The organism is Prosthecobacter sp. Pr1, from assembly GCF_057652315.1.
On the sequence record NZ_JBYFBS010000018.1, the window covers coordinates 1 to 57,671 of the forward strand.

The 57,671-nt window shown below is 59.4% G+C and carries 46 protein-coding genes and 1 pseudogene (1 of these 47 running past the window's edge); 15 read left to right on the forward strand and 32 right to left on the reverse strand.

Annotated features, from left to right (window positions below):
- Positions 1–132 precede the first annotated feature (132 nt).
- The 4 genes from AC24GY_RS22925 to AC24GY_RS22940 form a co-directional block, all read right to left on the reverse strand.
- The gene (locus AC24GY_RS22925) at positions 133–1,143 is read right to left on the reverse strand and encodes a Gfo/Idh/MocA family protein (RefSeq protein WP_487687628.1); all 1,011 of its coding nucleotides are present in this window, start codon (positions 1,141–1,143) and stop codon (positions 133–135) included.
- A 217-nt stretch (positions 1,144–1,360) separates the two neighbouring features.
- Complete coding sequence (locus tag AC24GY_RS22930) at positions 1,361–1,561, reverse strand: hypothetical protein (RefSeq protein ID WP_487687632.1); 201 nt, start codon at positions 1,559–1,561, stop codon at positions 1,361–1,363.
- 330 nt (positions 1,562–1,891) lie between these two features.
- Complete coding sequence (locus AC24GY_RS22935) at positions 1,892–3,595, reverse strand: MFS transporter (RefSeq protein WP_487687635.1); 1,704 nt, start codon at positions 3,593–3,595, stop codon at positions 1,892–1,894.
- Positions 3,592–6,135 carry a hypothetical protein gene (locus AC24GY_RS22940; protein ID WP_487687638.1) on the reverse strand — a complete coding sequence of 848 codons (2,544 nt, stop codon included), beginning with the start codon at positions 6,133–6,135 and terminating at the stop codon, positions 3,592–3,594. The genes AC24GY_RS22935 and AC24GY_RS22940 overlap by 4 nt, the downstream gene beginning before the upstream one ends.
- Before the next feature lie 106 nt (positions 6,136–6,241).
- On the opposite strand from AC24GY_RS22940, the gene AC24GY_RS22945 reads away from it, so the two are divergent.
- Positions 6,242–6,454 carry a hypothetical protein gene (locus AC24GY_RS22945; protein ID WP_422315172.1) on the forward strand — a complete coding sequence of 71 codons (213 nt, stop codon included), beginning with the start codon at positions 6,242–6,244 and terminating at the stop codon, positions 6,452–6,454.
- A gap of 7 nt (positions 6,455–6,461) precedes the next feature.
- On the forward strand, positions 6,462–6,884 hold the full coding sequence (locus AC24GY_RS22950) for a type II toxin-antitoxin system VapC family toxin (RefSeq protein WP_487687640.1): 423 nt from the start codon (positions 6,462–6,464) through the stop codon (positions 6,882–6,884).
- A 9-nt stretch (positions 6,885–6,893) separates the two neighbouring features.
- Here the strand turns inward: AC24GY_RS22950 and AC24GY_RS22955 are convergent, their stop codons facing one another.
- From AC24GY_RS22955 to AC24GY_RS22970, 4 genes are all read right to left on the reverse strand, one after another.
- Positions 6,894–7,796, reverse strand: coding sequence for an ABC transporter ATP-binding protein (locus AC24GY_RS22955; RefSeq protein ID WP_487687643.1), 903 nt, complete (start codon positions 7,794–7,796; stop codon positions 6,894–6,896).
- On the reverse strand, positions 7,793–8,155 hold the full coding sequence (locus AC24GY_RS22960) for a GntR family transcriptional regulator (RefSeq protein WP_422315178.1): 363 nt from the start codon (positions 8,153–8,155) through the stop codon (positions 7,793–7,795). The genes AC24GY_RS22955 and AC24GY_RS22960 overlap by 4 nt, the downstream gene beginning before the upstream one ends.
- A gap of 258 nt (positions 8,156–8,413) precedes the next feature.
- The gene (locus tag AC24GY_RS22965) at positions 8,414–9,520 is read right to left on the reverse strand and encodes a HigA family addiction module antitoxin (RefSeq protein ID WP_487687646.1); all 1,107 of its coding nucleotides are present in this window, start codon (positions 9,518–9,520) and stop codon (positions 8,414–8,416) included.
- A 28-nt stretch (positions 9,521–9,548) separates the two neighbouring features.
- The gene (locus AC24GY_RS22970; protein ID WP_487687648.1) at positions 9,549–9,926 is read right to left on the reverse strand and encodes a hypothetical protein; all 378 of its coding nucleotides are present in this window, start codon (positions 9,924–9,926) and stop codon (positions 9,549–9,551) included.
- A gap of 286 nt (positions 9,927–10,212) precedes the next feature.
- Between AC24GY_RS22970 and AC24GY_RS22975 the strand changes: the two genes are divergently transcribed.
- Positions 10,213–10,425 (forward strand): hypothetical protein, encoded by a 213-nt coding sequence (locus tag AC24GY_RS22975; RefSeq protein ID WP_487687651.1) that lies wholly within the window; start codon positions 10,213–10,215, stop codon positions 10,423–10,425.
- Between the two features lie 84 nt (positions 10,426–10,509).
- On the opposite strand, the gene uvrB is transcribed toward AC24GY_RS22975, so the two are convergent.
- The 3 genes and pseudogenes from uvrB to bamJ form a co-directional block, all read right to left on the reverse strand.
- The gene (uvrB, locus tag AC24GY_RS22980; RefSeq protein ID WP_487687653.1) at positions 10,510–12,687 is read right to left on the reverse strand and encodes an excinuclease ABC subunit UvrB; all 2,178 of its coding nucleotides are present in this window, start codon (positions 12,685–12,687) and stop codon (positions 10,510–10,512) included.
- Between the two features lie 548 nt (positions 12,688–13,235).
- Positions 13,236–14,351: a fatty acid desaturase gene (locus AC24GY_RS22985; protein ID WP_487687656.1), complete on the reverse strand. Its 1,116-nt coding sequence runs from the start codon at positions 14,349–14,351 to the stop codon at positions 13,236–13,238.
- 835 nt (positions 14,352–15,186) lie between these two features.
- Positions 15,187–15,573, reverse strand: a pseudogene (gene bamJ / locus AC24GY_RS22990) (BamJ family beta-barrel-assembly machinery protein); the annotation flags it as partial.
- A 535-nt stretch (positions 15,574–16,108) separates the two neighbouring features.
- Here bamJ and AC24GY_RS22995 point away from each other — a divergent pair.
- On the forward strand, positions 16,109–17,680 hold the full coding sequence (locus tag AC24GY_RS22995; protein ID WP_487687658.1) for a glycerol-3-phosphate dehydrogenase/oxidase: 1,572 nt from the start codon (positions 16,109–16,111) through the stop codon (positions 17,678–17,680).
- 386 nt (positions 17,681–18,066) lie between these two features.
- On the opposite strand, the gene AC24GY_RS23000 is transcribed toward AC24GY_RS22995, so the two are convergent.
- The 3 genes from AC24GY_RS23000 to AC24GY_RS23010 all read right to left on the reverse strand — a co-directional run bounded on the left by AC24GY_RS23000 (position 18,067) and on the right by AC24GY_RS23010 (position 20,741).
- The gene (locus tag AC24GY_RS23000; RefSeq protein ID WP_487687661.1) at positions 18,067–19,299 is read right to left on the reverse strand and encodes a hypothetical protein; all 1,233 of its coding nucleotides are present in this window, start codon (positions 19,297–19,299) and stop codon (positions 18,067–18,069) included.
- Positions 19,300–19,438: 139 nt separating this feature from the next.
- Complete coding sequence (locus AC24GY_RS23005; protein WP_487687663.1) at positions 19,439–20,320, reverse strand: reverse transcriptase family protein; 882 nt, start codon at positions 20,318–20,320, stop codon at positions 19,439–19,441.
- A gap of 73 nt (positions 20,321–20,393) precedes the next feature.
- A complete protein-coding gene (locus AC24GY_RS23010) occupies positions 20,394–20,741 on the reverse strand; it encodes a helix-turn-helix domain-containing protein (protein ID WP_487687665.1) in 348 nt (115 codons plus the stop codon).
- Between the two features lie 1,257 nt (positions 20,742–21,998).
- Here AC24GY_RS23010 and AC24GY_RS23015 point away from each other — a divergent pair.
- Positions 21,999–22,223 carry a hypothetical protein gene (locus AC24GY_RS23015; protein ID WP_377168438.1) on the forward strand — a complete coding sequence of 75 codons (225 nt, stop codon included), beginning with the start codon at positions 21,999–22,001 and terminating at the stop codon, positions 22,221–22,223.
- Between the two features lies 1 nt (position 22,224).
- Here the strand turns inward: AC24GY_RS23015 and AC24GY_RS23020 are convergent, their stop codons facing one another.
- The 3 genes from AC24GY_RS23020 to AC24GY_RS23030 all read right to left on the reverse strand — a co-directional run bounded on the left by AC24GY_RS23020 (position 22,225) and on the right by AC24GY_RS23030 (position 26,180).
- Positions 22,225–22,857 carry a nucleotidyl transferase AbiEii/AbiGii toxin family protein gene (locus AC24GY_RS23020; RefSeq protein WP_487687669.1) on the reverse strand — a complete coding sequence of 211 codons (633 nt, stop codon included), beginning with the start codon at positions 22,855–22,857 and terminating at the stop codon, positions 22,225–22,227.
- Positions 22,854–23,306 carry a hypothetical protein gene (locus AC24GY_RS23025; protein ID WP_487687672.1) on the reverse strand — a complete coding sequence of 151 codons (453 nt, stop codon included), beginning with the start codon at positions 23,304–23,306 and terminating at the stop codon, positions 22,854–22,856. The genes AC24GY_RS23020 and AC24GY_RS23025 overlap by 4 nt, the downstream gene beginning before the upstream one ends.
- Positions 23,307–23,585: 279 nt before the next feature.
- Positions 23,586–26,180: a protein kinase domain-containing protein gene (locus AC24GY_RS23030; protein WP_487687674.1), complete on the reverse strand. Its 2,595-nt coding sequence runs from the start codon at positions 26,178–26,180 to the stop codon at positions 23,586–23,588.
- A gap of 127 nt (positions 26,181–26,307) precedes the next feature.
- On the opposite strand from AC24GY_RS23030, the gene AC24GY_RS23035 reads away from it, so the two are divergent.
- From AC24GY_RS23035 to AC24GY_RS23060, 6 genes are all read left to right on the forward strand, one after another.
- Positions 26,308–27,486 carry a Gfo/Idh/MocA family protein gene (locus AC24GY_RS23035; RefSeq protein WP_487687676.1) on the forward strand — a complete coding sequence of 393 codons (1,179 nt, stop codon included), beginning with the start codon at positions 26,308–26,310 and terminating at the stop codon, positions 27,484–27,486.
- A gap of 106 nt (positions 27,487–27,592) precedes the next feature.
- Complete coding sequence (locus AC24GY_RS23040; protein WP_461527577.1) at positions 27,593–27,790, forward strand: hypothetical protein; 198 nt, start codon at positions 27,593–27,595, stop codon at positions 27,788–27,790.
- On the forward strand, positions 27,787–28,080 hold the full coding sequence (locus AC24GY_RS23045) for a type II toxin-antitoxin system RelE/ParE family toxin (RefSeq protein ID WP_487687678.1): 294 nt from the start codon (positions 27,787–27,789) through the stop codon (positions 28,078–28,080). The genes AC24GY_RS23040 and AC24GY_RS23045 overlap by 4 nt, the downstream gene beginning before the upstream one ends.
- Positions 28,081–28,155: 75 nt before the next feature.
- Entirely contained in the window at positions 28,156–28,725 is a 570-nt protein-coding gene (locus tag AC24GY_RS23050) for an acyl carrier protein phosphodiesterase (protein WP_487687680.1), read from the forward strand.
- 102 nt (positions 28,726–28,827) lie between these two features.
- Positions 28,828–29,214 (forward strand): BlaI/MecI/CopY family transcriptional regulator, encoded by a 387-nt coding sequence (locus tag AC24GY_RS23055; protein WP_422318771.1) that lies wholly within the window; start codon positions 28,828–28,830, stop codon positions 29,212–29,214.
- Positions 29,211–32,480: a M56 family metallopeptidase gene (locus AC24GY_RS23060; RefSeq protein WP_487687682.1), complete on the forward strand. Its 3,270-nt coding sequence runs from the start codon at positions 29,211–29,213 to the stop codon at positions 32,478–32,480. The genes AC24GY_RS23055 and AC24GY_RS23060 overlap by 4 nt, the downstream gene beginning before the upstream one ends.
- Here AC24GY_RS23060 and AC24GY_RS23065 read toward each other — a convergent pair.
- From AC24GY_RS23065 to purE, 4 genes are all read right to left on the reverse strand, one after another.
- Positions 32,458–32,778 (reverse strand): hypothetical protein, encoded by a 321-nt coding sequence (locus AC24GY_RS23065; RefSeq protein WP_487687685.1) that lies wholly within the window; start codon positions 32,776–32,778, stop codon positions 32,458–32,460. The genes AC24GY_RS23060 and AC24GY_RS23065 overlap by 23 nt on opposite strands.
- A gap of 118 nt (positions 32,779–32,896) precedes the next feature.
- Entirely contained in the window at positions 32,897–33,466 is a 570-nt protein-coding gene (locus tag AC24GY_RS23070) for a transposase (RefSeq protein WP_487687687.1), read from the reverse strand.
- A gap of 212 nt (positions 33,467–33,678) precedes the next feature.
- Positions 33,679–34,824 carry a 5-(carboxyamino)imidazole ribonucleotide synthase gene (locus AC24GY_RS23075; RefSeq protein WP_487687689.1) on the reverse strand — a complete coding sequence of 382 codons (1,146 nt, stop codon included), beginning with the start codon at positions 34,822–34,824 and terminating at the stop codon, positions 33,679–33,681.
- Positions 34,821–35,348: a 5-(carboxyamino)imidazole ribonucleotide mutase gene (gene purE / locus AC24GY_RS23080; protein WP_487687691.1), complete on the reverse strand. Its 528-nt coding sequence runs from the start codon at positions 35,346–35,348 to the stop codon at positions 34,821–34,823. Before purE ends, AC24GY_RS23075 begins: the two co-directional genes overlap by 4 nt.
- A gap of 77 nt (positions 35,349–35,425) precedes the next feature.
- On the opposite strand from purE, the gene AC24GY_RS23085 reads away from it, so the two are divergent.
- The 3 genes from AC24GY_RS23085 to AC24GY_RS23095 all read left to right on the forward strand — a co-directional run bounded on the left by AC24GY_RS23085 (position 35,426) and on the right by AC24GY_RS23095 (position 39,086).
- Positions 35,426–36,019, forward strand: coding sequence for a hypothetical protein (locus tag AC24GY_RS23085; RefSeq protein ID WP_487687693.1), 594 nt, complete (start codon positions 35,426–35,428; stop codon positions 36,017–36,019).
- Positions 36,020–36,441: 422 nt separating this feature from the next.
- Positions 36,442–37,194: an orotidine-5'-phosphate decarboxylase gene (gene pyrF, locus AC24GY_RS23090; protein WP_487687695.1), complete on the forward strand. Its 753-nt coding sequence runs from the start codon at positions 36,442–36,444 to the stop codon at positions 37,192–37,194.
- A gap of 83 nt (positions 37,195–37,277) precedes the next feature.
- Positions 37,278–39,086 (forward strand): bifunctional lysophospholipid acyltransferase family protein/GNAT family N-acetyltransferase, encoded by a 1,809-nt coding sequence (locus AC24GY_RS23095; protein WP_487687698.1) that lies wholly within the window; start codon positions 37,278–37,280, stop codon positions 39,084–39,086.
- A gap of 829 nt (positions 39,087–39,915) precedes the next feature.
- Here AC24GY_RS23095 and hpf read toward each other — a convergent pair.
- The 11 genes from hpf to AC24GY_RS23150 form a co-directional block, all read right to left on the reverse strand.
- Positions 39,916–40,524 (reverse strand): ribosome hibernation-promoting factor, HPF/YfiA family, encoded by a 609-nt coding sequence (hpf, locus tag AC24GY_RS23100; protein WP_422318786.1) that lies wholly within the window; start codon positions 40,522–40,524, stop codon positions 39,916–39,918.
- A gap of 31 nt (positions 40,525–40,555) precedes the next feature.
- Entirely contained in the window at positions 40,556–41,404 is an 849-nt protein-coding gene (lptB, locus tag AC24GY_RS23105; RefSeq protein WP_487687701.1) for an LPS export ABC transporter ATP-binding protein, read from the reverse strand.
- Positions 41,405–41,406: 2 nt separating this feature from the next.
- Positions 41,407–42,414: an LptA/OstA family protein gene (locus AC24GY_RS23110; RefSeq protein WP_422318790.1), complete on the reverse strand. Its 1,008-nt coding sequence runs from the start codon at positions 42,412–42,414 to the stop codon at positions 41,407–41,409.
- A gap of 1 nt (position 42,415) precedes the next feature.
- Positions 42,416–42,967: a hypothetical protein gene (locus AC24GY_RS23115; protein WP_422318792.1), complete on the reverse strand. Its 552-nt coding sequence runs from the start codon at positions 42,965–42,967 to the stop codon at positions 42,416–42,418.
- Positions 42,942–43,778, reverse strand: a complete 837-nt coding sequence (gene kdsA / locus AC24GY_RS23120) for a 3-deoxy-8-phosphooctulonate synthase (protein WP_422318794.1) — start codon at positions 43,776–43,778, stop codon at positions 42,942–42,944. Before kdsA ends, AC24GY_RS23115 begins: the two co-directional genes overlap by 26 nt.
- A gap of 133 nt (positions 43,779–43,911) precedes the next feature.
- The gene (locus tag AC24GY_RS23125; RefSeq protein WP_487687705.1) at positions 43,912–44,763 is read right to left on the reverse strand and encodes a transglutaminase family protein; all 852 of its coding nucleotides are present in this window, start codon (positions 44,761–44,763) and stop codon (positions 43,912–43,914) included.
- A 29-nt stretch (positions 44,764–44,792) separates the two neighbouring features.
- Positions 44,793–45,857, reverse strand: a complete 1,065-nt coding sequence (locus AC24GY_RS23130; RefSeq protein ID WP_487687708.1) for an alpha-E domain-containing protein — start codon at positions 45,855–45,857, stop codon at positions 44,793–44,795.
- 9 nt (positions 45,858–45,866) lie between these two features.
- Positions 45,867–47,345, reverse strand: a complete 1,479-nt coding sequence (locus AC24GY_RS23135) for a circularly permuted type 2 ATP-grasp protein (RefSeq protein ID WP_422318800.1) — start codon at positions 47,343–47,345, stop codon at positions 45,867–45,869.
- Between the two features lie 75 nt (positions 47,346–47,420).
- Positions 47,421–48,299 (reverse strand): transglutaminase family protein, encoded by an 879-nt coding sequence (locus AC24GY_RS23140; RefSeq protein ID WP_422318802.1) that lies wholly within the window; start codon positions 48,297–48,299, stop codon positions 47,421–47,423.
- Positions 48,299–50,827 carry a circularly permuted type 2 ATP-grasp protein gene (locus tag AC24GY_RS23145; protein WP_487687712.1) on the reverse strand — a complete coding sequence of 843 codons (2,529 nt, stop codon included), beginning with the start codon at positions 50,825–50,827 and terminating at the stop codon, positions 48,299–48,301. Before AC24GY_RS23145 ends, AC24GY_RS23140 begins: the two co-directional genes overlap by 1 nt.
- Before the next feature lie 126 nt (positions 50,828–50,953).
- On the reverse strand, positions 50,954–54,346 hold the full coding sequence (locus AC24GY_RS23150; protein WP_487687715.1) for a transglutaminase family protein: 3,393 nt from the start codon (positions 54,344–54,346) through the stop codon (positions 50,954–50,956).
- A gap of 156 nt (positions 54,347–54,502) precedes the next feature.
- Between AC24GY_RS23150 and AC24GY_RS23155 the strand changes: the two genes are divergently transcribed.
- On the forward strand, positions 54,503–57,671 hold the 5' portion of the coding sequence (locus tag AC24GY_RS23155; RefSeq protein ID WP_487687717.1) for a pyruvate carboxylase. The gene runs 347 nt beyond the window's last position; only the first 3,169 of its 3,516 coding nucleotides appear in the window; its start codon is at positions 54,503–54,505; its stop codon lies off the right edge, out of view.

Here is a 57,671-nt window from a genome sequence, read left to right on the forward strand (position 1 = left end):
CTTGGTTTCCAAACACCCGTTCATCCACCCTGTCCTCCGTAGCAGGCACTGCGTAGGACGGACGTCAACAACCGTAAACCAGTCATCCTCCGTAGCTTTAGTAAGGATGGACCGTCAACTGCCCCTTCCCCCCTACTTCCACACCCCCGCCGCCCGCAGCACCGTCTCATGCACGCTGATGTCATGCGCCGCATCCCACGCCAGCTTCTTCTCCCCGCGCACCACCTTCGCCAGATCCGTAAACTCTCCCGCATACCGATCCTTCGGCACCTCCAGCTGAAACGACTGCACCCCCTTCTTGTAGCTCCCCCGCGCCTTCGTCAGCGACAGATTCACCTTCCCGCTCTCCATCGGCACAATCTCAAACGTCCCCTCCGTCCCGGTCACATTGAATCTCCGGCGCGGCCCGCCAAACGGGTCCGCATGATTGACCCGCACCACCGCCGTCGCCTTCGCATACTGCAGCACCGCCATCTGGTTGTCCTTCACCCCATCACTCTGCGTCGGCGTCGAAAAAGCAGTCACCGCTTGCGGCTTGCCCAAGATCGTCGTCACCGCGTCGATCACATGGCAGCCCAGCTCAAACAATCCGCCGCCCGGCAGCGCGCCGATGATCCCCCGCTGCTTCGCATCCCCCAGCTTCCCCATCGCCGCATCGATCTCCGTGATCTCTCCCAGCCATCCTTCGCGCACCGCCTGAAACAGCAGCTCAAACGCCGGATTATAGCGCAGCATATACCCCATCTGCACCGTCAGCCCGCGCTTCTCCGCCTCCAGCCGCATCGCCTTAAATTCCTCATGCTTCAGCGCCCCCGGCTTGTCCAGATGCACATGCTTCCCCGCCTCGATGCACCGCAGCGCCGTCGCGCACGAGTCCTCCATCCGCGTCTCCACCGCCACCGCCTTCAAATCCGGCGTGCCTAAAAGCTGCGCCTCCGTCATCAACGGCACCCCCTCATACCCCTTCTCCGCTACGACCCCCACCACCTCCCAAAGATCCTTCAAGGCACGCATCGCCGCCATCTTCCCCGCCGCATGCGCATGCTCCGTCCCGATCTGCCCAATGCGCAATCGACCACCACCGCCACCAGCGGCAAAAGCAGTGGAACCACAGGCGAGGAGAAAAGCGCGTCGTTTCATCATAAGAGTCCCTCTCAAACGCCACGAGCGCCCTGTTCTTCACACCAAGATCCGCCGCAAACCACGAACCGTGGCGAAAGCAGCAGCTCCATTTGGAGTGCGGTCGCGCAGCGAGGAACGAGCGCAGCTACCGCTTTCCGCAGGCAACTCACCTCACGAACACCACAAAACACTCAAAAGCATCATCCAGCGCCGCCGCATGGATTCATTGCCACCCCTTTCACTCGGAAAGCTTCATCACCACAATAACCGGCAGCTGCACCGGCAGCGTCACCACATCAAAAGCCCCTGCCGCAATGCGTTCCCCGGGAGAGACGCTTCCTCGGAACGAGTTGCGAAATTCCAGCCCGGCACTGGCACAGCTGCTCAGATTCAGACCAGCCACGACGACAAAAAGAGAGCGGATAAGTTTCGTTTTCATGATAGAGAAGATACCCACCTCCCGCCAATCCCCTCATTGACCCTCTGCATGCTTGCATTGCCACGGCCAATCCACTCATTGGCCGTCCATGCACGCCCCACTGCTTTCATGCAGGCTACGCCATGCTTGAAAGCCTTCGTTGAAAACCCGGCACAAAATCACAGCAGCCCCTGCCTCCTCCTCGCAAGACGCAAAACCTCAGAAAGCGCGTAGCGCTGGCATAACGGTAGCCGTGGGCGCCAGCCCACAGAACGGCTCCTGTGGAACCGCGTAGCGGTGACACAAACCACCGCCACTCCCTCAATGTGCGCACCCACGATCAAACGGACCTCAGGGCTTCTTCACCTCAGGCTTCAGTTCCGTCAGCACCTCCTCCATCTGTGCCGCCGTAAGTTCCAGATCAATCGTGCCCCGCTCCTCCGCATGCCACAGGCTCACATTGAGTCTCTTGACCCACTCTTCATGTGTGGTTTTCAGCAGCTCATGCTGCACCACCGGCGTCCACAGACGGAGATCAAAGCCTTGGGACTCGTCCGCTTGCAAAGCAAAGCCCTGCCCCTGAGTGCGATTCCACGCATACTCGCGCCGCTGCGGCCCAAGATCGTGCGCCTCATTCTCGCGCAGTTCAGGATCTTCCAGCACAAAAAGAAAGCCGTCCGCCAGCGCTTGTCCGCGTGACACCGCAGGCCTGTGTTCCCGGGGAGGCAGAGCCAGTGGATAAACCCGATGCAGGCAACCCTTGGACTCCCACGAGCCAAACGAATAAACAAACGGCGGGAACTCAACTCGCAGGCCCGGGCGCACTGGAAAGAGGACCCCTTTCGACCACAGCTCCCTCAAAGGAACGCTGCCAATGCGCCGCATCTCATGCACCGCCAGCCGCAGCCGCCAGCGCGCCGGCATCGTTTTCGGGTCAAGGCGCAGCGGCTTGAGGGCCTCCTGAATTTTGAGCCTCCCGTTGTAGACCCCGGTGTTGTTCAAATGATGCCGCCACAGCGTGGTTGGCGCACTATGTTTGAGCAACACACGCAAGTGATCAAGGTGCAGCCAGGAATCATAGCCATTGGTATTCGGCACCAGATCACTATAGCTGCCCAGCGGCGGCCACTCCTTTTGCCCCTCGTTGATCGGCGCTAGGTCGATCACACTCGCCACCTCATCTTTGCTCAGTCCCGTGATGCGCAGCGTCGGCCACAGCGCACGCCCCGGCATCTTGTCCGCAGGATCCGCCTTGCCAGTTTTCACACCCAGTTTTTTGGCTGGGTAATACAGCGGCGGCGGAGTGATCCAGTCCACGCTCCACATCGCCGAGACAATCGGCGCCTGCATCAGGCTGATGACCAGCAGCGCCGCTGCCATCGCACGCCGACGCGGCACCGTCGCGAGCCACCACGCAGTGATCGCTCCAAGAAACGCCACCACGCTGGCAACCATGTGGCCGCAAGTTCGCAACTCCTCCACTGCCGCATCTTTTTTGGCTGGCTGCCACATGGCCTGCACCATCGACTCACCACCCGTAAGCCACAGCCCGGCAATGAGCACTCCCACCACGGCGATGGCGATGACCTGCCGCGTCGTGCTCGTCAGAGCCGTGAGCGCACTCACCATGCCGATCACCAGTCCCACGCTCAGCATCAGCCCGCTGCCAAGCGCCAGCCACGCTCCCATGCCAAGCTGAAAGCCAGCCCATCCCGTGCTCTCCACCATCAGCAGCGGCAGCACGATCCCACAGCAAAGAAACGCCAGCTTGCCCAGCCAAAGCGCCACCTGCCCCACCGGCCGCGTCAGCGTCGCACAGTCCGTGTTCGAAGGCGAGTCACCACGGATGCACAGCCAGGCCACAGTCGCAGGAATCAGCACCATCATCAAAATCGAAAACTCACCAAAGGCGTAGTCGAATTGGGCGATGTCCCTGACGGCGATGCAATAACGATGCAGCAGAGTCGCCGCGATCCATGCCAGGATCCAAACCCAATGATGCCGCCACTCCGTGCGGAATTGATGCATGATGCGAAAGAGCAGGGTTGCAGTCATGGTTTGCGGAGCCTCCAGGCACGTTGTTCCGGCAGGTACTCAAAGTCAGCCACCTTCAGGTGCCGGTAGCGCGGCCACTGTTTGTCGGCGTCCACCTTTTCCTGCCAAAGCTTGGTGTCATCGGCCTTCAGCAGTTTGGGGTAGGGCATGCTGCAGCCGGGAGACGGCGCATCTCCTCCCAGGGCCATCCACCGTAGGCAGACCTCCAGTGCCTCGCTGCTGCCATACTCGGCGGCTGTTTCAAATCGCATGGCCGTCCAGTGGTTTTCGTTCCTCAGGGCGGGGACGTCTTGCAGGATGGCTTCGCGCGCGTTCGCCTCCAGCCGCGGACGCAGGGCAGGAAACTTGTTGAGCGCCTCATAGTCGTGGTCCTGTCCTTGTCGCCGCAGCTCCTGCATCAGCTTTTCCAGCGAGGCTTCATCCCCCCATTTCAACAGCAGGTCGTCGATCCCATGCGGCAGCCTTGGCAGAGAAAGCAGGCGCGGTTGCAGGCGCCGTGCGGGCTCACTCCAGCCTTTGCGGATGATCGTATCCGTCAGCACCGTGTTCGTCATCACTTGATCAATGATCGTGTCCCTCTGTTCCTCAGTGAGGTACTCATCCAGCAGACTTTTCGGCGGGTAGTTGTTCCAGCCAGGCCACAGTTCAGGCGGCAGTTCCAGCATGAGCGCCAGATGATTCTGCAGCAGCGGCCGGAAGGCATCCCCCACTTCTTTGAGCGCAGCCTTCTTGTATGCCACACCCGTCGCGGCCACAGTCGCGAGCAGATCATAAAGATAACGCCGCGCCTCGGCTTCCGAACTCTCCGCCGTCGGCGGTTTCAAAGTAGCGAGCCGTTCTTGAAAAGCTTTCACCTCGCGCCCCACATAAATATGCTGGTCATACAAACGGTGCGTGTCGTTTCTTGGCGGATGATCAGCCAGCCTTATGTCCGGCGATTTCCATGTCCACTTCGTGGTGCCAAGAAACCGGCTGCGCAGCAGAAGGATCCTGCACTCGGCGATATCCACGTTCGCATCCTCACCGTCCGCATAGTTCAATACGCCACGCCAGCCGAGACGTTTCGCCTCCCGGCTCCACCCTTTGTCTCCAGCGCGGGTCGGCTGCTGCTTTTGAAATGCCGGCTCCACCCAGACCAGATGTCGTTGCGGAGAATACAGCATCACCGCAGTGTCACCAAATCCCCCTCTTTGAGGATCATGCGCGCTTACATGCAGATCCACGCTCAAGCTTCCGAGACTCGTCGCACCATTTTCATTTTGATTTTGATTCACCTGCAGAATCCGCATCGCATTCCCGTCAGACTCCCCATGCGCTCCTGCTTGCAGCGGCAGATCCAGCGCGATCTCACGCTCATACCAGTCGATCTCATAGTCTGTCGTGAGGCGCAGCGGTTTCTGCGGATCTGGATACGGCGGCTTAAACTCGCCCAAGTAGCTCTGAAAGTTGCTGTATATCCCCCATTGCGAACGATCACTGCTCGTCGCGAAGAGAGTGCCTGCCGGAAACAAGTCGCGCAGCACACTGTCCATCGCCATCAGGGTCTGATAGGGCAGCTGAAAGTTGTTTTTCCGGCTGCGCCAGAAAAAGGGCGGCTCGGAACGCGTCATCTTCTCCCCCTGCGCAACCACACTGGACTGCGGTCTCAGTTGTACCGACACACGGGGATCCTGGCTCTGCGTCCGTATCGGCACAAAGATCGTTCTCTGCCGCTCCTCCTCAAACCCGGTGAACTCAAGCAGGCTCAGGTCGATGTCCACCTTCAGCTCAGGGGCCAGTTCACTCGCCCGCGCTTGATCTTGCGAAGGGTCTTGTTCATTCCATGGCCATAGTCGGCCCGTCGTCAGGCATAGCATGCCAAGGCTCAGCATCATGAGAATCCGCCGCCGAAAGGTCCTCACGCACCCATTCTGTTGCCGCCACGCCATCCTCAGGATGCCCGCGGTAAATACCATCGCCGCCACATTCATGCCCCACCGGTTCTGACTTCCATCCATCGAAACATTCGCCCAGTTCAGCGCAGCAAATTCCACCATTCGATTCGCGACATACATCCCGGCGGCAAGGCATCCCAGCGCAGCCCAAAACTCCCCCCGCCGCCACAGCGCCGTCATTGGTACCACCCACGCCGTGAGCTTGAGTGTCTCCACCGCCTTTCCCCACGTGCCTGTCACAATCTCCGCCGCTGGACGGTGTGAAAGCAAAAGATAGAGCGCGTTTTGCAAAACCACCGGCACCACCAGCAGCAGCAGCCACAGCGCGATCCGCGCCTGCCAATACGCACGCATGGGCAGAGGCCGCGTACTGATAAAGCTGCGATCACTCCCCGGCTTGTCCTCAGGGCATGATCCCATCAAGGTCATCCCAGCCACCATCAGTACAGTCGGCAAATAGCTCAGCCACACCGGCACATCCTCTCCCGCCTTCAGCGGCAGCAGCCATTCCAGATTAACCGCCAGATCCAGCGCCAGCAGCACCAGAAACGCCAGCCAGCGCAGCCGCAGATAATAAAACTCTTTGCGGAAGTGATGAAGTGTCATAGGCCAGATGAATTAAAATCCGAATGCCGAGCCCTGTCTCTTGAGACGCAGCCCCGCTGACCAAATGCCAGTTGGCAAGTGCTGGCTTGGCTGTTAAAATGCCCCCATGAAGGCTCTCGAAAATTCAGCCCTTCCCACCTTGTCCCAAGACGAGAGGTACGCTGCCATGGTCGAGAAGCTGAAAAAGCTTGGCGTTCGAGTGGCCCCACGAACCGCATGGAAACAATCGTTTGGCAGCATGGAAGGCAGCGAGCATTTCGACGAGGCTGTTCGCCTCGGTGCGGAGTGGCGCGAACAAGTGAACCGCGACGATTCTTAAGTCCGTAATGTTCCTCCTCGACACCAATCACTATTCTGAATTCGTTCGGAAAAGTGCTGCGGGGCTTCGATTGAGAGATCGAATGGACTTGTCCCATGTCGATGACTTCTTTCTTGCGATCATCACTCCTCAAGAGGTCCTCAAAGGCTGGCTCGCTGAGATTCAGCCTCATCGGCAGTTGGATCGCGGCGTGCGTTCTTATGCGCAGTTCCAGGACAGCTTGGCTGACCTGCAACGATGGACCTGTCTTCCTTGGAGCGCAGATTCCGCTGACATCTTTGACGGCTTGAAATCCTCCAAGCTCAATATCGGCACTCTCGACATGCGCATCGCTTCCATCGCGCTCGAATACGGTGCCACGATTCTCACGCGAAACCTCATTGATTTCGTGAAGGTCCCCGGCCTGCATGTTGAGAACTGGTTGGATTGAAAGCATATCTCATTTCCCTTCCAGTCGGTAAGCCCTCGCCAGCGCCACAAAAATCTCCCGCAGGCTCATCGGCCGCACTTCATGATGCGCCGCCGCCGGCATCGCCTCCCGCAGTGATGCCGCAAATGCCTCATCACTCGCAAACCGGCTCGCCGTAAATCTCAGCATCCGCCCCGCCTGCTCCGCATGCAGCCAGTCGTTCGGCAGATTCACCGGCGCTTTCGCCTCGTCCGGCAGCACCACCTCGATCGCACGAAACCTCGCCTGCAAACTGTCGCTCGTCTCATCCAGCGCTAGCTTTCCGCGATTGATGATCGCCACCCGGTCCGCCAGCCGCTGCACTTCCTCAATGTCATGCGAAGACACAAACACCGTCCACCCCTCCTGCTCCGTCAGTTCCAGCAGCCCGCGAATAAACTCATCCCGCACCAGCGGATCCAGCCCGCTGAACGGCTCATCCAGCACCACCAGTTTCGGCCGGTACGCCAGACTGCTCAGCAGCGCCGCCTTCATCCGCATCCCACGCGACAGATCCTTCAGCTTCGTCCCCGTCGGCAGATCAAACTGCACCATGAGCTGCTTCTCGAAAGCCGCATCCCAGTTCGGATACAGCGGCCGGCAATAATCAAAGAACTGCTTCACCGTCATCCACAGAGGCAGCTCCATGTTTTCAGACACATAACCAATCTGCGTGAACTGCGCCGGCCCCAGCTTCCGAGAATCCCCGCCCAGCACCTCAATCCTTCCGCTGTCCGGCCGGTGCAAATTCAGCAGACACTTGATCGTCGTGCTCTTGCCCGCGCCATTCGGCCCCAGAAACGCCGTCACCTGCCCCTCCGGCACCTCCAGGCTTAAACCAGCCACAGCTTCAGTCTTGCGGAAGCGTTTATGCAAATCGGTGATCGTGATCATAGACTTTTGAGATGCTGAATGACTTGGTTGAGCGTGAGATTGAGTTCCGCCGCCTCCTTGAGCAGCGCCCGACATTCCGGCGTGATCTGCGCCAGCCGTTCCGCGAGGTCCGGCTGATCCGGCACCGTCACCACCATCCCGATGCCCGGCCTCGAATTGAGCCATCCCGCATCCTTCAGCAGCAGCACCACCTTGTGCGCCGTCGTCGGGCTGATCCGCAGTTCCTGGCTCAGCGTCCGCACACTCGGAAACGCATCCCCCGCCCTCATCTGCCCCGTTAAAAGCGCTTTGCGCACAGCCCCAAGAATCTGGTCAGAGACCGGACTCCCATCCTGAAGCTGGATCGAAAAAGGCAGCATACGCGAAGTGTGACCACTGTAACAGCACATCTATTACACCTGCAAGCAAAAAACGTTGTAGCGATTTTTTTCCCAGCCAACACCCCCATCTTACCAACCCTCACACCACCTCAATGCTTTCTTATTTTTAGGTAAACCTCAAATGAGAACTGAATAGTTAAAAATAAATATAGCCAAGTATCGCAACGATGACAGCCCTGGGTCTTTGAGATCAATTAACTCAGCGCGTTTTTGCTGCCGTCCTTTAAAAGAAAGATCTCAAACAGCGACTGAATCCGGCAATAAGTCAGCAATCTGGTAGCGGCATTTAAGCTCATTTCCTGTGAAGGGCTGCCAGATACGATCAAACTGAAAACGTCCGGCAACAATGCCACCAGATATTCCTAACTTTTTAGCTAATTCGCGACCGGCAGCGACGGGCATCTTGCCTCCGTGTTCCACTCTCAACTTTCTAATCTCTTCTGTTGGAATTAAGAACTCTCGAGCAAACTGATTGGCATCAATTTCCAAAGCATCCTCTCGCCCCTCGTATTCCACCAACCACTCGCGCTTCAATTTGCCTTGTAGCACATGACGCGCCTCATGAAAGAACGTGAACCAAAAGTGACCATCGTCTTTGTACCTCCCTGTCTGAACGATCAGCGCGCACTTATCATTCAACTGACGAGCCGCACCACTAGCATGAGTTCCTGCCAATTCTGGGAGGAGGACGTAGGCCACCCCACATGCATTACAGGCCATACGAATTGTCTCAACCCATTGGTTAACAGGCATGGTTGTAGCCTTTCTTAGTTTCTCCAGCGTTTCTTTGAAAGCTTCCTCAGTATAAGGCGCGCAGATCTGTTTCCGCCCTTCTATTTCAGCCATACGCAGCCAAGCAGCTAATGCTTCTGGCTCACTTTGAAGTTTTGGCGACTTGCGATAAGCTGCCACAGGGCCACTCCATGTCTCACGCCACCCGGATACAGTAGCACACCCGAAGAAGCGTAGTATTTCCTCCATGAGCTCGTGCCTGCTCTTTGTCCGTGACAACCATCCGCGCTTTTGCATGGCCGCCACCGGCAGGCTGCCGAGCCACTCCTCATCAACTTCCAGTTTTTCGGCAGCTCGCTGGCGAGCCAAATGTTCGCGATAATTGCTTTCCATTCCGTTCCAAAACGAGGCCGGAATGCTAAGGACGCGTTCCAGTTCCAAGGCAGTGTCAGCAGTCAAAGCAGCTTTGCCTTGAATAATCTCGTTGATAGTCTTGATCGGTCTACCCATCCTCCGAGCCAGTTCGGATTGCGTGAGACCCATCTCACCGATGGTCTCCGCAAGCGTCTCTCCAGGAGGTGAGGCGTAATCGGGTTTGAAAGGGGGGCTCATGTATATCGTATGTCGTGCGTGTTGTTTCTCAGGGGTAGTTAACCACCTCGAAAATAGTAACTTCTGTCACTGAGGTCCAGTCTAGTTCGCCATCCTTCGGCCTGGCAGCTGGCTCGTTGGCGATCAGAAAAATAAGCGAGTGAGATGGGTCTACAGTAATCGAAACTTGTCCCTTACGTTCGCCCAAAAGCTCATTGGCGCGCAGCTGTGGCAACACGCGCAGATCCGCCAGACATCGAGCGCCTTTCACCTCGGAAACGCGCCGCACGAGCATGCGGCCTAGCTCCACCCCGTAGGATCGCGTTAGTTCCCTTTCCGAGGAAAACTCCTTCTGTAGTTTATTGTTTCGGAAATGAATGAGCATTGGGCGTGCTAGCAAAGAAAGACCTTCAGCCAGAATCATCATGGGCGCAACAAATTTAACCCTTCGGGTTAAAACCGTGTTGACTACTGCTTTAACCCAGTGAACCCTTCGACTCGTGAAGCTTTTTACACAGCAACACAAAAAAGCCGCCTCCGCATTAACGGAGACGGCTCATTCCGGCCGCTCCCCGGCACGGATCACTCCGCCCGTTTGGAACAGCCTTGAGTCTTTTGGACGACTGCTGGCAGCTTCCTGGCAGACTGGCCGCGAGTCAAGCTCAGAGCTTGGAAGGGAGAACTCTCAAGACTAGAAAGGAACCTCCCCCACCATGGCAACAGATGCTGAAGGAATGCGCGGCTACCGCTCGCGCAACCAGGACGGCGAACTGCGTGACAAACGTGACGACACCCATGTCGGCACGATTGAAAAGCAGTATGGCGTGGATTTCGGCGTGCGTAGCGATATGCACCTCGGAACCCTCCTGGAACGCACCGGACAGGAATCCCTCAATGACCTCCTTCACGGAGGCAAGGGACGCTAGGCCAATCCCCGAAGCGGCGGCACAGAAATGTGCCGCCGCTTTTTTGTGCCCTTAAATCATTCACCACCCCCACCTCACCCCCTCCTACTTCCCCTTCCTCCCACCCCTCTTCGGCTTCGCATAGCTCACACTCTTCCTCTGCGCCGGCAGCGCCCCGCTATCATCCGCATTCAGCCCCGCACGCTTCTTCAGCTCACGAATCTGGTCTCGCAGCAGCGCCGCGCGCTCATACTCCAGCTTCATCGCCGCCTCCGCCATCTCCTGCTCCAGCTCACGGATCGTCTCCGTGATCGCAAAATCACCACCCCCTTCGCGCACCACGCTCTCCTCCACCTCGCGCGCCTTGCCCAAAATTTGCAGACTCTCCTGCACCGCACGCTGCACCGTCTGCGGCGTGATCCCATGCTTCTCATTATGATCCGTCTGCACCTGACGCCGATACCCGCTGATGCTCAGCAGCGCCCGGATGCTCTTCGTCTCAATATCCGCAAACAGCACCACCTCCCCGTTGATGTGACGCGCCGCGCGCCCCGACGTCTGAATCAGCGACGACTCGCTCCGCAAAAAGCCCTCCTTGTCCGCATCCAAGATGCACACCAGGCTCACCTCCGGCAGATCCAGCCCCTCACGCAGCAGATTGATCCCCACCAGCACATCGCAGTCCCCCGCACGCAGGCTCCGCAGAATCTCCACCCGCTCGATCGCATCGATGTCGCTGTGCAGATACCGCACCTTGAAATCCAAATTGCGCAGGTAGTCCGTCAAATCCTCCGCCGTCCGCTTCGTCAGCGTCGTCACCAGCACACGCTCCCCCTTCTCAATCCGCTGCCTACACAGCTCGATCGTCTCATCAATCTGCCCCTTCAGCGGCTTGATCGTGATCACCGGGTCCAGCAGCCCTGTCGGCCGGATGATCTGCTCCACCACGAGCGTCCGCCCCTTCGTCGTCACATCAAACTTCTCAATCGGCTCCGCGCTCCCGCTGATCCGCACCGTCCGCGTCATCGGCAGAGCATCCGTCACCTTCGCGATGTAGCTGGTATTTCCCACCACACTGTTCTCAATCTCAAACCTCGCCGGCGTCGCGCTCACATACACCAGCTGCCCCACCTTCCCCATGAACTCCTCAAACCTCAGCGGCCGGTTGTCCAGCGCGCTCGGCAGCCGGAACCCATGCTCCACCAGCACCGTCTTGCGCGACTTGTCACCCTCATACATCCCGCCTATTTGAGGGATCGTCACGTGGCTCTCGTCGATAAACATCAGCGGCGGCTCCTTGAAGAAATCCAGCAGCGTCCCCGGCGTCGCCCCCGGCGCACGCCCCGTCAGGTGCCGGCTGTAGTTCTCGATCCCCTGGCAGAAGCCCATCTCCTGCATCATCTCGATGTCATACTGCGTCCGCATCTTGATGCGCTGCGCCTCCAGCAGCTTCCCCTCCTTCTCAAACCACGCCACCCGCTCCTCCATCTCCTCCCGGATCTTCACGATCGCCTTCCTCAGCTTGTCCCCCGGCGTCACAAACTGCTTCGCCGGAAAAATCGTGTAGCTCGGCATCTTCAGCGTCACCGTCCCCGTCAGCACATCCACCGCGCTGATCCGGTCGATCTCATCCCCAAAAAACTCAATCCGGATCGCCTCGTTCTCCAGATACGCCGGCACCACCTCGATCACATCCCCGCGCGCCCGAAACTTCCCGCGCGTCAGCTGCACATCATTCCGCTCATACAGCATGTCCACCAGCCGTGTCAGCAGCGTCTCCCGCGTCATCTGCATCCCCACGTTCAGCGGCAGCATCATCCCCTCATAATCTTCAGGAGAACCCAAACCATAGATGCACGACACACTCGCCACGATGATCGTATCCTGCCGCGTAATCAGCGCCCCCATGCTCGAAAGCCGCAGCCGTTCGATCTCATCATTCACCGCGCTGTCCTTCTCAATGAACGTGTCCGTCCGCGCGATGTAAGCCTCCGGCTGGTAGTAGTCGAAGTAACTGACAAAGTACTCCACCGCGTTCTCCGGGAAGAAATTCTTAAACTCCGAATACAGCTGCGCCGCCAGCGTCTTGTTATGCGAGAACACCAGCGCCGGCCTCCCCACCTCCGCGATGATGTTCGCCATCGTAAACGTCTTCCCCGACCCCGTCACCCCCATCAGCGTCTGGTGCCGGTTCCCCGCACGCACAGACTTCGTCAGCTTCGCAATCGCCTGCGCCTGATCCCCCTGCGGACTATACTCTGTATTCAGCCGAAAAACGGACATGGTAAAGCTTACGTACAGCAGCGGGCTCAGCGATGCACCGAATAAATCACGCCACCAGCCACTCACCCAGGCAGGCTTTTGTGTTTCCCAGGATGCCATGCCCCCAGGCAGCTAGGGATGCGCTGTGCGCGTCCGGAGAATCCTTCGTCCCAGCGTAACCTGCCGACTCAAAGCGCTCCCCTTTCCAAACGCCTCCGCCTTCCGCTGTCGAATGCCCCAAGGTCGGCCACATTGGAGAAAGCACAGTTTCGCCACTCCACTCTGCATCACATCAACCCCAAAGGGGTTGCATATCATAGCGAAGGGTTGCCGAGCCTCAGCGAGGCTACCCTGGTACCCGCTCCGAAACACCCCACGCCCACCAGAAGCGTCTGCAAAGAGCACCGCCTCGCTCAAAGAACGCCGCCAGCTCCAAACCCCACGAGCAACACTATTAATCGAGTGCCCCTCGCCTTCAGAGATCAGACCCCACAGATCTCACTGCGGCTTTCCAATCCCTGCATACCCTCCGCCGCTTGAGCGAAGGGGGCGGTATAAAACTCCGCCTGTTACGACATCCCCGAACCAATCTCGCTCGGCGCAGGCAGATCCGCCGGATCCACTTCCTCCACCTTCGCAGCTGCAGCCACCGGGTGCACATAGCGCTGGCGGTACTCCTTCCAGGAGATCAGCTTGCGGTCGCTCTCATCCCAGATCCGCAGATTCATGCACTTCAGGCTCTCCCAGAACGTCAGCGGCTTGATCGAATAAAACAGCGGATGCGAATTGTGGCACTTCTCCAGGTAGTAGTTCGGAATCCGTGAGCTCAGATGGTGCACATGGTGGAAGCCAATGTTCCCCGTGAACCACTGCAGGATCTTCGGCAGCTTGTAAAACGAGCTCCCCTCCAGCGCAGCCGTCGTGTAGTCCCAGTCCTCACGGTGCTCCCAGTACACATCCTCATACTGGTGCTGCACATAAAACATCCAGATCCCCGCCATCCCTGCAAACATCGTCACCGGCAGCTGCATCAGCACGTAGTTCTTGAAGCCAAACAAATAGCTCAGGCCCACAATCATGAGCACCAGCGCCACGTTCATGATCATCACCGACTTGCGGTCCTTGCCCTTCGCCCGTGGCGATGGAAAACGCTGATGGATCAAAAACAGCGCCAGCGGCCCCACCACAAACAGCGTGATCGGATTGCGCACCAGCTTGTAAAAGAAGCGCCGCGTCGGGCTCGCCTCCTGGTACTCCTTCACCGTCATCGTCCAGATGTCCCCGTCACCACGGCGGCTCAGGTCACCCGACGTCTGGTGGTGCACCGAATGCTGCCACGTCCAGTGCAGATACGGCGTGAAAGTCAGCATCCCGCTGATGAAGCCCAGCACGCTGTTCGCCCGCTTCGACTTGAAAAACGACCCATGACCGCAGTCATGAAACATGATGAACACACGCACCAGCAGCAGCCCCGCCACCGCCGCGATCGCCAGCGTCACCCAGTAAGAGGTGTGGCTCAGGCTCCAATACATCGCATACCAAAGCAGGGCATACGGGACGAAAGTGTTAACGATCTGCCAGGTGGCACGCGGGATCGAAGGAACCGTAAAAGGGGCGACAATTTTTTTCCATTCGGAAATCGTGGCCTGGGGCTTGGATGATGTCATCTCAGGGGCGCTGGTCATAGTTGGGTGGAGACTTCTTATATACCACATTTCCAGCATTCGTCCCACACTCAATTTGTTAAAAAACTCTCATTTATGGCGAATTCTTGACAGTTTCTTGCCATTTAAACTACTCAGATTGAGCCAACTAAATCTTCCACCCCGTCCTCGCACACCCCACCCCTCTTCGAAAACTCGCGTCAGCGTCCCCGGACTGCGGCGCTTCAGCGCCGCTTTCGCAGGCCTCCCAGCGCACGCCCACCCAAACCTCCAAACACCACCCCGCTCCGATGCCACCCGCCGCATGGCCCCTCCGCGCCCCCCTGCCCACGCAATAATCATCGTCCGGATTTTCTGAATCCTTATCAGCGTCATATCAGCGGTTAAAACCTCTGGTCCTCGCCGTAGAATCCCCTGCCAAAGCCCCCCTCCGGAACATTCCTCTGCCAACCCATTCCTCTGCCGAATTTCAGCGCGTCCGCAATCTAACCGCCCGTTGTTCACGTCCCTGAACCCACTCCCGGTTTCAGTGTATTCCGTGTATTCCGTGGTTGATCCCCTCTGCCTCCGCCCCCTCTGCCTCTCTGCGGCAAAAACGAACGTCCCATCGTCACCCATTGACCGGTCCAACGATCCTAATTCGACATGATCAGCGTCAAATCAGCGGTTAAAAACCTCTCCCTCTGGCCACGAAATCCCCCAGGCCAAAGCCCCCCCTCCGGAACATTCCCTTGCTCTCCATTCCCTTGCTAAATTTCAGCGCATCCGCGCCCCCATAGCCCTCCCCCCCCAAAAAAAAACCGGACGGCACCACAGCACCGCCCGGCAAAAAAAAGTACTCAGTCTCAGCAAGACCTCACTTCACCTTGATCAGCTCCACATCGAAAATCAGCGCCTCATTCGGCCCGATGTCACGCCCCGCGCCACGCGGGCCGTACGCCAGCTTCGAAGGAATGTAGAAGCGATACTTCGACCCCTCCTGCATCAGCTGCACACCTTCCGTCCAGCCCGCGATCACGCGGTTCAGCGGAAACTCGATCGACTCCTTGCGGCGGTAGCTGCTGTCAAACACCGTCCCATCAATCAGCGTCCCCTCGTAGTGCACCTCCACCGTGTCCGTCGCCTTCGGGCTCTTCCCCGTCCCCGGCGTGATCACCTTGTACTGCAGACCGCTCGCGGTCACCGTCACGCCTTCCTTCTTGGCGTTGTCTTCGAGAAATTTTTCACCTTTGGCAAGAGCGATGTCGGACATGGAATGTGGGTAGATGGGGGTTGGTAAAACAGGAACCCAAACCCTAGCACCCCCCTCCCACTTGTCGACCCCCGATTGCCACCCGCTCAACACCTCAAAAATCAACAATCCTTGCTCATCAATCCTCAATCACGCACGCCCAGGGCCTCCTTCATCCGCCTGATGCACGATCCCTCCTCTGCATGGCTTCCCTCGGAGTTCGGAGCACCTCACAAAAAACGCCTCCATCTCAAATCTCCGTGAGCCACCTTCAATCTCTGCCCCCTCTGCCTCTCTGCCCCTCTGCGGCAAACCGAACCTCCCCTCGCTGCCTTCCCCCCATCTCTACAGTGCACGTCTCTTTATCCCCGCATCGCCAGCCACACTGAGCTCTGCCCTTCGAGCTTGGACATTCGTCATTCGGATTTCCTCATTCGTCATTCCCCCCATCCCCCTCCGGCCTCCGGCTTTTTCCTCCCTTTTTGCGCCTCTTTGCGGCCAATTCATCCCCTGTTGCTAAATCCCGCCCCTCCCTAAACTCCCCCCCATGAACCGCGAGCGCCTCCTCTCCCAGCTCTCCGCCCACTCCGGCCCCTTTGACATCGCCATCATCGGCGGCGGCGCCACCGGCCTCGGCGCCGCAGTCGATGCCGCCTCACGCGGCCACTCCGTCGTCCTCATCGAGCAGTCAGACTTCGCCAAAGGCACCTCCTCCCGCAGCACCAAGCTCGTCCACGGCGGCGTCCGCTACCTCAAGCAGGGCAATGTCTCCCTCGTCCTCGAGGCCCTCCGCGAGCGCGGCCTCCTCGTACGCAACGCCCCCCACCTCGTCCACAGCCTCCCCTTCGTCATCCCCAGCTACCACTGGTGGGAGGGCCCCTTCTACGGCATCGGCATGAAGGTCTACGACACCCTCGCAGGCCAGCTCGGCCTCGAGCCCTCACGCTCCCTCTCCCGCGAGGACATGATCCAGCTCCTCCCCACCCTCGAAACCGAAGGCCTCTCCGGCGGCGTCGTTTATCACGATGGCCAGTTCGACGACGCCCGCCTCGCCATCCACCTCGCCCGCACCGCCGTCAATCACGGCGCCATCGTCCTCAATCACACCCGCGCCTGCGGCCTCATGAAAGAGAAAAACGGCCACATCATCGGCGTAAAGGCCGAGTGCGTCGAATCCGGCTGCCAGTACGAAATCCGCGCCCACTGCGTCATCAATGCCACCGGCGTCTTCGTCGATGCCATCCGCCACATGGACGACTCCCAGGCCGAAAACATCGTCGCCCCCAGCCAGGGCGTCCACCTCGTCCTCCCCCGCGAGTTCCTCCCCGGAGACTCCGCCATCATGATCCCCAAGACCGACGACGGCCGCGTCCTCTTCGCCGTCCCCTGGCACGGCCGCGTCATCATCGGCACCACAGACACCCCCGTCCATCACACCTCCCTCGAGCCCCGCGCCCTGCCAGACGAAATCGCCTTCCTCATGCAGCACGCCGCACGCTACCTCACGCGCGATCCCCACCCCTCGGACGTCCTCAGCGTCTACGCCGGCCTCCGCCCCCTCGTCGCCATGAAGGAAAAAGACGGCCACTCCACCGCCGCCCTCTCCCGGGATCACACCATCCTCGTCGCAGACTCCGGCCTCATCACCATCACCGGCGGCAAATGGACCACCTACCGCCGCATGGCCGAAGACGTCATCGACCACGCCGAAATGGTCGGCGGCTTCGGCATGCGCCACTGCGTCACCCCCAGCCTCATGATCCACGGCTCCGCCACCGTCCTCGATCAGCACGATCCCCTCGCCGTCTACGGCAGCGATGCCGCCGAGATCCGCGCCCTCGCCGCCCAGCAGCCCGAACTCGCCGGCAAAGTCCACCCCTGGCTCGATGTCACCTGCGCCGAAGTCATCTTCCACACCCGCCACGAAATGGCCTTGTCAGTGGAAGACGTCCTCGCCCGCCGCAGCCGCAGCCTCCTCTTCGATGCCCAGGCCTCCATGTCCGCCGCCCCAAGAGTCGCCGCCCTCATGGCCACCGAACTCCACTGGACCCCCGCCCGCACCGCCCACGAAGTCGACCACTTCCAAAAACTCGCCATCGGCTACATTTTGGAGGGGTGAACGCAATGGGTAGCGCGAGTTGTCCCCAACCCACCTCCGTCAAAGCGCATCGCGAATGCGCCAGCAAAGTAGTCCGCACCTGCGCAGCCCCGAAGGGAATCCTCTGTGCGGCGCTCCGCCACATCCCCAGCCTCGCGCCACAACACATCCAGCATCCAGCCAGTCCCCCCTGCCATCGCGGCCTGAAGGGCCGCCGGACTCAGCCCAGGGCGCAGCGCAGCAAGCCCTGGGTCACGACATCACATGCCCCTTTCAACCGAAGGTCGCACCCTGAAGGGGTGCGGGAAATCCCCGCCTGTCCCAGCAACCGCTCTAACCCTCTAACTCAGCACGCCCGACCCCACTACTTAACCGGCCACTACCCCAGAAGCAAACCAAGCGCAGCCTCACCCTGTAGGAACATCAAATGCTAGAACACTAACAACCATCTCCCGAGATGGGTCGTTTTTATGAGACAGAACATAGCGGCTTCTAGTTTCACCCTCGATATTCAATGAACGCTTGAAGTTCGGATGCGTTGGAATCGTGTCTTTTATCGCATTGAGCACAGCAGTAAAATTCTTGTTCCGATTAAAAATAATCAAAGCCACTTTGGTATCTCTCCAACTGCTATAGCTCAAAACTTGGTCAACGGTCTCCAATAGTTTTTTCGGTCCTTCCCAAAATTTACATTCTCCAATGAATATGTTCTGGCCGTCCACTCGAACAAGAATGTCGGTCTTTCCTTCATAATTGAACGTCTCTCCTGTGGCCTGTCCTTCGTAGTGGCCGTTTAACTGCATTAAGAAATGAGTGCGCAGAGATTCTTCATCCATGCTCTTGAATGCACTTGGGCTGCGCTCCATGACGACCGTCATGTCACCGAGCACTTTCAAAATGTGCTCATAATCATCGTTGGGAAGAGCGGGCTCAGGCTTAAAAGCTTGAACGGTTTTCCTGATCTCAACCTCAGGCTTGAGCTTTCTGCGAATAGATGGCGGAGCGTAAGTGCTCGGCTGGCTGGTTCTCGGCCTCAAAGGAAATCCCAATTCTCCCAGTAAATTTTGGTCAGCAAGCAGCTTCGTTTTTCTCCCTTCTATTTGAGGGCGAAAATTTTGAACAATTGAATTATTAAAGCTCCGAAAATCAGATTCCAAGCACCGCAAGTAGCTTTCGATTTCAGCTAATTGACGATCTATCGATGTTCTAACAATTTTTGGATCCAATCTTTCGTCAACAAATTTTAAGATAAGATTTTGGTTTTGAACGACGCCTCTTGGAGGCATTGATGTAAATGTCGAAGGACGTATTCTAAACACTTCGGCATCTCCCACAAACGGGATCGTCACCGCAACTTCTGTTCCTTTAATAAAAAATGGCCCGGGTCTTATAAAAAGACGATTTCTGTCGTGAGACACGTCAATGTCTACCTCCTTCTGTTTCACATGAATGCCGTCTTTATCCAGTGAAGGAACTTCGACCCAAAAGCGTTTCTTCAAATCATCGCATATGTCGTCAATAGGCGTGCTTAAAATTGTATTCGGGCCAATCAATCCAATTTCCTTTTGAAGGCGTACTCTCTGGCTTTCCAGAACTGAAAAACAATCAACATTCGAAAATAGATAATCATTTTGGCTCATATCTTAAGATGATATTTAAACATATCACATCTGAATATTTATTCTAGATAATATTCTGCATGTTGATTTTGACAGTATCGTGTTTTCGGAAAGTAATAAAAACCGTCCACTGCCATTGTCCTCCAAATTCAGATTGTCTTTACTGTGTCAGTTTCAATTCTGGATGCATGTTAAACAAGTTACGTCGACAATCACGCATTGCATCAGCACCCTTCTGAAAGGAAGAGTCAATTTGTGCCGCCTCGGAGAGTCGCGATACAAGCTGGGTCATCAGAACCAATTTATCTTCCGGAGATGTCGCTTTAGCTAGCAGCGCATATACATCCCGGATTTTTCTTGCCCGTGTAAACGGAACTTTGGAGCCGATTTTTGTCCTAACAACACCGGTGATGTGCTTTGGAGTAATGGGCGAGTAGCTCTTGATTTTATGCCCAACCAATCCTGCTTCCCATAGAATAGGCTTCACCTGACTATTTAAAAAACTACGTCTGGCTCGCTTGCCTGAAAACGTAAGATCATCCACGTAAAGGGTCATTTTCAAACCATGCTCTTCTGCACTTTTGTGGATTTTGTCGAATATGTCTTGGTGTGACCAATAGGATAAAAGCAAGGAGAACGGACCACCTGTTGGAAGGTGTCCGTTAACAGTATTAAGGTCGGTTAGAATTTCTGCAACATCAGGCGAGCAATCGAGTGTCTGTTTAAAGAACTGATAAATTCGCTCTCGTTTGCAACTTGGGTAGAAAGATTGAACATCAATTGTGCAAACCCACTCATGTGAAGAATGGTTTTCAGCATTGGTCTTGTAACTTAATCCTTTCAACCCTGCCTGAACATACCCAGGATGAGTAACTCTCTGAAGCAGGCGATTCAGGCGCTTATGAATTGCTTTAAGTTCTGGAATCGGGTCCTGCACTTGGCGGGGTTTCTTCCCGGCCTTCGGACGACAAAGCCGAAGCATATACGCAGAGTCCCCTAGATTTTGTGTACGTTTTAATGCTGGCAAGTCAGTTTCGAGCACTTCAGCAAGTCGCTTTTTGCTCCGAATTCCGTAGATGTGACTCTTTGAGATTGGATAGCTTACTTGTAGAGGACTAGCCATCATCATCAAGTTTTGTTCTTTCGTTGAACCAGTCCAAAATCTTGAATGCTTTTTCGGCGACTGATCGACGTAAAGAAGCTGTAGGAGTAGACTCAATCGAAGAGCCATCTTGTAATTCCGCCAATAACATTACGGACGAAAGAGGCATTTTAAATGACTGCGCATAACGATTCAACACATCCAAACTCGCGGGCCGAGTACCACTCTCCAACTCAGAAATTACTGATTTTTTAAAACCCAAGCGTTCAGCGGCTTCGACTTGTTTCAACCCGTGATACTCCCGCAACAAACGTAATGCTGCATTGAGTTGAATTGATTCTTTTGATTCCTTCATTTTCATTTGGAGGAGCGCTAATGACGATCGAACATCTCAATACCTCTGATGATCAAGGAAGCTGTGCGGAGCACAAAGTCCCAGAACCATCGGTTGACGACCAGCTTTCGCAGACTCCTGAGGAGTCCACGTTTTACTGATCGAATAGCGCCCCGCTTCGGTGGTGGCTTTGCTTTTATTTTCATGGCTGTGTTTTGGGTTAGCCTCAGCGTGATTGCTGAGGACGGCCCCTGAACCCAAACATTTAGCGCCATGAACCAGGTAACGAAGCGGGTAAACCTCCAACGAAACGCCGAGCGAACGGCCCGCTCGGCAATATCTCCTCACCGCACCAGACATGCCGCGTCGCCGCGCCAGAGCCTGTGGGGCTTGGAAATGGAGGGAGCACGAAGCTCCCACGAGTTCTTGCGAACTCCAATTTTTGAAGAGGCCTTTCCTGGATACCATCACGGCACCACATTGCATGGTGTGGAAAATAGCCGCAAGTAAAAGTTCGCAACTTTGTGAACTTTGTTCAGCCTGGACGGCAAAGCCACCCAGCCAAAAAAAACAGAGCCGCCGCACAAAGGCCGCTCAACACAGCCAAGCCACTCGCTTCTCCCTCACGTCCCCTGGATCACCTCCCCATCCAAAATCAGCGCCTCCTTCGGCCCGCTCTCCCGTCCCGCCCATCCGGGTTGACTGCGCTCCGCTTGCCCTGCGGGCAGCCTTCGGCTGTCTGTCTCACTTCGTTCGGCTCCGTGTATTCAGTGTATTGATTCGCTTCGCTCACCCTCCGGGCTTCTTTCAGTCGTCTGTTTGCCTTCGGCTATCTCCGCTGCGCTCCGGTTCGCTCCGCTCGGCTCCGTGGTCAATCCACTCCGACGGCATTTCCCCGCTGTCACGTCCGACCCCCGGGAGAACAGCTTCAACTCATCTCCTCTCTGCGTGCCCTCCATGAGGTTCCTCTGATCCGTGCTGGTCGTGTCATCCGTGGTTAAAAATCTGGACGCACCAAAACCTCCTTCGACCCGCTGTCCCGTCCCCTCCATCCGGCTTCCGTGTATTCAGTGTATTCCGTGGTCAATCAATCCGGCGATTCCAGAACCCTTGCCTCATCAGTGTCAGTCAGTGTCCCATCAGTGGTTAAAAAACTCCCCCTTCAAAACTGCTCCCTCACAAATTCAATCTCTGCCCCCTCTGCCCCTCTGCGGCAAAAACGAACGCCCCATCGCCCTGGCTCGATGGCCATTGACAAACCAAGCCCATCTTCGATTTTCCCCCATGCCTGCCACCATTCCCGCACCCGAGACATGGATCCGCTCCATCGGTGATTTGCGCCTGCCGCCCGAGACGGACCGGCATCTGCAGGAACTCATGGACCGCAACAACGACGGCCTCCTGCAGCCCGCGCAAAAGCAGGAGCTCGCCGCCCTCGCCGCATGGAGCGAGGAAATTTCCCTGCTCCGCGCCGAGGCCCTCCAACTCCTCGGTCGTCGGCCCGCATGAGCTACCCCAGCGCTGCCTGAAGCTCCAGGATCAGGCTCGCAACGAGTTCCTTCCGGTCACGGAACAAATCATCTTCCTCAAACGCTGGCCTGAAGCGGCCCTCAAGACGGTTGATGTCTGCGGTAAGCGTTCGCAGCCGCTCAATCGCCTCCAGCTCGAACTCCGCGCGAAAGTGCGTCGCCAGGAAATGTACGTCATACAGATCGCGCGCCGTCGTGCGATTCTCCATCGCCCGGGTCTTTTGTTCGATGAGTCGCCCAGCTCGGTAGGTGCGCACGCCTTCGCGTTCCACCACATCCGCGTCGGCCACGACATCACGGCATGACACCTCCACCTTCAACCGTCCCTGCACCGCCGCGCACTCATACTCGATCCGGTAGCGTTGCACGGTTTCCGTGTCCTTCGTCCGTGTGATGCGCAGTTGCTGCGTCAACGGGCGCAGCGCATGCTCGATGCGGCTTTCAAGGTTCAGTTTCTTCGGTGCATCGAAGTCCAGGTCTTCCGAAAACCGGTCCAGCCCGTAGCACAGCAGCAGCGCCGTGCCACCCTTCAGCACCAGCGGCGTCTCCTGCACGGCGCGCAAGACTTCACGCATGATGCGCACGTGCAGTTGCTGGGCAGCAGTGAAGTTCATTGCAGCGCCAGCCATTCGTCCAGCAGCCGGATTTGCGCAGCCTCCAGGCGCTCACGCAGCCGCCCAATCTCCACTCTTAGATGCTCAGCGTCAGTGTCGGCATCCGAGTAGTCATCAATGAGCAGATGATCCGGACGGCGGCCTTGCTGGAGATTACCCAGCAGCAGATCAAGGAAGGCGCGATCACGGTTCGCCGCATAAAAAGTGCTTCCCGCAGGCAGTGGCACACCGCTGCCGCGCAGAATCGCCGCGCACTCCCGTACTCCCGCCGTTCCCAGCAGCGCCGACGTGTCCGGGAAATTCCGGCCCGCGATGCGGAAGCTCGCCCGCCCTTCCAGAAACGTGTCCACGAAATGCCAGTTCACAAACGCAGCCTCCCCGTCCGGGATCGTCATGGCAGACGTCCCCGTAAGATAATGCTCAGGTGTGGTGGCTGGCAGCACAGTCATGCCAGCAGTCTGCCACACCTCCCCAACCCAGCCAAGGCCCAAGTTGGCAGAGCCCCCCCCGCCCCTGACACACGCCGACAAGGGGTGCCTGAACCCCATCCACAAAAATCCTGAAATTCTGCCATCCTGTTAATCCTGTCCAAATCTTCTCCAAATCATCCCAAGCCCACCCAAACCGCAACCAACCTGCAAGATTGCCGAATCCGACACACAAAAACGCCCTCTGTCACTCCCCAGTGCCATGACGATTCTTGACCTCCATCCTCACCCTCTACCCCCTCATGGTGCCCCCTTAACCCCCACCGCTTTCTCCCAGGCTGCCACCTCCTCCGGCACCGCCACCCCCGGATCGGCGGCCTGCACGGTCTTCCAGGTCTTGAGGGCGAAGTCAGCCATGTACTCCAGAAAATCCGGCTCAAGTTTGGACGAGGGCTCGGCCAGCGTCTGGCGCCAGGCATCCCGGGCGTGCTTGAGGGCGTTCTCAAAACGCTTCTGGCGCAGCCGGATGCGGCTCATTTCCCTCAAATCATCCAAACGGTTCTTATAGGTGGCGTTGTGCTCCGCGTGGTTCTCATAGAGCTGGTGGTGCAGCTCCCAGGCCTCATCGAGATTCCCGGCGGACTCCTGCGCCCCCGCCAGTGCGGCCAGCGCGCGGGTCATGTAGGTTTCATTGCCTCCCTGCTGCGCCACGCGCAGGCCTTCCTTGGCCGCGGCAAGGGCTGCCTCAGGTTGCTTCAAGCCGCAGTACGCGGCGCTCTGCGTCTCAAACGCGACCTGCATGTCCTCCCGCAGGGTGTTGGCGCGTGCATCCTCCTTGGAGATGGCCGCCGTGCGCTGCTTGATGAGTTCGATGGCCTCATTCGTGTGCTGGATGGCCTGATCATGCAAACGGGCGTGATTTTCGATTTCCGCCAGCCAGATGAGCTGATGCGGCAGATTGGGGGCGTCCAGCTGCTGCTGCTTGAGGCGCTGCACCACGATGCCATGCATTTCAGCGGCACGCGCATGGTTGCCACGATGGATCATGAGTTCCACCAGCCGAATATCAAACTCCCACTGATGCTTCCCGATATCACCATCCTTCTTGGCTTGGGAGACACATTCCAAAATCTGCTTCTCAGCCGCATCAAACTCCCGGGCCGACTCCAGCGCCTCGGCATGGGACATGAGAATGCGGTGCAGCGCCACGCCACTGAGTTCCTTTTGGCGCGCTTCCGCCACCGCCTCGGCACTGGCCTGCGCCGCGTCCTTGCCACGGCGCAGCTTCGTCCATGCGCGCACCAGCATGCCCTGCGCCCGGAACCAGTTCTGGCTGCCACGCCCCTCATGCTGCTCGATGTGCGTGCGCAGGGTCTTGAGCAGATCCACGGCCTCGATCCGGGACCCGTGATCCACGGCCATGATGAGGTGCTGAAAGGCAGCCTCACGCGCCGCTGGATTTTCGGGCCCCAATCGTGCAGCGGTGAGCTCCGCTGTGCGTCTTAGTGCACCCAGAGACAGCTTGCGGTCGCTCATGAGATCGAACAAACGCGCCACCTGGCCCATGAGCTCGATCTGCAGATCCGGGTCCTCGTGCATGTCTTCAATGCGCTGCTGGCTGGTGATGAGCGCCAGCCGCAGGGCCTCGGGGTTCCTGCCATTGCGCACTTCATCGGCCACCTCCCCGAGCAGGCCGGTGAGGAAGGTGGCGGACTCACGACTGCGCAGCGCCTCGGACTCGGCCCGTGCCTGCGCCTTAAATGCGAGCTTTGCCTGCCAGATGGCGACGCCCGCGCCATTCACCAAGGCCAGCACACTGAAGCAAGCCGCTGCAAAAGCCACGCGATGCCGTCTGATCCAGCGCGAGGCGATGTAGGTCTTGCTGGGCGGATGCGCGGAGACGGGTGCGCCATCGAGGAAGCACTGCAAATCGGCGGCGAATTCGGTGGCGCTTTGGTAGCGGCGCTGGGGCTCTTTTTCGAGAGCGCGCAGGGCGATCCAGTCGAGATCCGCGGGCAGCTTGGACACATCCATGCGCCTCTCTTGGGCGCATGACGGCGCAGCAAGGATCGTGGTGGTGAAACTGGTGGAAGGACGCGGCGGATTTTTGTCGCGCACGATGCGCCAGAACTCCTGGCGGGTCTGGCCCTGCCGGGTGAGTTCGGCAAAGGGCGGGCTGCCGGTGAGCATTTCGTAGAGCACGGTGCCCAGCGCGTAGATGTCGCTCCGGGTGTCCACACTGCCCACGTCTTCGATCTGCTCCGGGGACATGTACTGCGGGGTGCCGAGCACGAAATTCGCCTGCGTGGCGAAGGTCATGGCCTCGATGCCGCCAGAGGCGAGCGCCTTGGCGATGCCGAAGTCGATGATCTTCGGCATGGGCCGCCCATCCACCTCGGTGACGAGGATGTTCGAAGGCTTGAGGTCGCGGTGGATGACCCCCTTCTGGTGCGCGTGCTGCACGCCACTGCATACCTCTCGGAACAACGTGATGCGCTCCCGCAGCGTCAGATGGCGCTCTTCACAAAACGCGGTGATGGGCCTGCCGCGCAGCAGTTCCATCACAAAAAAGGGCCGCCCGTCCGGGGACATGCCCGCATCCAGCATGGTGGCGATGCAGGGGTGCTCCATGGCGGCGAGCATGCGACGCTCCTGATCAAAGCGGGCGAGGATCTGGCGCGAGTCCATGCCGCGCTTCAGGAGCTTCAGTGCCACCTCACGCCGCACGGGGTGCGTCTGTTCCGCGCGCCAAACGAGGCCGAAGCCGCCTTCACCGAGCTTTTCGATCAGCCGAAAGTCGCCCAGGACATCGCCGGGCTTTTCATCTCCCCTTTCCAACGGTCCATCCCCACCGTCGGGTGGGGTAGCTGAGAAATCTGTGGAATCGGGAGGCATGGAGTAACGCTGAGTATCCTTAAGAACGCAGCATGATCCACCAAATCATACAGCGCGATACACCAAATCATGCTGCGAGTACTTTGCTGCATTGACCAAGCCCCTCCTCGCGCTTCACTGCACCCGCATGACACCCCTTCATCAACTTCGCGCCGGCGTGATCGGCACCGGCTTCATCGGACCTGTTCATATTGAGGCACTTAAACGCCTCGGCGTCACCGTGAACGGCATCTGCGGCTCCACCAAAAGCGCACGCCAGGTGGGCAATCTGTGGGGCATCCCGGAAATCTACGGCGACTACGATTATGAGGCGATGTACACCAGCCCGAACATCGACGTGGTGCACATCACCTCACCCAACAAGGTGCATGTGGAGCAGTGCCTGCATGCGCTGGAGATGGGCAAGCACGTCATCTGTGAGAAGCCGCTGGGCATGACCTCCAAGGACACGCAGATGGTGGTGGATGCCGTGCGCAAAGGCGGCAAGAAGGGCCCGGTTTTCGCAGTGAACTACATGTGCCGCTTCTTCCCCGCCATCCTCCAGATGCGCGCCATGGTGGCCCGAGGTGACCTCGGCAAGATCATCCACGTGCAGGGTCACTTCTTCCAAGACTGGCTGCTGCATGAAACGGATTACAACTGGCGCATCCTTTCCAGCGAAGGCGGCAAACTGCGCGCCGTGGGCGATGTCGGGACTCATTGGATCGACGCCGTCGGCTTCGTGCTCGGTGCCAAAACGCAGAGTGTCTTTGCCCACATCGAGACTTTCTACAAAACCCGCAAGCGCCCCAAAGGCGAGGTGAAGACCTTTGCGAAGGTGGATCCGAAGAAGATGGTGGACTACCCGGTGGACACCGAGGATTTCGGCAGCGTGCTGCTCAAATTTGGCAAAGCGAAGCATGGTTTTGCAGATGGTGTGCATGCCAATGCAAGCATCTCGCAGGTGGCCGCCGGTTGGAAATGCAGCCTGAGCTTCGGCATCTACGGCACCAAGGGCAGCGTACGCTGGGACCTGCAGCAGCCGAACGAAATCACGCTGGGGCGCCGCGATGAGCCAAATCAGATTCTGCAGCGTGGCACGCCCGGCTTCCTCGAAGACGTCGCCAACTACACCGACTACCCCCCCGGCCACGCCGAAGGCTTCAGCGACGGCCACAAGATGCACTACCGTGCCATTTACGAGCACATCGCCAGCGGCAAGCAGACCCCCGTCCTCTTCGCCACCGCCGAAGACGGCCACCACGAAATCAAACTGTGCGAGGCGATCTTGGAGAGCAGTGAGTCAAAGACGTGGGTGAAGGTGTAGGAGCTGACACATACGAGTGCGCGAAGCGTCGTGGCGTTGGCTTTCTGCAACCCTGGCGAGTTAAAGTGCGATCTTGAGAAATGCGCTAACAAGGGCATCTTAATTTATGAAAGCTAAGACCAAGGCAGTCAGCGCCAAGAACCAAGCTCGGAGGTTGATCGACAAGCTTCCCGCTTCTGCTTCATGGGACGATGTGATGCAGCAGATTTTTGTGCGTCAGAAGATCGAGGCCGGTCTTGCTGACTTGAATGCAGGCCGGCGTCATTCACAGGCCAGCATCAAACGCGAATTCGGGGTCGCGTGAATGTTTTCTGGTCCAGCCAGGCACGGAAAGATTTACGGGCCATCCGGGCCTACATCGCCAAGGATTCGGCGTTTTATGCGGATCGGATGGCAGCCAGAATCATCGAACGAATGGATGTTCTCGCGCTTCATCCGCAGGTGGGACATCCAGTCCATGAGGCACCGGATTTGGATGTGCGAGAAGTTCATGTAGCGTCTTACCGCATCATTTACAGAGTACTTCTGGATGAGGTGGAGATCGTCACGCTGGTGCATTTTGCCCAGCGCTTAAATACGAAAAAGCTGCGCTAGTCCGCTTCAGTCCAATCAAGGTGTCTGAACATATGAAGGGCTCGATTTTCGCAGAAAATCGGTCATCCTGCTTCAATGAACTGGCTGGCCCATCTTTACTTGTCGGAGCCGGAGGTGGAGTTTCAGGTGGGGAATTTGCTGCCGGACTGGTTGGGGCCGTGGGAGATGGTGGGGCTGCCGGAGGGGTTTCAGCGGGGGATTGAGAGGCATCGGGCAATCGATGCGTTCACGGATGCACATCCGCTGGTGAGGCGGAGTGTGCGGCGGTTTGAGAAGCCGTTTCGACGCTATGGCGGGGTGCTGACGGATGTGTTTTATGATCACTTCCTGGCGGCGGGCTGGAATGTGCATAGCAAGGAACCGCTGGGAGAATTTGTGCACGGTTTTTATGACTCGGTGCAGCAGGTGCAGGAGCACATTCCCGCGGAAGCGTGCGCGGTGCTGGCGCACATGCGGGCAGGAGACTGGCTGTGCTCCTACGCGACTTTGGAGGGGATTGAGATGACGCTGAGGCGGATGTCGCGGAGGCTGCGGTTTCCGTTTGATCTGGCGGCGTCAGTGGCGGTGCTGGAGGCGCAGTATGAGGGGTTTCGGGAGGACTTTGAGGGGTTCTTTCCGGAGGTGAAGACACATGTGACGCTTTAATGAAAGTGGGCATCCGGCAGCTTTTGATGAGAAATTTATGTGTTGAAATATCAACACATAGAGCTTGACGGGATGCCGATGTGTTGAATTATCAACACATCTATGTGGGACAATCTAGCTTCCAAAAATGTCAGCCGCCGTGAGCGCCAGGTGCTGGAAATCGTGATGCGGCGCAGCAAGGCGACGGCACGAGAAATCGAGGAGGACATGCCGGATGCGCCGACGTACTCGGCGGTGCGATCGATCCTGAGGCTCCTTGTGGAAAAGGGACTGCTGGTGAAATCGCTGCATGGGCGCACGGATGAGTTTACCCTGCCGATGGAGCCTGAAAAAGCGCGGGTGAAAGCGCTGCACCAGATGGTGCGAGATTTTTTCTCCAACTCTGTCGGGGCTGCAGCAATGGCTCTGCTGGGCGACCGCCGATCGAAGCTCTCGAAAGAGGAAGCTGACCAGTTGATGAAACTCATCCAGGAGGCTCGTGAGAAATGAACCCGTTCTTCACTTTGATTCATTCGTGGCTGCTCGGCGGCCTCACCTATCCGGCGCTGACGTTTGTGGTCACTGCGGCGATGAAGAGCACGGCCATCGTGCTCTTCACCTGGTGCGTGACGGCGTTTCTGGGACGGAAACCGGCGCTGATGCGTCTGTGGATGTGGCGTGCCTGCAGCGTGGCGCTGCTGAGTGTGCTGCTGTGGGCGCTCGCTCCGCGATTCGTGGATTCGTGGCGGATGAATGTGCATGTGTATCCGACGCCCATGGTCTCGCAGGCGCTGGCGCAAGCCCAGGTACTCGATCTTCTCGCAAAGAAAACACCCGATACGCAGCCGGTCACTGAAGCCGCTGCTCCACTCATTGCCTACACCACTGCGGCAAGGCCTGATGTGCCGCTGGCAACCATGCGGGTGCCTTGGATGGAGCGCCTTGAGCAGATCGTGTTTCATGGGTGGTGGTTCGTGGCGCTGCTGCTGCTGGCCTGGAGGGCATTTCGCGCAGTGTGCGGACATTTTTGGCTGCGCAAAAACACTGTGGGTGTTTTGCGCACCACAGGGCACCGTCTTGTGTGCGGGCTTGTTTCGCCAGTGGTTACAGGATGGCGCAAGGCGTGCATCTGGCTGCCGGAGGCGGCTGCGGAATGGCCTGATGCGAAGCTGCGCGCCGTGTGCCTGCACGAGATGGCGCATCACTCGCGGCATGATGGAACGTGGCAGTGGCTTGGCTGGCTCACAGCATCGGTGTGGTGGTGGAATCCGCTCGCATGGCTGGCGCTACGCCAGTTGACATCCGAAGCGGAGCTCAGCGCAGATGAGAGTGCGCTTTCCCAGCACATTGCAGCGACGGATTACGCGCAAGTGCTCGTGGAAATCGCTGCGGAGGGCGATGTGAGTGCGCCAGCGACGGGCGTGGCCATGCTGGGCCGCAGCAGCATTCAAAATCGTGTGAAGGCCCTCTTGAACGGTGCCGGGCAACACGGCGTTTTTGGCCGCAAAGCGAAGCTGACACTCATGGTGACCGCCATGGCGGCAGTGATGGCTGCGGGCGTGGAAGTAAGGCATGTGATGCAGGCGGAAAAACCATCCGAACCGCTCACCGAGGCCGAAAAGGACCTTGTTCAACGCAGTCTGGCCGTGTTGGAGCCGCAGATCGAGAAATTGCAGCGGGTGCATGTCAGACTGACGGAGACCTGGATCGCTGAAGGCAAGGAAACAGTGCGCAGCCCCCAGCCCAGCGTGATCGAGGCGTGGGTGGATGAGTCCGCACGGCAGTCACGCGCTGAATACCGGCCGCGTGTGACGCAGTGGACTGCTGGAGCGGCACCGTGGTACATCAAAGACGAAACCGAGGCCACCGATGGTTTGCGTGGCTGGAGCTATGAAGGGAGTGAGTCGAATGAGGTGCGTTTCAGCAGGGACCCGCAAGATGCATTCTTCTCGCTGTGGGAGGCACGGCCACGTGCGCGGGAACTGAGGGAGGCTTTGCAGCAGATGCTTGCCAGCGGGTGCAAGCAGTTCGGGCTGACCAGGCATGTCATTCGTGAGGAAAGCGATCGTGTCGTGATCGAGCGTCACTGGCCCGGTGGCGGGCAGATGGAGCACTGGGAGATGGATCTGAAGCAGCGCGGGCTGGCATTGTTCCGGCAGTATTTCCCCAAGCGGCCGGAGCCGTTTTCAGTCGAGTGGTCTGTGCAGAAGTGGGCAGCGCTTGATGACGGCACGCCGTATCCGATGCTCATGATGTGGAAGTATTACTCCAGCGACGGACCGGGCACCTACACGCGGCAGATCACCTCGCTGGAGACGATTTCTGGCATTCCCGCCACGCTGCTGGCACCGCCGCCAAAAGAGGTCTCGCCCTATGTGGCGACCGATGGCAAGGCTTTGCATGGCGAGGAGCTGGAGACGCGTTTTGTGCACGCTGCGACCGGAAAACCGGTGCCGGAGGTCAAGGTGCACTATGAGGTCAATGGAGGGAAGCGTCTGGAGGCGATGAGTGATCTCGATGGCATGCTGCGCCTCCCGCTGCCACCCGAAGAGGTGAAGCATCTGCGCTTCTGGGGCATGAAGGCTGGCTATGTGATGCAACGTGTTCAATGGAGTCGCTACGGAGATCCGCTGAAGCTGCCAGGAATCTACACGGTGAAACTTTACCCCGCCGGAAAGCCCATCGGCGGGCGCGTGGTGAATGAGGAAGGACAGCCAGTGAGTGGTGCGGAGGTGAACATCCAACACACGGGAGGCCCGCAGCGATGGAATGTCTTTGCTGATGTGCATGCCACGAGCCACACTGTGAAAACCGGTGCTGACGGGCGCTGGAGCATGGCAGGCTACGCGGAAGATCTCAGCGGCGCGATCATCCGGGTGGAACATCCGAATCACCAACGCATGGCGATGGACTACCGGACCGCCACAGGCCAGGCCTACGAATCGCTGCGTGACGGCAGCAGCCAAGTGGTGCTGCATGGCGAGAGTGCCGAGGTGAGCGGCCTCGTCACGGATGAAACTGGGAAGCCGGTGGCGGGCTGTGCGGTGACTCTGGGTGAGGACCGTCATGGTCATGTGGACAAGCCGCAGGCCAAAACCGGGACGGACGGTCGCTACAGGGTGCGCACCCATGAAATGGGCAAGAACTGGATCACCTTCGAAGCGCCGAGCTTAGAGCCACAGACAAAGCAGATCGAAATCGTCTCTGGCAAATCCGTGAAGCTTGACGCCCAACTCACGAAAGGCCGCGTGCTGCGGGTACAGATCATCGATGAAGCCGGGCGACCGGTGCCGTCAGTGTGGGTGGTGGCGAACCGCTGGCAGCAGAAGCGCCCGCTGTGGTTTGAAGCCACGACGGATGCTCTGGGCCGCTTTGAGTGGAACGGTGCGCCTGCGGATGAGGTGAAATGGGAGATCTTGAAGGACAACATCGCCTTGCGTGACTTTCCGCTGCTGCCTGTGGCGGAGTTGCAGACCGTGACGCTGCGTCCGGCGATCCGCTTTACCGGCACGGTGCTGGATGCACACACCGGCCAGCCTGTGACGTCGTTCAAAGTCACTCCCGGCGACACCCGACGCTCTGCGAATGACATCTTCTGGAAGAGCGAACAAACGCAGAGTTTTCGTGACGGCTCGTTCAAGCTGGATGTGTGGTGGATGCGCGAGGACCACAAGCTGCACATCACAGCGGAGGGCTACGAATCGTTCGAAACGGCGCTCTTCACACCGAAGCAGCAGACCGAGCCAATGACGATCAAACTGGTGCCATCAAAGTAAGCACATCCTGGAACTCCTTCTCAATGGTGTCACCCAGCAACGTGAAGTGGCCCATTTTGCGACGGGGGCGGACATTGAAGCGACGCTGGGCGGATGTCGCGAAGGCTGAAGTTTCGGTTTGATCTGGCGGCGTCGTTGGCGGTGCCGGGGGGGCGCAGCATGAGGGGTTTCGGGAGGACTTTGAGGCGTTTTTTCCGATGCTGAAGAGGGAGGTGCTGGAGAGATGAAGCATGGCGCATACGAGTGCGCGACAGCGTCGTGGAGTGCGGTGACAGAGATGCACGGCGCAAGCCTGCATCGGCGGCACCGCTTTTGGCAGCCGGACGGAGTTCTTGGAACTTTGTGCGTGCTACACCAGTTCGAAAGCGGTGTGGCGCTTCGCTTCCCACCGCACTCCACGACGCTGTCGCGTTCTTTTACCAGTCCGTGTGAACCTCGTAGTCGTCGGGAACTTGGATGCGCTGTGTTTTGAAACGATAGATGGATTCGATCATTGGCTTGCTAGTGTGGCGTTCGAACCAAGCTGCGGAGCACCATGGGTAATCGGCGGCTTTGGAAACCAGGCCGTGTTTTACGGCATTCTGATGGGTGTAGTTCAAGCGTGCGAAATAGGAGCGCTCATAAGTGAGCAGGGATTCGCGGTAGTTGTGCCAGACTTTTCTGCCGGGTGTACGGTCGAGCTTGTTTGCCCATTTGGCTGTTTTCTCATGAAGCGAGCCCAGCATTTCAGGAAGGGTTTCTGCGGTGGCAGGCGATTCGGCGATGAAGTGGTAATGATTGGAGAACACTGCCCAGGCTTCCAAGCGCCAGCCGAAGTCAGTGCAGAGTTTGAGCAGGCCTCGATGCAGTACTGCGAGGCGCTCGGCTCTGCGGAAATGGTGCTCTTTGAGATAAGTACCAGCTGTGACGAAGTAGATGCCGTGTGTTCCGAGGCGATGGAGCGGTGCATGGGGCCATGTGAGCTTGGAATCGGCATCGGGATGCATCGCATGACGCTACGAAATGATGAGGGTGACGCAAGCGCGGCAGCGTCGTGGAGTGCGGTGACAGAGATGCACGGCGCAAGCCTGCATCGGCGACACCGCTTTGTCAGCCGGACGTGGGTTTTCCGGACTTAGTGCTTTCTTCACCTCCTCGAAAGCGGTGTGGCGCTGCGCTTCCCACCGCACTCCAAGACGCTGTCGCGTTCGCGAATGCTTCAATCGCCGATTCCCAGAGCTTTACGGATGGCGAGGGCGTCTTGGAGGGCTTGGTCGATGGTGTCGCCGAGGACGGTGAAGTGGCCCATTTTGCGGCGGGGGCGGGCTTCGCGTTTGCCGTAGAGGTGGAGCTTGGCGCGGGGGTGATTGAGGACGGGGGACCAGTCGGGGTGCGTGAGGGGGGCGGGCCAGACGTCGCCGAGGAGATTGATCATGACGGCGGGAGTGTGCTGGGAGGCATCGCCGAGGGGGAGGCCGCAGATGGCGCGCTGCTGCTGCTGGAACTGATTGGTGCGGCAGGCGTCGATGGTGTAGTGGCCGCTGTTGTGGGGACGAGGGGCGATTTCGTTGACGATGACTTTGCCAGCGGTGGTGACGAACATTTCGACGGCCATGGTGCCGACGTAGTCGAGGCCTTCGGCGACGGCTTTCCACAATGCGATGGCCTGCTCGGTGATCTTGGGATCGACACGGGCGGGAGCGATGGTGACGTCGAGGATGTGGTGGGTGTGCTGGTTTTCGACGCAGCCGTGAGTAGCCATGCTGCCATCGATGCCGCGGGCACCGACGACGGAGACTTCGCAGACGAAGGTGACCCATTGCTCGACGACGGCGCGCTGGCCGGTGAAGCCGCTCCAGGCTTCGGCAAGATTGGTTTCGGCGGTGACTTTGCACTGGCCTTTGCCGTCGTAGCCAAAGGCGGCGGTTTTGATGACGCAGGGGCGGCCGAGTTCGGCGACGGCGGCTTCGAGTCCGGCGAGATCGTCTATCACCCGGAAGGGGGCGCAGGCGATGCCTTGATCGCGCAGGAAGTTCTTTTCGCGCTCGCGGTGCTGGGTGGTGATGAGGGCCTTGGCACCGGGGCGCAGGGGTTTTACCGATTCGACGGCGGCGAGGCAAGTGCCGGGGATGTTTTCGAACTCGGCGGTGACGACATCGACCTGCTGCAGGAAGTTGTTCAGGGCGGCGGTGTTATCGTAGGCGGCGTTGATTTCGACATCGGCGAACTGGCCGGCGGGGCAGCCCTGGTGTTCGTCGGTGAAGATGGCGATGCGATGGCCGGCACGGCGGGCCTCAAGGGCGAGCATGCGGCCGAGCTGGCCGCCGCCGAGGACGCCGATGGTCGAGGGAGGCGGGAACTTCATGCCTTGGGTGCGGCTTCGACTTCGAGTTCCTTCTGGCTTTCGAGCACCTTTTGGGTCTGGCGCTCGCGGAAGGTTTTCAGTTTTTCGACGAGCTCGGGATTGTCATTCGCGAGCATGGAGACGGCGAAGAGTCCGGCGTTCAGGGCGCCTGCATTACCAATGGCGAAGGTGGCGACGGGGATGCCGCCGGGCATCTGGACGATGGAGTAGAGGCTGTCCACGCCGCTGAGGGCGCGGCTTTGCACGGGGACGCCGAGGACGGGGATGGTGGTCATGCTGGCGGTCATGCCGGGGAGGTGGGCGGCACCGCCGGCACCGGCGATGATGCATTTGAGACCGCGCTCCGAGGCGGTGGTGGCGTAATCGTAGAGGAGCTGGGGCGTGCGGTGGGCGCTGACGACTTTCTTTTCAAAGGGGATGCCGAAGTCGGTGAGCACCTGGGCGGCATTTTGGAGGGTGGGCCAGTCGGAACTGGAGCCCATGATGATGCCCACGAGGGGCTTGCTGGCGGCGGTGTTGCTCATCGGGAAAGGTGGCAGAATGGCGGCAGGGTGGCCCGACACAAATTTTTTCTGGATGAGATTTGCCCGGGCCTGATAGGGTGCCGGTCATGATTTCAGCATTCAACCGCAGACAGGTCGTGTGGGGGGTATTCGGTCTGGCGGGCAGCGTGCTGTGCTATGTGCTGGCGTGGGTTTTCTTCGAGCAGGGCGCGACGATGGTTTTAGACTCATGCGCCTTGTCCACGAGGGCCGCTCCATGGACAGCCATGCTGGGGCTGGCCTGCATCACCTTCAGTGGCTGGCGTACTTGGAAAAACGGCGAGGGGTTCCAAAGCTACTCGGAGTCAGCTTTTTATCATGATTTTGGCGGAGGCGCAGAAACAGCAGGTGCTCACCGCGGAGCCAAGATGACGGGACTGGCTTATGCGCTGAGCCAGGCCTTCCTAGCTGGACCGCTGCTGCTGCTGAGGAGCCTGCATCGCTTGCGGAATCTCGTCCCGGATGAGGCCGGAGTGGAACAGAAGCTTGTGCATTTGCTGGCCATGCTGCAAGCGGCGAACAAGTGGCAGGGGCCCTCGGATTACCCAGGGCAGGAACGGGAGGTTTTACTGCTCAGCTTGATGAAGAAGATCGATTTCAGCCGCCACAACGGGAACGTTCGTTTTAAGGTCAGGACCTTTGAGGGAATTTAGTTTTGATTGGCATCGGCTGTCAGACGGGTTCTCTGGATGGCATCGGAGAGCTGTGTTATTATGGCGCAAGAACGCAGCGGGACTGGTTGCAGACGCTGCTGGTGAACGCTGTGTGCATCGCGTCGCTGGGTTTGCTTCCCGGCTTCGATGGCTGAAACCCAGGGTAGCCTCGCCAAGGCTCGCCAACCCTGGGCTATATTACGCAGCTCCGTTGGAGCTGGTGTGGTGCGGAGCGGAATGGCGAAAAATTGTGTTATTCTGCAAGGGGACCAGCGGGGAGGGCAGGATGTTCTAATGGTGCCAAAGCGCACGAAACATGGCCTTAACCGGGTGGCATTGATGACAATCTTTTTGAGAGCCGGCCTCGTGATCGTTTACCAAGGCCCTTGCCCGAGGCCGCAGGCTGTGCCAAGCCATTTGCCATGACTTTTCTCGACAAACTGAATCAGCGCATCGCCAAGACTGGGTCCAATCTCTGCGTGGGGCTGGATGTGCGGGCGGAAAATGCGGAGGAATCGACGAAGCGGTGGATTCTGGATGTGATCGAGCAGACGGCACCGTATGCGGCGGCGTTCAAGCCGAACTCGGCCTACTTTGAGGCGCTGGGCTGGCGCGGGATGAAGATGCTGGAGGAGATTTTGAAAGAGATCCCGAAGGAGATCCCGGTGGTGCTGGATGTGAAGCGCGGGGACATCGGTGAGACGCAGGGTTATTACGCCAAGGCGTGTTTTGAGGCGATGAACGTGGATGCGGTGACGCTGAACGCCTACATGGGCCGGGACACGCTGGAGCCGTTTTTGAAATACACGGACAAGGGGCTGTACCTGCTGGGGGTGACCTCGAATCCGGGTGCGAAGGACATCGAACTGCAGCCCACGGGTGACCGCCAGGTGTATGAACTGGTGGCCGCGATGACCGCCGGGCATCCGCAGGCGGGCCTGGTGGTGGGTTTGACGAATGCGGCACCGGATGTGCTGGACCACATCCCCGATGTGCCGCTGCTGATTCCGGGTCTGGGCGCCCAGGGGGGTGATCTGGCGGCGCTGAAGGGCAGCGGGCGGAAAGCGCCGCTGCTGGTGAATGTGTCGCGGGGCGTGCTTTATCAAAAGGATGAGCTGACCTTTGCCGCCCGAGCGGAGTTTTGGATGCGTCAAATCCAGAATGCACTCAACTGAATTTTCATTTTTAAGAATGGCAAAATCGAAACGCGGATGGCGCTTGATTGAAGCGCATTCGAGAGGATGGGTGAGCCGTTCTCATGGTTATCGATCTCAGCGAGCATCTCAAAACCCCTTTTCAGCGCCGAATCTACCGACTGGTCGGCCCTGCCTTGGAAAAGGCGCTGGGGCTGCGCGGTTTCAATGAATGCTACGAGGAGTCTGCGCGGCTGTTCAAGATGCACCCGCAGCACCCGAATGCCTTCGCGTGGTTTGATTCCGTGGCGCATTCGCTCAGCCTGCAGGAGGAAGTGGATCTGCCGGCTGAGTTTGAGTTCCCGAAACAGGGGCCGCTGATCATCGTGGCCAATCATCCGTTTGGGGTGATCGACCCCATCATGCTGGCCCGCTGGGCGGGGCAGTTCCGGCCCGATCTGAAGGTGATGACGAATTCACTGCTGCTGGCGATGAAGGAGCTGGCAGATCACGTGATCCCTGTGGACCCCTTTGGGGGTGAAGGCTCCGCGAAGCGCAATCTGGCTCCGATGAAGGAGGCTATCCGTTTGCTCCGCAGTGGTGGCGCGCTGATCATTTTCCCCGCAGGTGAAGTGGCCTCCTACAAACCCGGGCGCGGCATCGATGAACCGGCGTGGAGCAACCATGTGGGCTCCCTGGTGCGCCGCACTCAGGCGACGGTGCTGCCGGTTTACTTCCCCGGCACCAACAGTGCGCTGTTTCATGCCGCCGGGATGATCCACCCGCGCCTGCGCACCGGCCTGCTGCTGCGTGAATTCTGCAACCGTGCCAACACGATGGTGCAGATGAACGTGGGGCAGCCCATCCCCTTCTCGCGCCTGAAGAAATTTGAGGATGATGAATCACTCACGCGCTACCTGCGCATTCACACTTTTGTGCTGCACCAACGTGGCAAGGAAGAGACGGCCAAGCTGACTGTGACGGGTGAAAACGTCACGATCACACCGCCGTCTGAAACGACGCAGGCACACATGGTGGAGGAGATCGACCGCATCCGTGCCCGTGGCGGCCGTCTGGTCGGGCAGGGCGGTTTGTCGGTCTATCAGGCGCACTCGCATGAGATCCCGGTGCTGCTGCCGGAGATCGGGCGTCTGCGCGAAGTCACTTTCCGTGAAGTCGGTGAGGGCAGCGGCAACGAAGTGGACATCGACAAGTACGACCGGTACTACGAGCACCTGATTCTGTGGGATGAGGAGAAGGAGCAGGTGGCAGGGGCCTACCGGCTCGGGCGTGCGGACATCATTCTGCGCGAGTATGGTTCCAAAGGTCTGTACACCAGCACGCTGTTCCGGTTTGAAAAGCCGTTCCTGGCGAATCTGGAGCATGCGGTGGAGATGGGGCGCAGCTTCATCATCAAGGCCTACCAGCGCAATCTGGCCTCCCTGCCGCTGCTGTGGAAGGGCATCGCGCACTGGATCGCGCGGAATCCGCATTACAAGAAGCTGTTTGGCCCGGTGAGCATCAGCAAGGACTACAGCAGCCTGTCACGGAAGATGATCGTGGAGTTTTTGCAGGACAACCGGATGCACCCGCACCTCTCGAGTTTTGTGAAGGCGCGCAATCCGTTCCGGTACATGCGCACGCGCCGGATGATGCGCGAGTTCATCAGCGCGGATCTGCAGAACGTGGACGACTGCTCGGCGCTGATCTCCAGCCTGGAGACGGACGGCAAGGGCATCCCGATTCTGCTGAAGCACTACCTGAAGCTGAACGCGACGCTGCTGAGCTTCAACGTGGACAAGGATTTCTCGTCTGTGGTGGATGGCCTGATCATGGTCGATTTCACGGAGACGGATGCGCGGCTGCTGGCCAAGTACATGGGCGAAGAAAACTGCCGGCAGTATCTGGCGAGCCACAAAAAAGAAGCGGCCTGAATTCAGGCCGCTCCGTGGGGTGAGTCGGGTTTGTCCGCGGGCATCACCGGTGAACTTGGGAGGGTGTGGCAACGCTCGCCAATCCCTGTGGCGGGGAGGCGGGATGACGCTGCTGGTGGACGCGGTGGATGAAGAATGTGCTGGGTTTGCTTTCCCATTTGGTGGGAGCCAACCCAGGGTCTCCTCGCTGAGGCTCGGCTGACCCTGGGCTGTAATCCGCAGCCCCTTTGGGGCTGGTGTAAAGCGGAACGGGATGACGAAAGAGAGCAGTACCGTGGCGAGGAATGGCGGAGCTTCAGGCCTCATGTCAGCAGCGAGCAAGTGCATTCACTGAGCAGGTTCAGCCAGGCTCCATTTCAATCACTCATGGCATGGCATGCTATTAATTGCGGCTCCTAGCCAAGTACTACCACGCGCCATTGAAAACGGGTCTGAGCAGGTTTGTACGGGTAGCGTGGCGCTCCGGTCATAGGTTGGATGTGTTTGGCGTCGCAACCGCTTCTTCACTCCACAACTCCCTCCGCCAAACCGTCCGACCACGAGGGTGTTCGCACGCCCCGATGTTTGTGGAACGCTGATGGACGGGCGGGCTGTCGCCACACCCATCCTACGTATGGCGGGCATGCAAGCATTGGCTGCCCGATTTGCCTTGAAGTCTCCAACTGAAAACAAAGTCTCTTCTTCAGAGCCGAACTTTCATCGGCTCCGAAATAGACCCGTTTTCAATGTATTGTGGTATACATGCTGCCGGCAGTATCTGGCGAGCCACAAAAAAGAAACGGCCTGAATTCAGGCCGCTCCGTGGGTGAGTTAATTGACTGTTTTTGCCTTACTTGGCAGCGCCGTTGGCGGCGGCTTCCATTTCGGGCTCGATGAGGCCGTAGTCGCCGTCTTTGCGACGGAACAGGAGGGCGAGCTTGTGGGTCTTCTGATTGTGGAAGATCACGAAGGGACGCTCGCTGATTTCGAGATCCATGATGGCTTCGTCGGCATAGAGAGGACGGATTTTGTATTTTTCCTGGTGCACATAGGCGGGCTCAATGTGCTCGTCCTCGGTGTGCAGCACTTCCTGATGGAAGACCTGCTCCTCGATGTGGCGGATGGAGACTTCCTTGCGCGGGCGGTGGTTTTTGAGCAGGCGGGTCTTGTACTTGCGCATGCGCCGGGCGATCTTGGCGGCGCTTTCGTCGATCGAAGCATAGATGTCTTCGGTGACGGACTTCACTTCAATGACGATGTGGTCGGCGCAGAAAAGGATGATTTCCGCGATGTGGCGGTGATGGTTCTGCACGTCGAGCACGACCTTGGCCTCAATGATGCGGGGGTAATCAAGGTGGAGTCCTTCGATCTTTTTGTGGGCGTAATCGCGGATCGCATCGGTGACTTCCATGTGTCGTGCGGTGACGATGATGGGGAGGTTGACGTTGTGTTTTTGCATGGTGGTTCTCCTTTTTTGGTTGGACTAAAAATTACATGGTGAACCCTTCGCCCAGATAGAGGCGACGGGCTTCATCGTCATTGACGAGAAAGTCTTTGCTGCCGTGGCGGCGCACCCTGCCCTCAAAGATGAGGTAGGCGCGGTCCACGATGTTGAGGGTTTCACGGACGTTGTGGTCGGTGATGAGAATGGCGAGGCCGGCGCTGCGGAGCATGCGGATGATCTCCTGGATCTCGCTGACGGCGATGGGATCAACGCCGCTGAAGGGCTCATCGAGCATGAGCAGCTTGGGCGAGGTGACGAGGGAGCGGGCGATGGTGAGGCGGCGCTTTTCACCACCGCTGAGGGTGATGGCGAGATTGTCCGCCACATGGTCGATGCCGAACTTTTCCATCAGGGACTGGGTCTGCTCCTCACGCTCCTGGCGCGTGTAGGGCTGAGTCTCCATGACGCCCATGATGTTTTCGCGGACGGTGAGGCGGCGGAAGATGGACTCCTCCTGCGGGAGGTAGCCCATGCCGAGCCGGGAACGCATGTACATCGGCTGATTGGTGGTGTCCTTGCCATCGAACATGACCTTGCCGCCGTTGGGCTGCACGAGGCCGACGATCATGTAGAAGGTGGTGGTCTTGCCGGCACCGTTGGGGCCGAGCAGGCCGACAATCTCACCGCTTTTGACTTCGATGTCCACGCCATTGACCACGGCGCGGCCGTCATAGACTTTTTTCAATCCTTCGGTGTGCAGGAGGGTGTTCTCGTCTGGAATGATGGGCCTTGGCGTACCCGCATCAGGCGCGGTCTGCCAGGATTCTGCACGTTCTGAGGCGGGCAGGGATTCCCGGCCACCAGCATCCTTCATTCTTTTCTTTCGCGGAGCCATGTTCACTGCGGTGCGGGTGCGGGCGAATTCGAGCCACTCCTACGAGGCGTCACTTCATCTCCCTGGAGGATGAGGGTCTCATGGCCACCTGTGGTGGTCAGCTTGCCATTCTTGTCGATGATCATGATACAGCCTGCTTCGGTGGCCTTGTGCAGCTGATTGCCAGCCTGAACCTGCGGCCATTCGAGGAGGGTGGTCTGCTTGGTTTTGCCATCGTAGATGAGGTGCTTGCAGTGGCCGATCTGCAGTTCACCGTCTTCCGAAATTTTCTCGATGGTAACCATCGGGCCGCGGGCGTCCGCCTTGTCGATGGGGGGATCGGTGTTGGCAGGCTTTTTGGGGGCTGCGAGGATGTCCGCGTCTTTGGCCGCTGGGCCGACCTTTTTGGGCTTGGGGGCGCCGAGGACTCCGCCTTCCTGCTTGGTCATGAAGAGCTCCAACTCTTCACATTCGATGTACATCTGGGGGTGACGTGCTTTCACGTCGCCGGTAAAAATGCCATAGTTGTTGTTGGCATCAAAGAAGGAGCTCTTGGTCGCGGTGATGTCGATCTGACCTTTGGTGGCCTTGGGGGCCTCGTCCAAGTTCAAGGGCTGCAGAGGTTTGGGCTGCGGGCCCGGGGGCGGCGGAGGAGGAGCTTCAACGACAGCCACCATGGGGGCTGGTGCTGGCACAGAAGCAGGGGGGGTATCTGCGGCGGCGGGGGGCGTCGTCGCTGTTGGGCTGGAAGCCGAGCCCTGGCCTTGGATCATCGACTGGGCAGCCTGCAGGGCCTTCTGGCGCATCTCGGCGCTGTCGGGCGAGAGGAGCAGTTCCTTGGCCTTGTCCTTCACCGCGTCCGGCACCTGTTTGACGGCATCCTTGGCGGCATCGATCGCCTTGGCCTTGGTGTCTTCATCGACCTTCTTTTTGCGAAAATCAAAGAGCGGGCGTGTGCCGCCGGGGCCTTGAGCCAACGCGCCAACGCTGCTGACCAGCAGGGCAATGTACAGTATGGACGACGTCTTCATATCACTTGGTGGGGCGTGATTCAGCAGGTTGGGTTACCTCGCCGCTGAGAGTGCTGCTGTCAAAGATGACCATGTGGATGTTTCCTGTCATGCGTCCCTGATTTTTTGCGGTGTCAAAGATGAGGCTGTCACCTTCAATGTCGAAGGTGGGACTGCTGACGTGGCTGCGCTCCGTGCTGCGCAGGATGCCGCCGCTGGCTGCCATCTGATAGAAGGCGGTCTTGAGGTCGATGCGGACGTCGTTTTTCGGATCGGCATTGAACATCTGGACCACGAGATTTTCCGCGTAGATGCGTTCGTCATCCACCCGGCGGAGCGTGTCTGCGGTGATGAGCGAGGTGCGACGGCCGGTGGAGTCAAAGGAGGGGATGAACGCGCCCTTGTTCACGGCTCCGGGCGGGACCATCTGCAAAAAAGCGCTGATGCCGGAGTCTGCCGGCGCCGGCTGCTGGGCGGTGGCGAACATGACGAGGCCCGCCAGCACGCCGAGCGTGATGGAGACCGCGAGTCTGCGGTGGTAGAGCAGCTCAAGTGATGTCACGAACGAGGCCATGAATCTTCCGCAAGGTTTCCACCACTTCAGCGATCTGCGAAAGCGGGATTTGATTGGGGCCGTCTGAAAAGGCGTTGGCAGGATCCGGGTGCGTTTCCATGAACACACCGTCGCATCCTGTGGCGACTGCGGCGCGGGCGAGTACGGGGGCCAGCTTGCCATCGCCACCGGTGGCGGTGCCAAGGCCGCCGGGGCGCTGCACACTGTGGGTGGCATCCATGACGACACGGTAGCCGAGCTCGCGCATCCAGTAGAGAGATCGCATGTCGGCGACGAGGTTGTTGTAACCAAAGGTGGTGCCGCGCTCGGTGAACATGAAATTCTGGCAGCCGGCACTGACCAGCTTGTCAGCAATATTACGCACGTCCCACGGGGCGAGGAACTGGCCCTTTTTGACATTCACTGCGCGGCCGGTTTCGCCGGCAGCGACGATCAGATCCGTCTGGCGGCAGAGAAAGGCGGGGATTTGCAGGAGGTCGATGTGTTCTGCGGCCTGCCGGGCTTCCTCGACGCTGTGGATGTCTGTCGTGACAGGGACGCCGAGTTTCGCGCCGATCTGGGCCAGCAGCTTGCAGCCGGCCTCGCAGCCGAGGCCGCGGTAGGAGGAAATGGCGCTGCGGTTGGCCTTGTCGTAGGAGGCTTTGAAAATCCAGCGCCAGCCGTACTGCTGCGCCATGGCACCCAGTTTTTCAGCGACATCCCAGATGAATTCCTCGCTCTCGATTACGCAAGGGCCAAGCATCAGGACCGGTTCCGTGCCATCCATCGACACAGACCCTATTTTCACCACCGGAAGAGAGAACAACCCCATAAAAACTTAATATTGATTCTGGGAGCCTCGCTCCAGAATCGGTTTTGAAGTTTTCCAACCCCGTTGCGCGGCCCGCTATGGAAGAAATGTAGCGGGCAGGGGGGGAAAGACAACGGAAGATTCTCGCGAGGAATTATGCATCCAAGCGCCGCACTTCGAGTTCGACTTGAAGGGCGGCCGTGGCTCCGGGGGGGCCGTCGAAGTGGCCGGAGACGGGGGCGGCGTCCTGATAGTCACGGCCGGTGGCGATTTTGATGTGGCGTTCGTCGGCCAGGGTGTCGTTGGTGGGGTCCAGGCCGAACCAGCCTTTGCCGGGAATGTGGACCTCACACCAAGCGTGGGAGGCCTGGGCACCGCGCAGGTGGGAGTCGGGGCCGTTGTAGAGATAACCGCTGATGTAACGGGCCGGAATGCCGAGGGAGCGGCAGACGCCGATCATGAGATGGGTGAAGTCCTGGCAGACGCCTTGTTTCTTCTCCAGCACCTCATTCATGTGCGTGGAGGCGGTGGTGCTGCTGGGGGCGTAGGTCCACTCGCGGAAGATGTGGTGCATCACGGCCTCGGCGGTTTCAAAAACATCGTTGCTGTCGTTGCGGATGTCGATACCGAGCCGCCAGACTTCGGGCGTGACTTCCACGTAGCGGCTGGTGCCTAAAAAAGGGGAGACCATTTCGTCGGTCTCGCTTTTGAGTGCTTCAAAGCGCACACCGAGGGGTTTGCCGTCCTTGTAGGGATTGGTGGTGTTGATCGTCGATTGGGACTCGATGATCAGATCTTTATGCGGCTCTGGAATGTCGAAGTAGTGAACGTAGTTGAGCCAGTTGTCCCGGAAGTGCTGGAGCCGGGCAGGCGGCTTGACGTTGAGCAGGAAGAATTCGAGACGTGATTTGTCGTCCGTGACGGGACGCAAACGCACTTCGTTGTAGCTGTCACGTACCGCAGCACGATAAACGTAGCGGGTACGGTGGAAGACTCGGAATCGCATGGCGAGCAGCAGGGGATGCCAAGGATCTGTTACTGTTGTTGTTGCTGCTGCTGTTGCTGGACCTGGAGATCTTCGTCGGTGTGGGCGTGGTAGGCACCTGGGGCAACGCTTTCCACCGGGGCATCGTCGTCGCTCAGTTGCGAGAGTTCGGCGTGCTGTACGAAGGTCTGGAAGATGGCCTCGCCGATCTGATTCAGGCGAAGCTGAAGATCGTCGATGTATTCATGCAGGCCGGTGGCGAGCACTTCTTCAACGGTGGTGTAGGCCAGATCGGCGCGCAAACGGCCCACGTGGCGCAGGGGCAAGGGCATGCCTTTGAGGCCGGCATCCGCACAGAGAGATTTCAGGGCCGTTTCAGCTTCAGCGACACAGCAGGCGATGGAGCGCGGGAAGGTTTCGTCGAGCAGAAGATAGCCAATGATTTTGGAAGGATCCAGGCGGCGGTGATGGGCCTGGAACGCATGCCAGGCGGAACAGGAGCGCAGCAGGGCGGCCCAGCGCAGAGGCCGGGCCTGTGCGTGGGGCGGGAGCTCCAAGGAGAGGCCGGAGCAGGTGTCCAGCAGGCGGGACATTTTGTCCGCACGCTCCAAGCAGGTGCCGAGGCGGAGGAAGTGCCAGATCTCACCGCGCGGGGTGGTGGAATCTGCGATGCCCTGGAACTGATAGGAACCGCGGAGCACGCGCTCGTAAAAGGCGGCGCTCTGGGTGCGATGCATGGCCTTGCCTTCGGCGGATTCGACGAAGAGGCGCAGGGAGTTCAGCGATTCCCAGATTTCATCGGAGATCTGATCCCGCACGGTGCGCGCGTTTTCACGGGCGGCCCGGATGCTGTTGAGCATCGAGTTGGGATTGTCAGAACGGACGGCGAGGAATTCGGTGACGTCCTTGCCTTTGATTTTTTTATGCAGCTTGGAATAAGCCTCTTCATCGCCGGTGGTGGCGAGGAGGGGCTGCCAGAACTGCGCTTCATCGACGCCTTCGGCTCCGGCATCCAGCAGGAGGTCCTGCGTGGAAAGGAGGAGGCGTGAGAGGTTTTCGGCACGCTCAACGTAGCGTGCCATCCAGTAAATGCTGTCTGCGACTCGGCTAAGCATGGCGTTTGATCAGGCGGCGGGTGGGGTTTCGGCAGGCATGTCGAGGGGATCATCCCAGAGCACCCAGGTGTCTTTGCTGCCGCCTCCTTGAGACGAATTGACGACGAGCGAGCCTTTTTTCAGCGCCACGCGGGTGAGACCGCCGGGGACGACGCGAACGCGGTCGCCACAGAGCACATAGGGGCGCAGGTCGATGTGACGGCCTTCGAAGTGGTCGTCCACAAAGACGGGATGGCGGGAGAGCTGGAGAACGGGCTGCGCGATGTAGTTGCGCGGGTTCTTCTTGATGCGCTCGCCAAATTCTGCGCGCTCCTTTTTGGAAGCGTGGGGCCCCATGAGCATGCCGTAGCCGCCGGATTCGTTCACGGCCTTGACCACGAGCTTGTCGAGGTTGTCGAGGATGTAGGAGCATTCCTTTTCATCCACGCCGAGATGGGTGGGCACGTTCGGCAGGATGGGATCCTGATCGAGGTAGTATTTGATCATCTTCGGCACGAGGGCGTAGACCGCCTTGTCATCGGCGACGCCGGTACCGATGGAGTTGGCGAGGGCGACGTTGCCTTTGCGATAGGCATTGATAATGCCCGGAACGCCGAGGAGGGAGTCTTTGCGGAAGACCTGGGGGTCGAGGAAGTCGTCGTCGATGCGGCGATAGATGACGTGCACCTGCTCCAGGCCTTTGGTGGTGCGCATGAAGACGCGGTCATTGCGGAGGATGAGATCGCGGCCTTCCACGATGGGCACGCCCATCTGCTTGGCGAGGTAGCAGTGCTCAAAGTAGGCGCTGTTGTAGATGCCGGGAGTGAGGACGACGATGGCAGGGTCCAGAACGCCGCTGGGGGCGAGGTGGGCGAGCGTCTCACGCAGCATGGAACCGTAGGCATCCACCGGACGCACGGGCAGCTGCTGCAGCAGGCCGGGGAAGGCGCGCTTCATCGCATTGCGATTTTCCAGCATGTAGGAGGCGCCGGAGGGGCAGCGGCCATTGTCTTCGAGGACGTAGTAGTCGCCCTTGCCATCGCGTACGAGATCGGTGCCGCAGATGTGGATGTAGATGCCGTGCGGCACTTTGATGCCACGGAACTCAGGCCGGTAATGCGAGGCGGAGAGTACCAGCTCGGCAGGGACCGCCTTGTCAGTGATGATCTTCTGACCGTGGTAGATGTCATTGAGGAAGAGGTTCAGCGCGGTGATGCGCTGGATGAGCCCGGCCTCAATGGTCTCCCATTCACGCTGCGGTATGATGCGCGGCATGAGATCGAAGGGAAATATTCGTTCCGTCCCTTGGTCGTCACCATAAACAGTGAACGTCACGCCCTGGCGGAGGAACGCGGCATCCACGGCCTTTTGGCGAGCGGAGTATTCGGACGGAGTGAGTGAACCTACACTATCAAGCATGGCTCCGTAGTGCGGACGTGCCTTCCCGGATTTGGAAAACACTTCGTCGAAGAAGCCCTCTGGTTGGTAGTCGTTAAACAGTGACGACATGAGGTGATATAATATAGCAGGGCCTGTGCCAGAGTTTGAATGTCTTTGAAAATGGCATCGGCTGGAGGGTCTTGATCAGGTTCCCACCGGCTCGACATCCACGCCTACGCCGACGGTGTGCCTGCCACCGCCAGTAATGATGCCACGCACGGGGCTGACATCCGAGAAATCACGACCGATGGCCACGGTGATGTGGTCGAGAGAAGTGAAGCAGTTGTTGGTGGGGTCGAAATCGACCCAGCCAAAGCCTGGAACAAAACAGGAGGCCCAGGCATGTGAGGCATCGACTCCCTGAAGCCGTGGTTTGCCTGCGGGCGGATGCGTGCGCAAGTAGCCGCTGATGTAGCGTGCAGGCAGGCCCATGGCGCGGAGGCTGGCGATGGCGAGATGCGCGAAGTCCTGGCAGACACCGCGTTTTTTCTCAAGCACTTCGTTCAGCGGGGTGCTGATGGTGGTGGCCTTCGGATCAAACACGAACTCACGATAGATGCGGCGGCAGAGATCGGCGGTGGCGGCGAGCACGGGACGGCCTTTGGTGAAACTGGGCAGGGCAAAATCACGCAGCGGCATTTCATGGGTCAGCAGCGGGCTGCCGAAGACGAACTGGCAAGGGTCCAGGAGATCCACAGCCACGGGGTCACGAAACATCGCGGCAACGTTCTCCCAAGGCGGTGTCTGGAGGGGATCGGGCTGCAGCACCGGCATCAAAGAAACGAGGCTGCGCGAGATCACTTCAAATTGCTTGTGGAGCTTCTGCACCGAGAAGCAGGATACCAGATTGCCAAAGGAATCGGTATGCTCCGTGAGCAGATCGGGTTCTGGATCAAAACTGAGGCTGAACTCCAGGCAGCGCTGCGTTTCGGTATCACGCGGGCGCAGACGCGCGGCATGGTGAGACACGACCACCCGCGAGCTGTAGACGTACGTCGTGCGATGAGTGATGCGGTAGTTCATCACGTGGACAGTGTGTCAGCAGGCACATCATCGCTGCTGCTGATGGTGGAATGCGCGAAATAACCGGCGGTGAGCGCGTCATTGAGGACCGGCATGGCCTCGATGAGCTGGGTGAGCAGCTTGGCCACCTGGGTCTGCGACCAGCCACCCGGCTCGACACGGGCGAGCTCTGTGGGATCACACAGCTGCAAGCGGGTGCTGTTTTCCAAAAACACGCGCATCGCCGGCGTGAGAACTGCGGAGTTTTGCTCGTGGGGCAGATGCTTGAACTGCTGGCGGATGCGCTCGAACTGAAAGCGCAGGCCGCGAGGATTCAGGTCGTCGAGCATGAGCAGGTCATACACGGCGGCGAGCTGCGGGAGAAGACTGTAGCGGTTGCGGTAGGTGATGGTGCTGTCACCCACCTCGAGAATGGCCTCCAGCAGGCTGGGGTTTTCGGCGTCGGCGCTGCGGAGTCCGGCGCGCAGAAGCTCGCAAATGTACACGGTGCGCTCAATGCGGTGGCCAATGTCGAGGAACATCCAGCCCTGGGCGCGCGTCATGTTTTCCTTGGCGAGGCCGTGGAAGGAGGCGAGTTCGAGGATGATGCGGGTGAGGACGTTCAGCGCGTCCGACATGGGTGTGACGCTCGGCGTGTTGTCGTAAGCGTCGAGCGCATCGCCAAGCTGGCTGATGACGCGCCAGGTATCGATGGATATGCGATCACGCAGCAGGACGCCGATGCGCTGGATGTGAGCCACGCTGGAACGAATGCTGGTAGGGTGATTGGCATCGAAGACGGCCTCCAGCAGCCGGGCCTCCAGCTGCTCCTGCTGGGAGGCGAGTGAGGCGGCGTCCGGCACATCATCCAGAACGGTGAGACTCTTCAAGGCCTCCAGCAAGGGAAGCAGGAGAGGTGTTTCGCTCATGCCGCTTTCCGGAGAGCAGCGCAGCAGGGTGGAGCGCAGGAGGCGTGCGCTGGATTCAGCGCGTTCGGCGTAGCGACCGAGCCAGTAGAGATGATTCGCCACACGACTGCCCAGGTTGTGGCCGGTACGGCGGAGTTCCACCGGAGTGCTGGTGCTGGAGAGCAGCGTGACGTTTTCCACCGGCCCTTCACTGAGCACCCAGGTGTCTTTGCTGGTGCCACCCTTCTGCATGGACACCAGAGGGGAATCCATCGAGGCGGCGACGCGCGTCAGGGCGCCGGGCATGACCATGTAGCCGTCCTTGGTGGCGACGAGATAAACGCGGACGCTCACGGGCTTGTGGACGAGGTGACCGTCCTCCCACACCGGAGCGGTGGAGAAGGCGATCTTTTCCTGAGCCGCCCAGCGGTCCGGGGCAAAGCGCATGCGTTCAGCAAGGGAGGCACGCTCGGCACCGCTGAGGCGCCCGCCAAAGCAGGCCTCACGTCCGCGCACCCGGAAGGCGCTCTTGATGACCAGACGGTCGAGGTTTTTTTCCACTTCGCCACGTGGGCGTTCCTGTCCGCACCACCAGGTGGCGACCGAGGGCATGAGCAGCTCCGAGCCCAGCAGTTTGCGGCACAGGCCCGGCAAGAAGGCCATCATGGCGGGGGCTTCAGCGAGACCGGAGCCGAGGGCATTTCCCAAGGACACATTGCCGGCACGCACGGCGCGTACGAGGCCGGGAACGCCGAGCATCGAGTCGTTGCGCAGTTCCAGCGGATCGCAGAAATCGTCATCCACCCGGCGCAGGATCACATCCACGGGTTCGAGGCCGTTGAGGGTCTTCAAATAGACGCGGTCATCGCGCACGGTGAGGTCTTCGCCTTCCACCAAGGTGTAGCCGAGGTAGCGGGCCAGATAGGCCTGCTCGAAGTAGGTTTCGTTGTAGGGCCCGGGGGTCAGCAGCACGACGCGGGGCTCCTCCACCGGGCGTGGCGCGAGGGCGGCCAGGGACTGCTGCATCTGGCGGAAGAACCCGGCGAGACGGCGCACGCGAGCATCACGAAACACGTCTGGCAGCAATCGCGACGTGATCAGGCGGTTTTCCAAAGCGTAGCCCGAACCGGTCGGGATCTGGGTGCGGTCGGAGATGACCCACCACTGGCCGTCGGGCGAGCGTGCGAGATCCGCACCGTACACCTGGAGTGGCTTGGCGTTTGGCAGCTTGATGCCGTGGCAGGGGCGCAGATAGGCGGGCTGCCCGAGCACGAGCGCCGCAGGCATGCTGCCCTCACGGATCAACTGCTGCGGACCGTAGCTGTCGTTCAAAATCGCGTTCAGCAGGGTCGCACGTTGAATCAGCGCCTTCTCGATGCCCTCCCATTCGCGAGCCGAAATGACAAACGGCACCGGGTCCATCTTCCAGGGGGTGTCGAGGCCTTTGTCGTCGTAGATGTTGAAGGTGACGCCGCGCTCCGCCAGCAGGCGGCGAGTGGTGTCTGCCAGGCGCTTAACGCCGGCGGTATCCCGGCGGTGGAGATCGGCGATGATCGGCTCGTAATGCGGGCGCACTTTGCCGCTGGCATCCCGCAGTTCATCGTAATGCCCGCGGGTGTCAGGACCATCCAAGCGCGACATCACCGCCCGTTGTGGAACGGGAGCAGCGGCGGTGGAGCTTTGAGATTGGAAGATCAATGCGAGGACAGCTTTGCGATTGGCGATAGTAGGAACCGTTCAAGCATTGTGCATCCCGATTCTTTACTTTCATCCATTGCGCAGGTCCAGAGTGAACGGGAACTCGGGATTTGGCCTGGCTGGCTCCACTTTCATCTTTCCGGGCGTGTGACCGTGACGGAAGAAGCGGGCGTAGCGGCGGCTTTCGGCTTCGTAGGCGTTCACCGGGAAGGTTTCATGGCTCAGGCCGCCGGGATGGGCGACATGGTACCTGCAGCCACCGAGGGAGCGCTGGTTCCACTGATCGACGAGGTCAATGGTGAGCGGTGAATGGACGCCCACGGTGGGGTGCAGGCAGTTTGGCGGCTGCCAGGCGCGGTAGCGAACTCCTGCGACGTATTCGCCGTTGGTGCCGGTGGGATGCATCGGCACGGTGCGGCCGTTGCAGGTGATGGCGTAACGGCCTTCCACGAGCCCCTGCGCCTTGATTTGGATGCGTTCGAGCGAGGAATCGACGAAGCGCACGGCACCACCGGCACCGTTGTCCTCACCGAGCACGTGCCAGGGCTCCAGCGCCTGGCGGATTTCCACGTTCACGTTGCGCGTGGCCCAGTCGCCGCTGAGCGGGTAGCGGAACTCGTAATGCGGGGCGAACCATTCGGGTTTCAGTTCAAACCCGGCCTGCTGCGTGTCATGGCAGACGTCCTCGATGTCGCTCCAGGCGAAGTGAGGCAGCATCCAGCGGTCATGGATGTCCGTTCCCCAGCGCACGAGCGGCGCCTCATAGGGCTCCTTCCAGAAACGGGCGATGAGGGTGCGAAGCATGAGCGCCTGAGCGAGGCTCATGTGCGGGTGGGGCGGCATTTCAAACCCGCGCATTTCGAGCAGGCCGAGGCGGCCGGTGCTGCTGTCTGGCGAGTAGAGTTTATCGATGCAGAACTCGGCGCGGTGGGTGTTGCCGCTGGAGTCGATGAAGAGGTTGCGGTACAACCGGTCCACCAACCATGGAGGCACCTCTCCGCCCTTTGCCATGGCCTCAGAGGCGGCCTTGAAGGCCACTTCGAGTTCGTAGAGCGAGTCGTTGCGCGCTTCATCAATACGCGGGCTCTGGCTGGTGGGGCCGATGAACATGCCGGCGAACATGAACGAGAGCGACGGATGATTCTGCCAGTAGCTGGTGAGGCTGCGCAGGAGATCGGGACGCCGCAGGAAGGGGCTGTCCTTGGGCGTTTCCGCGCCCATGACGATGTGATTGCCACCGCCGGTGCCGGTGTGGCGGCCATCGACCATGAATTTCTCGGTGCCGAGGCGGGTGAGACGGGCCTCTTCGTAGAGTGATTCGGTGATGTTCACCATTTCATCCCAGCTTTTGGCGGGATGGACGTTCACTTCGATCACGCCGGGGTCGGGGGTGACTTTGAGAACGTGCAGGCGCGGGTCATAGGGAGGCGGGTAGCCTTCGATGACGACGGGCTGATCCAGCGCCAGCGCCACATCCTCCACGGCACCCAGGGCGGAAAGGTATTCCTCCAGCGTCTTGGTGGGCGGCATGAAGATGAAGAGCTTGCCATCACGCGGCTGCACACAGAGGGCAGTGCGCACGACCTGATCGGCAGATTGTCCCACGGCAGGTGGCTGCGCGGCAGGGTCAATCCCCTGCTGATCTTCCTCACCGATTTCTTCGGTCAGTCCTTCGGCACCGGAGGGGCCGGGGCGCTGAGCGAGTTTTTTCCAGAAGGAGGGCGGCACTCCGGCGATGCCACGCACAAACTGCTGCCGCGAGGGCAGCGGATCGCGGTCTTGCATGGGGTCCTGCTCGTGATGGTAGGGATAGTCGGTGGTCTTGACCCAGGGCTGGGAATCGAGCGGCAGACGCAGGCCGATGGGGGAATCCCCTGGCACAAGGTAGCAGCGCTCAGCACGAAGGAACCAGGGGCCGGTTTGCCAGCCATTGTCCACAGGTTTGATCGGCAACACGTGGCCGATGATTTTGTCGAGCCCTTCCTCGAACACCTTGGCGAGACGCGTGCGCTCCTCCTTGTCTTTGAGGTTGGATTTGAGCGGATCGACGTTCACCGGCAGCTTGCGCTCGCGCCAGAGGTAGTAGAAGGCGTCTTCATACGTCGGCATGATCCATTTGGTGCTGCAGCCGATGCGCTCGGCGAGAGCGTGGATGAAGCGTGCGGAGTGAGTCTCGTTCACGCCGTAGTCCGTCTGCATGTCGGCATACAGATGAGGGTGGGCCCACAAAGGCTGGCCGTCTTTGCGCCAATGGCAGCCATAGGACCAGCGTGGGAGGGATTCGCCGGGGTACCATTTGCCCTGGCCATAGTGCAGGAAGGCCCCGGGGGCGAAGCGGTCGCGCAGGCGTTTGAGGAGGATGTCCGAGAGCTTGGCCTTCATGGGCCCCACGGCGGCGGTGTTCCACTCGGCACCTTCGGCGTCGTCGATGGAGACGAAGGTGGGCTCGCCACCCATGGTCAGGCGTACATCGTTGGCTTCGAGCTCCTTATCCAAGGCATGCCCCAAGGCGGCAATCTCCGCCCACTGCTCCTCGGTGTAGGGCTTGGTGACGCGGGGTGATTCGTAAATTCGGTCGACCTTCATGTCGAACTCGAACTCCGTTTCGCAAGGCTCAGCCATGCCGCTGATGGGTGCGGCACTGCCCGGGTCCGGGGTGGCCGCGAGAGGGATGTGCCCTTCCCCGGCGAAGAGGCCGGAGGTCGGATCGAGTCCTACCCAGCCAGCGCCGGGCAGATAGACCTCACACCAGGCGTGGAGGTCGGTGAAATCCACCTCAGTGCCGCTGGGGCCATCAAGGGATTTCACGTCTGGCTTCAACTGGATGAGGTAACCGCTGACAAAGCGTGCGGCGATGCCCAGACGGCGCATGAGCTGCACCATGAGCCATGAGGTGTCACGGCAGGAACCGGTGCGCTTGGTGAGGGACTCCTCCGGCGTCTGAACGCCCGGCTCCATGCGGACGGTGTAACCGATGTCCTTCCAGAGGCGCTGATTGATGGTGACGAGGGCGTCAATCGTGCGCGGCGGCCAGGGTTTCATGGCGAGGAGCTCGCTCTCGACCTGGGTGAAGTATTCCGCGAATTTGGGGGTGAGTTCGCCGCACTTCAGGAAGGGGGCGAGCTCATGATCCAGCGTGGCATCGTAGTCGAAGGGGAAATTTTCAGCCTCAGGCTCCAGGAAGAAGTCGAAGGGATTGAACACCGCCATCTCCACCACGACGTCCACCTCGACGCTGAACTCCTTGGTTTTCTCCGGGATGACCAGCCGGGCGAGGAAGTTTGACTGGGGGTCCTGCTGCCAGTTCAGGAAATGCTTCTCCGGGGTGATTTTGAGCGAGTAGCTCAGGATGCGTGAGCGGGAATGCGGTGCAGGGCGCAACCGGATGATCTGGGGGCCCAGCTCGATGGGTCGCTCGTAGCGGTAGCTGGTGCGGTGGTGAAGGGCGACGTGGATGGACATGCGAAAGGGTTGGGGGCGGACGGGAACTCAATGCCCGCTACGTCATTATTAGCAAGTTAACGGCCAATCTTGGATTCCGGCGTCGGAAAACTGCGCTCGCACCTTGCCTCCCCACGATTTCGCGAGACTATGCGCCCGCATTTCCCAACCCACCCCATGTCCAAGAAGACCCCTGCCCCCACCACGATCCGCCCTATCAAGAAGCTGATGGTCGCGAACCGCTCTGAAATCGCCATCCGCGTCATGCGTGCGGCCACTGAACTGGGGCTGAAAACGGTGGGGATTTATGCGCAGGAAGACCGCTTCTGCCCGCATCGCTTCAAGGCGGACGAGGCCTATGAGCTGAACAAGGACAAGGGGCCGCTGGGAGCGTACCTGGATATCGAAGGCATCGTGACTCTGGCGAAGGAGAAGGGCGTGGACGCGATCCATCCCGGCTATGGCTTCCTGTCTGAGAACCCGAAGTTCTCCCAGGCGTGCGAAGACGCCGGGATCATCTTCATCGGGCCTGAGGCGAAGATTCTCGACATGATGGGCGACAAGACGGCGGCCCGCAATGTGGCCCGCAAGCTGAGGGTGCCGATTCTCGAAGGGACTGACGAGCCGGTGAGCGACCGCAAGGAAGCGCTGGCGGCGGCGAAGAAAATCGGCTTTCCGCTGATCATCAAGGCGGCCTTTGGCGGTGGCGGGCGCGGCATGCGCATCGTGCGCGAGTCCAAGGACCTGGAAAAGCTGCTGGATGAGGCGCAGACCGAAGCGGAGCGCGCCTTTGGCAACGGGGCGGTGTTCCTCGAAAGATTTGTGGGCAAGGCGAAGCACATCGAAGTGCAGATCCTGGCCGACAAGCATGGCAACGTGCTGCACCTGCATGAACGCGACTGCTCCGTGCAGCGCCGGCATCAGAAGGTGATCGAGCAGGCGCCGAGCTACGGCATCAAGCAGGAGATCATTGATGGCTTGTGCGATGCTGCCGTGAAGCTGGCGCATGCGGTGAACTACACGCACGCGGGAACGGTGGAATTCCTGGTGGATCATGAAACGGGCGAATGGTTCTTCATTGAGATGAATCCGCGCATCCAGGTGGAGCACACGGTGACGGAGGAGATCACGGGCATCGACATCGTGCGCAGCCAGATCCTGATCGCGCAGGGCTATCAGGTGCATCAGGAGCCGCTGGCATTGCCGCCGCAGGACAAGATCGAGAAGAGCGGCTTTGCGATCCAGTGCCGCATCACAACGGAAGATCCTGAAAACGGCTTCACGCCGGACTTTGGCAAGATTTTGACCTACCGCAGCGCGGGTGGCTTTGGCATTCGTCTGGATGGTGCGCTGGGCGCGACGAACGCGGTCATCACGCCGTATTATGACTCGATGCTGGTGAAGATGACGGTGTATGCCCGCACCTACCAGCAGTCGCTGGACCGCATGGACCGCGGTCTGCGCGAGTTCCGCATCCGTGGCGTGAAGACGAACATCCCGTTCCTCATGAATGTGGTGCATCACCCCGAATTCATGGCGGGGCAGGCCACGACGCGCTTCATCGACAACAATCCTGACCTGCTCAAGTTTGTGGCGCGCAAGGACCGCGCCTCGAAGCTGCTCAACTACCTGGCTGACACGATTGTGAACGGCAATCCGTTCGCGAAAGGGCACAAGGTCAACAAGGCCTTCACCGCACCGCCAACGCCGAAGTTTGACCACCGCATCGCGCCTGCTAAGGGCACGAAGCAGCTGCTCACGGAGATGGGGCCGGAGAAGTTCTGCAACGACTGGATTGCGAAGCAGAAGAAGCTGCTGATCACCGACACGACGATGCGTGACGCGCACCAGTCGCTGCTGGCCACGCGCATGCGCACCTTTGACATGCTGGCCGTGGCGGACAGCGTGGCACGGCGCACGCCGAACCTGTTCTCGCTCGAAATGTGGGGTGGCGCGACCTTTGACGTGACGATGCGCTTCCTGCGCGAAGATCCGTGGGAGCGCCTGCGCGACATCCGCGCGAAGGTGCCGAACATCCTTTTGCAGATGCTCTTCCGCGGCTCGAATGCCGTGGGGTACACGAACTACCCGGACAACGTGGTGAAGGGCTTCATCAAACATGCCGCCGAGAACGGCATGGACATCTTCCGCATCTTTGATTCGCTGAACTACCTGCCGAACCTGAAGGCGGCGATGGATGCGGTGCGCGAGGACACGAACTCCATCTGTGAAGGCACGCTGTGCTACACGGGCGACATCCTGGATCCGAAGCGCGACAAGTATGACCTGAAGTACTACGTCCGCCTGGCGAAGGAGCTGGAAAAGATGGGCGCGCACATGCTGTGCATCAAGGACATGGCCGGACTCGTCCGCCCGTTTGCCGCGAAGAAGCTGGTGAAGGCGCTGAAGGATGAAGTGGGCATCCCGATTCACTTCCACACGCATGACACCAGCGGGCTGAACGCCGCGAGCATCATCGAAGCCGCCACGGCGGGTGTCGATGTGGTGGATGCGGCCATTGCATCCATGTCTGGCGGCACTTCGCAGCCGAACCTGAACTCCATCGTGGCTGCCATGCAGAACACGCCGCGTGACACCGGACTGGATGTCGAGGCGCTGCAGGAATTCAGCGACTACTGGGCTGCGGTGCGCAGCTTCTACAAGCCTTTCGACACCTCCGAGCCTTACGGCACGGCGGAAGTCTATCTGCACGAGATGCCCGGCGGGCAGTACACGAATCTCAAGGAGCAGGCCATCGGCATGGGCCTCGGACCACGCTGGCCGGAGATCGCGCATGCGTATGCGGAGGTGAACCAGCTCTGCGGTGACATCGTCAAAGTGACGCCATCGAGCAAGGTCGTCGGCGATCTGGCCATCGAGTGCGTGGCGCGTGGCGTGAAGCCCACGGACATCATCAACCTGCAAGGCACCAAGTGGAGCAAAGACGTGACCAGCATGTTTGAAGGCTGGCTGGGCGAACCGTTCTACGGCATGGAGACGGCCAAGGCGGCGGATTCACGCAAGAAGTGGAATGCGCTGGCTGATGCCATCGTGGGCAAAGGCGGCAAGCGGATCAAAGGCCGCCCCGGCACGCATGCTGCGAAGATCAAGCTGGAGGACGTGCGCGCCGAGCTGAAGGGCAAGCTCAAGAAGGAGCCTACCGAAGACGATGTGTGGAGCTACCTCATGTATCCGGATGTGTTCCTGAAGTTTGCTGAATTCCGCAAGACCTACGGTGACGTGTCCGCCCTGCCAACGCCGGCGTATTACTACGGCCTGCAGGACAAGGAAGAGATCCACATCAGCCTGGAAGCAGGCAAGACGCTCTTCGTGCGCCTGCTCAACA

Excerpts from the sequence above, each read along its gene's own strand:
- AC24GY_RS23075 (WP_487687689.1), bottom strand. The coding sequence starts at position 34,824 with ATGAAGTTCCCGCCTCCCTCGACCATCGGCGTCCTCGGCGGCGGCCAG.
- AC24GY_RS23040 (WP_461527577.1), top strand. The coding sequence starts at position 27,593 with ATGAAAGCTAAGACCAAGGCAGTCAGCGCCAAGAACCAAGCTCGGAGG.
- AC24GY_RS22960 (WP_422315178.1), bottom strand. The coding sequence starts at position 8,155 with ATGCTGCCTTTTTCGATCCAGCTTCAGGATGGGAGTCCGGTCTCTGAC.
- AC24GY_RS22965 (WP_487687646.1), bottom strand. The coding sequence starts at position 9,520 with ATGAGCCCCCCTTTCAAACCCGATTACGCCTCACCTCCTGGAGAGACG.
- AC24GY_RS23060 (WP_487687682.1), top strand. The coding sequence starts at position 29,211 with ATGAACCCGTTCTTCACTTTGATTCATTCGTGGCTGCTCGGCGGCCTC.
- pyrF (WP_487687695.1), top strand. The coding sequence starts at position 36,442 with ATGACTTTTCTCGACAAACTGAATCAGCGCATCGCCAAGACTGGGTCC.
- kdsA (WP_422318794.1), bottom strand. The coding sequence starts at position 43,778 with ATGGGGTTGTTCTCTCTTCCGGTGGTGAAAATAGGGTCTGTGTCGATG.
- AC24GY_RS22935 (WP_487687635.1), bottom strand. The coding sequence starts at position 3,595 with ATGACTGCAACCCTGCTCTTTCGCATCATGCATCAATTCCGCACGGAG.
- AC24GY_RS23050 (WP_487687680.1), top strand. The coding sequence starts at position 28,156 with ATGAACTGGCTGGCCCATCTTTACTTGTCGGAGCCGGAGGTGGAGTTT.
- AC24GY_RS23000 (WP_487687661.1), bottom strand. The coding sequence starts at position 19,299 with ATGAGCCAAAATGATTATCTATTTTCGAATGTTGATTGTTTTTCAGTT.
- hpf (WP_422318786.1), bottom strand. The coding sequence starts at position 40,524 with ATGCAAAAACACAACGTCAACCTCCCCATCATCGTCACCGCACGACAC.
- lptB (WP_487687701.1), bottom strand. The coding sequence starts at position 41,404 with ATGGCTCCGCGAAAGAAAAGAATGAAGGATGCTGGTGGCCGGGAATCC.
- AC24GY_RS23130 (WP_487687708.1), bottom strand. The coding sequence starts at position 45,857 with ATGCTTAGCCGAGTCGCAGACAGCATTTACTGGATGGCACGCTACGTT.
- AC24GY_RS23030 (WP_487687674.1), bottom strand. The coding sequence starts at position 26,180 with ATGCCTCCCGATTCCACAGATTTCTCAGCTACCCCACCCGACGGTGGG.
- AC24GY_RS23035 (WP_487687676.1), top strand. The coding sequence starts at position 26,308 with ATGACACCCCTTCATCAACTTCGCGCCGGCGTGATCGGCACCGGCTTC.
- AC24GY_RS22955 (WP_487687643.1), bottom strand. The coding sequence starts at position 7,796 with ATGATCACGATCACCGATTTGCATAAACGCTTCCGCAAGACTGAAGCT.
- AC24GY_RS22985 (WP_487687656.1), bottom strand. The coding sequence starts at position 14,351 with ATGACCAGCGCCCCTGAGATGACATCATCCAAGCCCCAGGCCACGATT.
- AC24GY_RS22940 (WP_487687638.1), bottom strand. The coding sequence starts at position 6,135 with ATGACACTTCATCACTTCCGCAAAGAGTTTTATTATCTGCGGCTGCGC.
- AC24GY_RS23140 (WP_422318802.1), bottom strand. The coding sequence starts at position 48,299 with ATGAACTACCGCATCACTCATCGCACGACGTACGTCTACAGCTCGCGG.
- AC24GY_RS22975 (WP_487687651.1), top strand. The coding sequence starts at position 10,213 with ATGGCAACAGATGCTGAAGGAATGCGCGGCTACCGCTCGCGCAACCAG.
- purE (WP_487687691.1), bottom strand. The coding sequence starts at position 35,348 with ATGAGCAACACCGCCGCCAGCAAGCCCCTCGTGGGCATCATCATGGGC.
- AC24GY_RS23020 (WP_487687669.1), bottom strand. The coding sequence starts at position 22,857 with ATGAACTTCACTGCTGCCCAGCAACTGCACGTGCGCATCATGCGTGAA.
- AC24GY_RS22930 (WP_487687632.1), bottom strand. The coding sequence starts at position 1,561 with ATGAAAACGAAACTTATCCGCTCTCTTTTTGTCGTCGTGGCTGGTCTG.
- AC24GY_RS22970 (WP_487687648.1), bottom strand. The coding sequence starts at position 9,926 with ATGATGATTCTGGCTGAAGGTCTTTCTTTGCTAGCACGCCCAATGCTC.
- AC24GY_RS23010 (WP_487687665.1), bottom strand. The coding sequence starts at position 20,741 with ATGAAAATGAAGGAATCAAAAGAATCAATTCAACTCAATGCAGCATTA.
- uvrB (WP_487687653.1), bottom strand. The coding sequence starts at position 12,687 with ATGTCCGTTTTTCGGCTGAATACAGAGTATAGTCCGCAGGGGGATCAG.
- AC24GY_RS23065 (WP_487687685.1), bottom strand. The coding sequence starts at position 32,778 with ATGCAGGCTTGCGCCGTGCATCTCTGTCACCGCACTCCACGACGCTGT.
- AC24GY_RS23145 (WP_487687712.1), bottom strand. The coding sequence starts at position 50,827 with ATGTCGCGCTTGGATGGTCCTGACACCCGCGGGCATTACGATGAACTG.
- AC24GY_RS23015 (WP_377168438.1), top strand. The coding sequence starts at position 21,999 with ATGCCTGCCACCATTCCCGCACCCGAGACATGGATCCGCTCCATCGGT.
- AC24GY_RS22950 (WP_487687640.1), top strand. The coding sequence starts at position 6,462 with ATGTTCCTCCTCGACACCAATCACTATTCTGAATTCGTTCGGAAAAGT.
- AC24GY_RS22995 (WP_487687658.1), top strand. The coding sequence starts at position 16,109 with ATGAACCGCGAGCGCCTCCTCTCCCAGCTCTCCGCCCACTCCGGCCCC.
- AC24GY_RS22925 (WP_487687628.1), bottom strand. The coding sequence starts at position 1,143 with ATGATGAAACGACGCGCTTTTCTCCTCGCCTGTGGTTCCACTGCTTTT.
- AC24GY_RS23070 (WP_487687687.1), bottom strand. The coding sequence starts at position 33,466 with ATGCATCCCGATGCCGATTCCAAGCTCACATGGCCCCATGCACCGCTC.
- AC24GY_RS23135 (WP_422318800.1), bottom strand. The coding sequence starts at position 47,345 with ATGTCGTCACTGTTTAACGACTACCAACCAGAGGGCTTCTTCGACGAA.
- AC24GY_RS23095 (WP_487687698.1), top strand. The coding sequence starts at position 37,278 with ATGGTTATCGATCTCAGCGAGCATCTCAAAACCCCTTTTCAGCGCCGA.
- AC24GY_RS23025 (WP_487687672.1), bottom strand. The coding sequence starts at position 23,306 with ATGACTGTGCTGCCAGCCACCACACCTGAGCATTATCTTACGGGGACG.
- AC24GY_RS23115 (WP_422318792.1), bottom strand. The coding sequence starts at position 42,967 with ATGGCCTCGTTCGTGACATCACTTGAGCTGCTCTACCACCGCAGACTC.
- AC24GY_RS23055 (WP_422318771.1), top strand. The coding sequence starts at position 28,828 with ATGTGGGACAATCTAGCTTCCAAAAATGTCAGCCGCCGTGAGCGCCAG.
- AC24GY_RS22945 (WP_422315172.1), top strand. The coding sequence starts at position 6,242 with ATGAAGGCTCTCGAAAATTCAGCCCTTCCCACCTTGTCCCAAGACGAG.
- AC24GY_RS23150 (WP_487687715.1), bottom strand. The coding sequence starts at position 54,346 with ATGTCCATCCACGTCGCCCTTCACCACCGCACCAGCTACCGCTACGAG.
- AC24GY_RS23110 (WP_422318790.1), bottom strand. The coding sequence starts at position 42,414 with ATGAAGACGTCGTCCATACTGTACATTGCCCTGCTGGTCAGCAGCGTT.
- AC24GY_RS23125 (WP_487687705.1), bottom strand. The coding sequence starts at position 44,763 with ATGCGATTCCGAGTCTTCCACCGTACCCGCTACGTTTATCGTGCTGCG.